Annotated in this window: 48 protein-coding genes and 2 tRNA genes (1 of these 50 running past the window's edge); 20 read left to right on the top strand and 30 right to left on the bottom strand. The window is 62.6% G+C overall.

Annotated features, from left to right (window positions below; translation table 11 throughout):
* The 5 genes from F757_RS0125405 to rodA form a co-directional block, all read left to right on the top strand.
* Window positions 1-631: the 3' portion of a rod shape-determining protein gene (locus F757_RS0125405; RefSeq protein WP_004189550.1), read on the top strand. The gene continues 413 nt to the left of window position 1, outside the view; 631 of the gene's 1,044 nt are visible here — the last part of the coding sequence; its start codon lies beyond the left edge, outside the window; the stop codon is at window positions 629-631.
* Between the two features lie 151 nt (window positions 632-782).
* Window positions 783-1,880, top strand: a complete 1,098-nt coding sequence (mreC, locus tag F757_RS0125400; protein ID WP_027213835.1) for a rod shape-determining protein MreC — start codon at window positions 783-785, stop codon at window positions 1,878-1,880.
* Complete coding sequence (mreD, locus tag F757_RS0125395) at window positions 1,877-2,389, top strand: rod shape-determining protein MreD (RefSeq protein ID WP_027213834.1); 513 nt, start codon at window positions 1,877-1,879, stop codon at window positions 2,387-2,389. The genes mreC and mreD overlap by 4 nt, the downstream gene beginning before the upstream one ends.
* A gap of 141 nt (window positions 2,390-2,530) precedes the next feature.
* Entirely contained in the window at window positions 2,531-4,990 is a 2,460-nt protein-coding gene (mrdA, locus tag F757_RS0125390) for a penicillin-binding protein 2 (RefSeq protein WP_027213833.1), read from the top strand.
* Window positions 4,991-5,000: 10 nt separating this feature from the next.
* Window positions 5,001-6,149, top strand: a complete 1,149-nt coding sequence (rodA, locus tag F757_RS0125385; protein ID WP_027213832.1) for a rod shape-determining protein RodA — start codon at window positions 5,001-5,003, stop codon at window positions 6,147-6,149.
* Between the two features lie 66 nt (window positions 6,150-6,215).
* Here rodA and F757_RS0125380 read toward each other — a convergent pair whose 3' ends face one another.
* The 14 genes from F757_RS0125380 to def form a co-directional block, all read right to left on the bottom strand.
* A complete protein-coding gene (locus F757_RS0125380) occupies window positions 6,216-6,917 on the bottom strand; it encodes a tetratricopeptide repeat protein (RefSeq protein WP_027213831.1) in 702 nt (233 codons plus the stop codon).
* Window positions 6,914-7,696, bottom strand: a complete 783-nt coding sequence (locus tag F757_RS0125375) for an HpcH/HpaI aldolase family protein (RefSeq protein WP_027213830.1) — start codon at window positions 7,694-7,696, stop codon at window positions 6,914-6,916. Before F757_RS0125375 ends, F757_RS0125380 begins: the two co-directional genes overlap by 4 nt.
* A gap of 236 nt (window positions 7,697-7,932) precedes the next feature.
* Window positions 7,933-8,376: a 6-carboxytetrahydropterin synthase QueD gene (gene queD, locus F757_RS0125370; protein ID WP_156923731.1), complete on the bottom strand. Its 444-nt coding sequence runs from the start codon at window positions 8,374-8,376 to the stop codon at window positions 7,933-7,935.
* 9 nt (window positions 8,377-8,385) lie between these two features.
* Window positions 8,386-9,018 carry a 7-carboxy-7-deazaguanine synthase gene (queE, locus tag F757_RS0125365; RefSeq protein WP_027213828.1) on the bottom strand — a complete coding sequence of 211 codons (633 nt, stop codon included), beginning with the start codon at window positions 9,016-9,018 and terminating at the stop codon, window positions 8,386-8,388.
* A gap of 98 nt (window positions 9,019-9,116) precedes the next feature.
* Window positions 9,117-9,848 (bottom strand): 7-cyano-7-deazaguanine synthase QueC, encoded by a 732-nt coding sequence (gene queC, locus F757_RS0125360; RefSeq protein ID WP_027213827.1) that lies wholly within the window; start codon window positions 9,846-9,848, stop codon window positions 9,117-9,119.
* 429 nt (window positions 9,849-10,277) lie between these two features.
* Window positions 10,278-10,353, bottom strand: a tRNA-Phe gene (locus tag F757_RS0125355).
* 96 nt (window positions 10,354-10,449) lie between these two features.
* A complete protein-coding gene (gene esaR / locus F757_RS0125350; protein ID WP_013337726.1) occupies window positions 10,450-11,139 on the bottom strand; it encodes a response regulator transcription factor EsaR in 690 nt (229 codons plus the stop codon).
* On the bottom strand, window positions 11,140-13,554 hold the full coding sequence (locus tag F757_RS0125345) for a sensor histidine kinase (protein ID WP_027213826.1): 2,415 nt from the start codon (window positions 13,552-13,554) through the stop codon (window positions 11,140-11,142).
* Window positions 13,544-14,143 carry a DUF4390 domain-containing protein gene (locus tag F757_RS0125340; RefSeq protein WP_027213825.1) on the bottom strand — a complete coding sequence of 200 codons (600 nt, stop codon included), beginning with the start codon at window positions 14,141-14,143 and terminating at the stop codon, window positions 13,544-13,546. The genes F757_RS0125345 and F757_RS0125340 overlap by 11 nt, the downstream gene beginning before the upstream one ends.
* A complete protein-coding gene (rsmB, locus tag F757_RS0125335) occupies window positions 14,140-15,579 on the bottom strand; it encodes a 16S rRNA (cytosine(967)-C(5))-methyltransferase RsmB (RefSeq protein WP_027213824.1) in 1,440 nt (479 codons plus the stop codon). Before rsmB ends, F757_RS0125340 begins: the two co-directional genes overlap by 4 nt.
* Window positions 15,580-15,765: 186 nt before the next feature.
* Entirely contained in the window at window positions 15,766-16,623 is an 858-nt protein-coding gene (gene htpX / locus F757_RS0125330) for a zinc metalloprotease HtpX (protein ID WP_027213823.1), read from the bottom strand.
* 104 nt (window positions 16,624-16,727) lie between these two features.
* Window positions 16,728-17,369, bottom strand: a complete 642-nt coding sequence (locus F757_RS0125325; protein ID WP_027213822.1) for a LysE family translocator — start codon at window positions 17,367-17,369, stop codon at window positions 16,728-16,730.
* Between the two features lie 125 nt (window positions 17,370-17,494).
* The gene (fmt, locus tag F757_RS0125320) at window positions 17,495-18,481 is read right to left on the bottom strand and encodes a methionyl-tRNA formyltransferase (RefSeq protein ID WP_027213821.1); all 987 of its coding nucleotides are present in this window, start codon (window positions 18,479-18,481) and stop codon (window positions 17,495-17,497) included.
* 37 nt (window positions 18,482-18,518) lie between these two features.
* Complete coding sequence (gene def / locus F757_RS0125315) at window positions 18,519-19,022, bottom strand: peptide deformylase (protein ID WP_027213820.1); 504 nt, start codon at window positions 19,020-19,022, stop codon at window positions 18,519-18,521.
* A gap of 241 nt (window positions 19,023-19,263) precedes the next feature.
* On the opposite strand from def, the gene dprA reads away from it, so the two are divergent.
* The 3 genes from dprA to F757_RS0125300 all read left to right on the top strand — a co-directional run bounded on the left by dprA (window position 19,264) and on the right by F757_RS0125300 (window position 23,985).
* Window positions 19,264-20,547 carry a DNA-processing protein DprA gene (dprA, locus tag F757_RS0125310; protein ID WP_027213819.1) on the top strand — a complete coding sequence of 428 codons (1,284 nt, stop codon included), beginning with the start codon at window positions 19,264-19,266 and terminating at the stop codon, window positions 20,545-20,547.
* 94 nt (window positions 20,548-20,641) lie between these two features.
* Window positions 20,642-21,019, top strand: coding sequence for a thioredoxin family protein (locus tag F757_RS0125305; RefSeq protein ID WP_027213818.1), 378 nt, complete (start codon window positions 20,642-20,644; stop codon window positions 21,017-21,019).
* A gap of 296 nt (window positions 21,020-21,315) precedes the next feature.
* On the top strand, window positions 21,316-23,985 hold the full coding sequence (locus F757_RS0125300; RefSeq protein WP_027213817.1) for a DNA topoisomerase III: 2,670 nt from the start codon (window positions 21,316-21,318) through the stop codon (window positions 23,983-23,985).
* A 203-nt stretch (window positions 23,986-24,188) separates the two neighbouring features.
* Here F757_RS0125300 and F757_RS0125295 read toward each other — a convergent pair whose 3' ends face one another.
* Together F757_RS0125295 and F757_RS0125290 are read right to left on the bottom strand one after the other, a co-directional pair.
* Window positions 24,189-25,292 (bottom strand): LysR family transcriptional regulator, encoded by a 1,104-nt coding sequence (locus F757_RS0125295; protein ID WP_027213816.1) that lies wholly within the window; start codon window positions 25,290-25,292, stop codon window positions 24,189-24,191.
* A 340-nt stretch (window positions 25,293-25,632) separates the two neighbouring features.
* Window positions 25,633-27,501: a phosphoenolpyruvate carboxykinase (GTP) gene (locus F757_RS0125290; RefSeq protein ID WP_027213815.1), complete on the bottom strand. Its 1,869-nt coding sequence runs from the start codon at window positions 27,499-27,501 to the stop codon at window positions 25,633-25,635.
* A 373-nt stretch (window positions 27,502-27,874) separates the two neighbouring features.
* Between F757_RS0125290 and F757_RS0125285 the strand changes: the two genes are divergently transcribed.
* Window positions 27,875-28,888, top strand: coding sequence for a D-2-hydroxyacid dehydrogenase family protein (locus tag F757_RS0125285; protein WP_027213814.1), 1,014 nt, complete (start codon window positions 27,875-27,877; stop codon window positions 28,886-28,888).
* A gap of 32 nt (window positions 28,889-28,920) precedes the next feature.
* Here the strand turns inward: F757_RS0125285 and F757_RS0125280 are convergent, their stop codons facing one another.
* Complete coding sequence (locus tag F757_RS0125280; RefSeq protein ID WP_027213813.1) at window positions 28,921-29,784, bottom strand: patatin-like phospholipase family protein; 864 nt, start codon at window positions 29,782-29,784, stop codon at window positions 28,921-28,923.
* Window positions 29,785-29,830: 46 nt separating this feature from the next.
* Complete coding sequence (locus F757_RS0125275; protein ID WP_027213812.1) at window positions 29,831-30,235, bottom strand: PaaI family thioesterase; 405 nt, start codon at window positions 30,233-30,235, stop codon at window positions 29,831-29,833.
* 198 nt (window positions 30,236-30,433) lie between these two features.
* Between F757_RS0125275 and F757_RS0125270 the strand changes: the two genes are divergently transcribed.
* From F757_RS0125270 to F757_RS0125240, 7 genes are all read left to right on the top strand, one after another.
* Window positions 30,434-30,509, top strand: a tRNA-Lys gene (locus F757_RS0125270).
* Between the two features lie 724 nt (window positions 30,510-31,233).
* Entirely contained in the window at window positions 31,234-31,596 is a 363-nt protein-coding gene (locus F757_RS0125265) for a hypothetical protein (protein ID WP_027213811.1), read from the top strand.
* A gap of 413 nt (window positions 31,597-32,009) precedes the next feature.
* A complete protein-coding gene (locus F757_RS0125260) occupies window positions 32,010-34,235 on the top strand; it encodes a TonB-dependent receptor (RefSeq protein WP_027213810.1) in 2,226 nt (741 codons plus the stop codon).
* 111 nt (window positions 34,236-34,346) lie between these two features.
* A complete protein-coding gene (locus F757_RS0125255) occupies window positions 34,347-35,033 on the top strand; it encodes a Fe2+-dependent dioxygenase (protein WP_013337689.1) in 687 nt (228 codons plus the stop codon).
* 292 nt (window positions 35,034-35,325) lie between these two features.
* Window positions 35,326-35,979, top strand: coding sequence for a peroxiredoxin (locus tag F757_RS0125250; RefSeq protein WP_027213809.1), 654 nt, complete (start codon window positions 35,326-35,328; stop codon window positions 35,977-35,979).
* A 76-nt stretch (window positions 35,980-36,055) separates the two neighbouring features.
* Window positions 36,056-37,126 (top strand): rhodanese-like domain-containing protein, encoded by a 1,071-nt coding sequence (locus tag F757_RS0125245; RefSeq protein WP_027213808.1) that lies wholly within the window; start codon window positions 36,056-36,058, stop codon window positions 37,124-37,126.
* A 90-nt stretch (window positions 37,127-37,216) separates the two neighbouring features.
* Window positions 37,217-37,804: a LysE family translocator gene (locus tag F757_RS0125240; protein WP_027213807.1), complete on the top strand. Its 588-nt coding sequence runs from the start codon at window positions 37,217-37,219 to the stop codon at window positions 37,802-37,804.
* Window positions 37,805-37,868: 64 nt separating this feature from the next.
* On the opposite strand, the gene F757_RS34105 is transcribed toward F757_RS0125240, so the two are convergent.
* From F757_RS34105 to cadR, 6 genes are all read right to left on the bottom strand, one after another.
* Window positions 37,869-38,840 (bottom strand): AraC family transcriptional regulator, encoded by a 972-nt coding sequence (locus tag F757_RS34105; protein WP_232221455.1) that lies wholly within the window; start codon window positions 38,838-38,840, stop codon window positions 37,869-37,871.
* Between the two features lie 146 nt (window positions 38,841-38,986).
* On the bottom strand, window positions 38,987-39,781 hold the full coding sequence (locus F757_RS0125230; protein ID WP_027213806.1) for an ABC transporter substrate-binding protein: 795 nt from the start codon (window positions 39,779-39,781) through the stop codon (window positions 38,987-38,989).
* Window positions 39,782-39,900: 119 nt separating this feature from the next.
* Window positions 39,901-41,055 (bottom strand): pyridoxal phosphate-dependent aminotransferase, encoded by a 1,155-nt coding sequence (locus tag F757_RS0125225; protein WP_027213805.1) that lies wholly within the window; start codon window positions 41,053-41,055, stop codon window positions 39,901-39,903.
* Between the two features lie 212 nt (window positions 41,056-41,267).
* Complete coding sequence (gene dbpA, locus F757_RS0125220) at window positions 41,268-42,671, bottom strand: ATP-dependent RNA helicase DbpA (protein WP_027213804.1); 1,404 nt, start codon at window positions 42,669-42,671, stop codon at window positions 41,268-41,270.
* Window positions 42,672-42,762: 91 nt separating this feature from the next.
* On the bottom strand, window positions 42,763-42,963 hold the full coding sequence (locus F757_RS0125215; RefSeq protein ID WP_027213803.1) for a hypothetical protein: 201 nt from the start codon (window positions 42,961-42,963) through the stop codon (window positions 42,763-42,765).
* 45 nt (window positions 42,964-43,008) lie between these two features.
* Window positions 43,009-43,440: a Cd(II)/Pb(II)-responsive transcriptional regulator gene (gene cadR, locus F757_RS0125210; RefSeq protein ID WP_027213802.1), complete on the bottom strand. Its 432-nt coding sequence runs from the start codon at window positions 43,438-43,440 to the stop codon at window positions 43,009-43,011.
* A 78-nt stretch (window positions 43,441-43,518) separates the two neighbouring features.
* Between cadR and F757_RS0125205 the strand changes: the two genes are divergently transcribed.
* Complete coding sequence (locus F757_RS0125205) at window positions 43,519-45,861, top strand: heavy metal translocating P-type ATPase (protein WP_027213801.1); 2,343 nt, start codon at window positions 43,519-43,521, stop codon at window positions 45,859-45,861.
* Between the two features lie 47 nt (window positions 45,862-45,908).
* Here F757_RS0125205 and F757_RS0125200 read toward each other — a convergent pair whose 3' ends face one another.
* Window positions 45,909-46,973, bottom strand: coding sequence for a helix-turn-helix domain-containing protein (locus F757_RS0125200; RefSeq protein ID WP_035467459.1), 1,065 nt, complete (start codon window positions 46,971-46,973; stop codon window positions 45,909-45,911).
* A gap of 343 nt (window positions 46,974-47,316) precedes the next feature.
* On the opposite strand from F757_RS0125200, the gene adh reads away from it, so the two are divergent.
* A complete protein-coding gene (adh, locus tag F757_RS0125195) occupies window positions 47,317-48,837 on the top strand; it encodes an aldehyde dehydrogenase (protein ID WP_027213799.1) in 1,521 nt (506 codons plus the stop codon).
* A gap of 71 nt (window positions 48,838-48,908) precedes the next feature.
* Window positions 48,909-49,304 (top strand): DUF779 domain-containing protein, encoded by a 396-nt coding sequence (locus F757_RS0125190; protein WP_013337702.1) that lies wholly within the window; start codon window positions 48,909-48,911, stop codon window positions 49,302-49,304.
* 8 nt (window positions 49,305-49,312) lie between these two features.
* Here F757_RS0125190 and eutC read toward each other — a convergent pair whose 3' ends face one another.
* From eutC to eat, 3 genes are read right to left on the bottom strand one after another with little or no spacing between them, the layout of a single operon-like run.
* Entirely contained in the window at window positions 49,313-50,149 is an 837-nt protein-coding gene (gene eutC, locus F757_RS34100) for an ethanolamine ammonia-lyase subunit EutC (protein ID WP_035467458.1), read from the bottom strand.
* Window positions 50,146-51,540 (bottom strand): ethanolamine ammonia-lyase subunit EutB, encoded by a 1,395-nt coding sequence (locus F757_RS0125180; protein WP_027213798.1) that lies wholly within the window; start codon window positions 51,538-51,540, stop codon window positions 50,146-50,148. Before F757_RS0125180 ends, eutC begins: the two co-directional genes overlap by 4 nt.
* Before the next feature lie 55 nt (window positions 51,541-51,595).
* Complete coding sequence (eat, locus tag F757_RS0125175; RefSeq protein WP_027213797.1) at window positions 51,596-52,999, bottom strand: ethanolamine permease; 1,404 nt, start codon at window positions 52,997-52,999, stop codon at window positions 51,596-51,598.
* A gap of 635 nt (window positions 53,000-53,634) precedes the next feature.
* Here eat and F757_RS34095 point away from each other — a divergent pair.
* On the top strand, window positions 53,635-54,561 hold the full coding sequence (locus F757_RS34095) for a formylglycine-generating enzyme family protein (protein WP_051376863.1): 927 nt from the start codon (window positions 53,635-53,637) through the stop codon (window positions 54,559-54,561).
* Between the two features lie 18 nt (window positions 54,562-54,579).
* Here F757_RS34095 and F757_RS0125165 read toward each other — a convergent pair whose 3' ends face one another.
* The gene (locus F757_RS0125165) at window positions 54,580-56,874 is read right to left on the bottom strand and encodes a hypothetical protein (RefSeq protein WP_156923727.1); all 2,295 of its coding nucleotides are present in this window, start codon (window positions 56,872-56,874) and stop codon (window positions 54,580-54,582) included.
* Window positions 56,875-56,898: 24 nt separating this feature from the next.
* Window positions 56,899-57,671, bottom strand: a 773-nt coding sequence (locus F757_RS34090) for a DUF2345 domain-containing protein (RefSeq protein WP_035467457.1), incomplete at its 5' end; no start/stop codon positions are given.

Raw genomic sequence — 57,671 nt, 5'->3', positions numbered from 1 at the left:
GGTGTACCTCATCGAAGAACCCATGGCCGCCGCAATCGGCGCCGGCCTGCCGGTGTCGGAAGCCACCGGTTCCATGGTGGTGGACATCGGCGGCGGCACGACCGAAGTCGGCGTGATCTCGCTCGGCGGCATCGTCTATAAAGGTTCGGTGCGCGTGGGCGGCGACAAGTTCGACGAGGCCATCGTCAACTATATCCGCCGCAACTACGGCATGCTGATCGGCGAGCAAACGGCTGAAGCCATCAAGAAGGAAATCGGCTCCGCCTTCCCGGGTTCCGAGGTCAAGGAAATGGAAGTGAAGGGCCGCAATCTGTCGGAAGGCATTCCGCGCAGCTTCACCATCTCCAGCAACGAAATTCTCGAAGCACTCACCGACCCGCTGAACCAGATCGTCTCTTCCGTGAAGATCGCGCTCGAGCAAACCCCGCCGGAACTTGGCGCGGACATCGCCGAACGCGGCATGATGCTCACGGGCGGTGGCGCACTGCTGCGCGATCTGGACCGCCTGCTCGCCGAGGAAACCGGCCTGCCGGTGCTCGTTGCGGAAGACCCGCTCACGTGCGTGGTGCGCGGCTCGGGCATGGCGCTCGAGCGCATGGACAAGCTCGGCAGCATCTTCTCGTACGAGTAAGCGAGCGAGTTCGATGTCAGTAGCGCGGATCTGGCAATCGGCCCCTTGCGGGCCGGTTTGCCATTGGCTGGGCCGCCCAGCGTCCGTGCGCTGAACCGCGTTTTCAGCGCGCCGCCGCCTCACCCAACCGCTTACGCCCCCGGCGCCGACCATGGAATACAGTCCGCCGCCCCTTTTCAAGCAAGGCCCGTCCGCCCTCGCACGGCTCGTGTTTTTCGTCGTGCTGGCGCTTGCCCTGCTGATCTCCGACGCCCGCTTCAGAACGCTCGAAATCGTTCGCGGCGTGCTCGGCGCGGGTCTTTATCCGTTGCAGCGCGCCGCGCTGGTGCCGCGCGACGTCTTCATGGGCGCCGCCGACCTGGCCGTGACGAGCGCCACGCTACGCAGCGACAACGAGAAGCTGCGCACAAGGAACCTCCAACTGTCGCAACAGGCGAACACCGCCGCCGAACTCTCGGCGGAAAACACCCACTTGCGTGCGTTGTTGCAACTGTCGCAGCGCGCGAGCACGCAGTCGCTGCCGGCGGAAATCCAGTACGACACGCGCGACCCGTTCACGCAGAAGGTGGTGATCAACCGCGGCGCGCAGCAAGGCATCCAGAACGGCTCACCGGTGGTCAACGAAGACGGCGTGATTGGCCAGGTGACCCGCGTATTCCCGCTGCAAGCCGAAGTCACGCTGCTGACCGACAAGGACCAGGCCGTGCCGGTGCAGATCGTGCGCACGGGTCTTCGCAGCGTCATCTATGGGACGCCGAAAGGCGATACGCTCGATCTGCGCTTCGTGCCCATCAGCGCCGACGTGCAAACGGGCGACGAGCTCGTCACGAGCGGGCTCGACGGCGTCTATCCGCCGGGCTTGCCGGTCGCCAAGGTGGTACGGGTCGACAAGCAGGCTGACACCGCGTTCGCGCGCGTGATCTGCCTGCCGATTGCACCGGTGCGCGGTGCGCGTCAATTGCTGGTGCTGCATTACGTGAACGATTTGCCGCCGCGCCCGGTCGAGGAACCGGAAACGCCCACGAAAGACGGCAAGGCCAAGAAGGGCGCCAAGCCGGCCGACAGCAAGGCCGCCGCGGACAGATCCGCGAAACCGTCCGAGAAGTCCGCGAGCAATGCGGCCGGCCAGGCAGCCCAGGCGGCACCGGGCGGCAAGCCGCCGGGCGCCGGGCAAAAATCCGCAGTAGCGAAAAAGCCCGCCGCTCCTGAAAATGCCAAGCCGCAAGCCGCGCCCGGGGCCAAGCCATGAACCGCCCGCAATATATCCTTCAGCCGGTCAATCCGTACTTCATCGCGTTCAGTCTCGCCGCTGCATTCCTGCTGAACCTGATGCCGTGGGGGCGCCTTGTCGGCGTGCCTGATTTCGTCGCGCTCGTGCTGCTGTTCTGGAACGTGCACCAACCGCGCAAAGTCGGCATGGGCATTGCCTTCTTCCTCGGCCTGTTGATGGATGTGCACAACGCGAGCCTGCTCGGCGAACATGCGCTCGCCTACACGCTGCTCTCGTACGGCGCGATCACGATCCACCGCCGCGTGCTGTGGATGTCGCTAGGCGTGCAAACTTTTGCGGTCATGCCGCTTCTCGTCATCGCACAACTGGTGCCGTTCGTGATCCGTCTGCTGACGGGTGCGGCGTTTCCCGGTTGGGGCTACCTGATCGACGGATTTGTCGAAGCCGCGCTGTGGCCTGTCGCCAGCGTGCTGCTGCTGATGCCGCAGCGCCGCCCGGCCGACCCCGACGACACGCGGCCCATTTGATCCGGCGCCGCGCGTGCAGGCCGTTGCCATGAAACCGGCATTGCCTGCTCGCGCGACGCTCATCGCTTTTCATGCCTTCCGGTTTTGCCCGGATCAGGCGCACACTCATGATGGCCGTCGCCCGGCCTTTTGCAGAATCGCATGACCGAATTCAAGGACACCCAGCAACAGCTCTCGAAGTTCCGCGTGCGCGTCGCCGCGGCGGGCCTGTTCGTGTTCGTCTGCTTCGGGCTGATCGGCTTTCGCTTCCTGTTCCTGCAGGTCTGGCACTACAGCAAGTACTCGCTGCAAGCGGACGAAAACCGCATTTCCGTTGCGCCGATCGTGCCGAACCGCGGCATCATCACGGACCGTAACGGCGTGGTGCTGGCAAAGAACTACTCCGCGTACACGTTGGAGATCACGCCGTCCAAGCTCAATGCACCGCTCGAAAGCGTGATCGACGATCTGGCCACCGTCGTTTCGATCGACGCGCGCGACCGCCGCCGCTTCAAGAAGCTGCAGGAAGATTCGAAGAATTTCGAGAGCCTGCCGATCCGCACCCGCCTCACCGACGACGAAGTCGCGCGCTTCACCGCGCAGCGCTTCCGCTTTCCCGGCGTGGAAGTGCGGGCGCGCCTGTTCCGCCAGTATCCGCTCGGCCCGACGGCGGCGCACGTAATCGGCTACATCGGGCGGATCTCGCAGCGCGACCAGGAGCGCATCGACGACGCCAGCGATCGGAACGACAGCGATCCGGAGCACTACGACCCGCGTCTGGACGCGAACAACTACAAGGGCACCGACTACATCGGCAAGATCGGTGTCGAGCAGAGTTACGAGACGGAACTGCACGGCCAGACCGGTTTCGAGGAAGTGGAAGTCACCGCCGGCGGCCGGCCGGTGCGCACGATGTCGCGCACGCAGGCGACGCCCGGCAATAACCTCGTGCTGTCGCTCGACATCGGCTTGCAGCAGGTGGCCGAGCAGGCGTTCGCGGGCCGACGCGGTGCGCTGGTCGCCATCGAGCCCTCCACCGGCGACGTGCTTGCGTTCGTCTCCGCGCCGAGCTTCGATCCGAATTCGTTCGTAGACGGCATCGATCAGCAGACCTGGGACGAGCTCAACAACTCGCCCGACCATCCGCTTCTGAACCGGCCGCTGCACGGCACCTATCCGCCGGGTTCCACGTACAAGCCGTTCATGGCGCTCGCCGCGCTCACGCTGCACAAGCGCACGCCGGGCTGGGGCTTTCAGGACCCGGGCTCGTACACCTTCGGCGGTCACACGTTCCGCAACGACGTGCGCTCCGGTCAGGGCTGGGTCGACATGAACCGCGCAATCGTGGTGTCGAACGACACGTACTTCTACATGCTCGCGCACGACCTCGGCGTGAACAACATCGCGAATTTCATGAAGCCGTGGGGCTTCGGCCAGATCACCGGCATCGACATTACCGGCGAGGCGCGCGGCATCCTGCCGTCAACGGACTGGAAGCGCAAGGCGTACCGCAAGCCCGAACAGCAAAAGTGGTACGAGGGCGAAACGATCAGCCTCGGCATCGGCCAGGGCTACAACTCGTTCACCATTCTTCAACTGGCGCACGCCACGGCCACGCTCGCGAACAACGGCGTCGTGATGAAACCGCACCTCGTGCGCGACATCGAAAATCCGCTCACCAAAGACACGCGCCCGGTCGTGCGCGATCCGAGCGACAGGATTCCGGTGAAGCAGTCCGACATCGACATCATCAAGCGTGCGATGGAAGGCGTCGTGACGAACGGCACAGCGTCGAAGGTATTCATCGGTGCGCCGTATCTGGCGGCGGGCAAGACCGGCACGGCGCAGGTCTACTCGCTGCAGGGCGCGAACTACAAGGGTCACGCGATCGCTGAACATCTGCGCGACCACGCGCTTTTCATCGCCTTTGCGCCGGCCGATCAACCGAAGATCGCGCTCGCGCTGATTGTCGAAAACGGCGGCTGGGGCGCGGAGGCGGCCGGCCCGATCGCGCGCAAGGTGCTCGACTACTACCTCGTCGGCAAGAACAAGCCGGGTGCCGAAGCGGCGGCTGTCGCGGCGGCCGCATCGGCCACTCAGGACGCGTCCGCGCCGGAAGTCGGCGCTGCGCCCGCGCCGCAGGAAGCGACGCAGCCGGTCAAGATCGCCGCGGGCTTTACCGCGCTGCCTATGCCGGGGGCCGCGTCCGCGGCGGCTGCTGCTTCGGCGGCAGCGGCGGCTTCTTCGGCAGCGGGGGCCTCGGCTGCTGCGTCAACGCCGCCAGCGAATGGCGCGTCGGGGCCAACTGGCACGGCAGGCGTCGCGTCTTCCGCCACCGCAACGACATCCAGATCGCCCGCCGCTGCGGCGGGTCCATCGGCCGCGCGCAAGCAGCCGGCATCGGCTGCCGCGGCCAGCACGCCAGCGACCGCGTCAGCCGCGGCGGCCGACCGCGCGACCGCGCGCAAATCGGGCGCGCCACGCCTGCCACGCCCGGCGAGCGCACCTGCGCCCGCGACCGCCGCACGCCCCGCAAGCAACGGGGGCTCGCAACCATCGCGCGATAGCGGCACCGAGCCCGCGTCGCCACGTCAGCCGGTTTCCGGCGGCATCGACGAATAAGGAGAAAGGCATGCAATTCGACAAGCGCGCCTGGCTCGACCGCATCAAGCGGATGTTCGCGGGCTTCGACCGTCCGCTCGCACTAATCGTATTCCTGCTGCTGTGCGTGGGTCTTGTCACCTTGTACAGCGCGAGTCTGGACGTACCGGGCCGCGTGGAAGACCAGTTGCGCAACATCATGCTGACCTTCGTGCTGATGTGGGCGCTCGCCAATGTTCCACCGACCACGCTAATGCGCTTCGCGGTGCCGCTCTATACGTTCGGCATTGCGTTGCTGGTCGCCGTGGCGTTGTTCGGCCTCACGCGCAAGGGCGCAAAGCGCTGGATCAACGTGGGCGTGGTCATTCAGCCGTCCGAAATCCTGAAGATCGCGACGCCGCTCATGCTCGCCTGGTACTACCAGCGACGCGAAGGCGTGATGCGCTGGTACGACTTCCTGGTCGGGCTGCTGATTCTCGCGGTGCCGGTGGGTCTGATCGCCAAGCAGCCCGACCTCGGCACGGCGGTGCTGGTCTTCGCCGCAGGCTTCTTCGTGATTTACTTCGCGGGCCTGAGTTTCAAACTGATCGTGCCGGTGCTGATTGCCGGCGTGATCGCGGTGGGTTCTGTCGCAGCGTTCCAGGACAAAATCTGTCAGCCCGACGTGCAATGGCCGCTGATGCACGACTACCAGAAGCACCGCATCTGCACACTGCTCGACCCGACGTCCGATCCGCTCGGCAAAGGCTTCCACACCATCCAGGCGGTGATTGCAATCGGCTCCGGCGGCCCGCTGGGCAAAGGCTGGCTCAAGGGCACGCAGGCGCATCTGGAGTTCATTCCGGAGAAGCATACTGACTTCATTTTCGCCGTGTTCTCCGAGGAATTCGGACTCGCCGGCGGCATCGTGCTGCTGACGCTCTACATGTTGCTTATCGCACGCGGGCTCTACATTGCGGCAAACGGCGCGACACTGTTCGGACGCCTGCTGGCCGGCTCGTTGACCATGGCATTCTTCACGTATGCGTTTGTCAACATCGGCATGGTGAGCGGCATTCTGCCGGTGGTAGGCGTGCCGCTGCCGTTCATGAGCTACGGCGGCACTGCGCTCACTACACTCGGCGTCGCAATCGGCCTCATCATGAGCGTCGCGCGGCAAAAACGCTTGATGCAGAGCTGAACGAAGGCATCGCGCGGCACGCGGGCAAAACGAAAAGGGGCGCCTCATCAGATGCGCCCCTTTCGCTTACTGCGGTTTCACTTCCTTCTGATCCCGCAGCTGCGAACTCAGTTGCTGATACTTGAGCCGCGCCGCCGGATCGCCCTGCGCGGCAGCCGCTGCATAGTAAGCGCGCGCCACGTTGAGGTTCCTGTCCACGCCGTCGCCGCCGCGCTCGTAGAAAGAGCCGGTCACGTACTGCGCGGTCATGTCGCCGCCTTCCGCGGCCTTCTTGTACCAGAGGAACGCCTGCTTGTTGTCGCGATCGGTGCCGCGGCCATCGAGGAACTGATTGGCGAGCGCGAGCTCGGCCTGCACGTGTCCCTGTTGCGCAGCCTTCAAAAACCAGCGGTGCGCTTCCACCGGATCGCGCCCGACAAACTCGCCATCGTCATACATCTTGCCGTACACATATTGCGCGTGCGACATGTTCGCGTCGGCGGCCTTGCGCAGCCACTTCTTGCCTTCGTCGATGTTGGCCGCCGTGCCTTCGCCGTTGAGCAACATCATCGCGTAATTGAACTGTGCGAGGCGGCTGCCGCGCTGGGCCGCTTTGCGAAATTCGGACAGCGCCGCTGTCATATTGCCGGCGTTGTAGTCGGCGACCGCAGTTTGCGTCTCCGGGTCGTTCGATTTCGCGACGCGATCTTGCGCATGCGCCGCCATGCCCGTCATCAATGCCGCCGCCACGGCTACCTGCGCGACGACGCCTCGCCTCAGCCACTTCATGCTCTTACCTCCTGCAACGCCTGGCGGGTTGCGCGCAACATCCACATGACGTCGGCGGCCAGAGCGATAAAACGAAAACCAGCGTCGCGATGCTGTCTTGCGCTCGCGGCATCCATCGAAAAAATGCCGGCGGCAATGCCCGCCTTGTCGGCGGCGCTGACGATGCGCGCCATGGCCGCCTGCACGTCGGCATGCTTCGAATCGCCGAGATGACCGAGACTGGCGGCGAGGTCCGCGGGTCCGACGAACAGGCAATCGACGCCCGGCGTCGCCGCGATCTTTTCCACTTCATCGAGGCCGCGCGCGGACTCGATTTGCACGATGGTGGCTATCTGCGCGTTAGCCGTTTGCACGTAGTCGCGCCGCATGCCGTATGCGGCAGCGCGCACTGTGCCCGCGACACCTCGCAGACCATCGACGGCCTCCGCACTCGGATATTGCGTGAGACGGACAGCATGCGCCGCCTCTTCAGCGGACTCGATGTTCGGAAACATCAGCGTGCGCGCGCCAGCGTCCATCACACGCTTGACGAGCCACGGCTCGCGAGCCGGCAGACGCACCACCGGTTCGCTCGGCAAATGGGCGGCGGCAATCGCGCGCAGTTGCGAGGTCACGTCACCGCTGTCGTTCGGCGCGTGTTCCATGTCGATCAGCAGCCAGTCGAAGCCGGCATGCGCGAGCGCCTCCGCGGCGGCATCGCTGCCGAGCGACAGCCAGAGCCCGAACAGCGGGTCGGCTTCTTTCAGACGTTGCTTGAGGGGATTGGTGAAGGTGCTCATGGCCGCGCTCCGTGCGTTTGGAAACCGTTTTTGCACGAGCCGTGCGCGGCCTTGCACGAGCCGCGGGCCAATGCGCCCGTCGGATGGTCGAGGCCCACCGCCTCGCCCGGAAATGGACGGCTTGTGTACCTGCTGCGGCGCAATGCTGTGACCGGCATGTCTCGCTCCGTGTGGTTATGGAGCGATCATACCGTGACAATAACGCGGCAGCTGTGCCGCGCGGCGATACGGGGGCGTTAGTCGCGGACCACGTCGGCCCAGCAATTCGGCGTCTCGTACAGGCGCACCTTGTGAAGCCGCAGATTTACGCCGTAGTGCGCGTCGTACACGTTGGCGAGCACCTCGAACGCGACAGCCGCGAGATTCTCCACGGTCGGAATGCGATCGAGCACGACCGTTTTGTGGCCCGCCATGGTTTCCAGAAAGCCGCGCACCTGCGAGTCGCCTTCATAGACGAGGAACGCGTGATCCCACTTGTCGACGAGATGCTCGACCGCGAGCGACTTCACGTCGGCGAAGTCCATCACCATGCCGCGGTCTGGCGCGCCTTCGGTGTCGACCAGGTCGCCTTGCAGCGTGATTTCGAGCACGTAGCGATGGCCGTGCAGATTGCGGCACTGGCTACGGTGATCGGGAATGCGGTGACCCGCGTCGAATTCGAGTTTTCGTGTAATCGTCAGCACGGCAAATCAGGGAATGTTCAGATACTTGTGGGTCTGCATCGACAGGCGCCATTGCGGATGGCGTTTGCACCAGTCGATTGCAAGCCTGGTGTTGATGTCGCGCGACGGGCCGTCCATCGGCTGGACGAGGAAATACTGGAAGTCGAGCTTCGCATAGTCGGACAGACGCTGGTTGTCCTGCGGAATCACGACCTTGAGTTCATTGCCTTTCGTGACGACGAGCGGCGCGTCGGCCTTCGGGCTCACGCAAATCCAGTCGATCGTTTCGAGCACCGGCAACGAGCCGTTCGTTTCAATAGCGATTTCAAAGCCGGCCGCATGCAACGCGTCGACGAGCGGCTGGTCGATCTGCAACATCGGCTCGCCCCCGGTACACACGACAAAGCGCTGGCCTTCGCCTTGCGGCCATTGTGACGCGATCATCTGCACGAGCTCTTCGGCGCTGCGGTACTTGCCGCCATTCTCACCATCGGTGCCGACGAAGTCAGTGTCGCAGAAGCGGCACACAGCTTCGGCGCGGTCTTCCTCGCGCCCCGACCACAGGTTGCAGCCGGCGAAGCGGCAAAACACGGCCGGGCGCCCGGCATTCGCGCCCTCGCCTTGCAACGTGTAGAAAATTTCCTTGACCGCGTACGTCATGCTGCTTTCCACCCTGTACCGTGTACTTGTACTCGCGTACCTTGTATAGCTTGTGTACCTACGAATCGTTGCTCAAGCCGCGCCGTTGCGCGGCATTGTCAGACAGGCTCGGTTACCTTTTCGCCTGCGAGATAGGCTTCGTAGCCACGCTTGCGCAAGCGGCAGGCCGGACATTCGCCGCAGCCGAAGCCCCACGCATGCAGCTCCGCGCGCTCACCGACATAGCAGGTGTGCGTTTCGACGCGCACGAGTTCGACCAGTTCGTCGCCGCCCAGCTCATGTGCGAGACGCCAGGTGTCCGCCTTGTCGAGCCACATCAACGGAGTTTCGAGCAGGAAGCGCGAGTCCATGCCCAGATTGAGCGCGACCTGCAGCGCCTTCATGGTGTCGTCGCGGCAATCGGGATAGCCCGAGAAGTCCGTTTCGCACATTCCGCCGACCAGCACCTGCAACCCGCGCCGGTAAGCAATGGCCGCCGCGATCGTCATGAACATCAGGTTGCGGCCCGGCACGAAAGTGTTCGGCAAACCGTTCGCCGTGGCCTCGATCTCGATTTCGCGCGTCATTGCCGTATCGCTGATCGCGCCGAGCACGGAGAGGTCGATCATGTGATCGTCGCCGAGGCGCTCGCCCCATGCGGGGAAGGTACGCGCGACAGCGCTGCGGAAACCCTCGCGGCATTCGAGCTCGACGCGATGGCGCTGGCCGTAATCGAAGCCCAGCGTCTCGACCGTCTCATATCGTTCAAGCGCCCATGCGAGGCACGTGGCGGAATCCTGGCCGCCGGAAAACAGCACCAGAGCGCTACGTTTAGCGTCTTTGCGGATCACCGTGAAACTCCGTGAATGATGAGGGCCGCGTAGCGCTGCGCGAGGTGCGCCATGCAGGCAACGCGGCGCGAGCCGGCACTGTTGCCGGCCCAAAGCAGTATAGGCCGCGGGTACAGTCTGCGAAGCGGGTGGGCGCTTATACCGATGATCGTCGGCCGAAAGGTTCTTGTGCGGATCGCGGCTGGAACACGCGCCTATCAAGGCCAATGAACGCGATCAACGTTAATCGATGCATTCAGCAGGTGCCGCACTGTCATGCAAGTCTTTGAACTGGCGCGATTTTATCACGCGAAGCCGAAGCCCGCCGCAGGCACCCTATTGCCCACTTTCGCGGAGCGCCTGCTCCGAGCCCCTTGCCCACCGAAACAATGAAACCCCACAGCAAAAGGAAAAGCCCCAGGAATCTTGCGATTTCCTGGGGCTGAATCCTGGTGGCCTGGGACGGAATCGAACCATCGACACGCGGATTTTCAATCCGCTGCTCTACCAACTGAGCTACCGGGCCAACGAAGAACGAAATCATATCAAAGGACCATCTACTGGACAAGCCCCCTTCTCTAAAAAATCTGCGCAAGCCAAGCCGGCCCACGCTGAGCGGCGCTCACTCGCCTTTGTTCTTGCCGAGATCGACGCCCAGTTGCTTGAGCTTGCGATACAAGTGCGTGCGCTCCAGCCCGGTCTTTTCTGCGACGCGCGTCATGCTACCGTTCTCGCGTGCAAGGTGATACTCGAAGTACGCACGCTCGAATGCATCGCGCGCATCGCGCAGCGGAATGTCGAACGAGATGGAGGCGGTTTGCGCCGCCAGGACGCCGCTGCCGTGGCCGTCGGCAGACAGCATGGGCAGCGCCGCCGCCGAAGCCACCGCTGACGAATTCATCGGCAGGGCCGACTTCGCCGCGGCGCCGCCGGGCTGCACAGCCGCCGTGCCGCGCGCCAGGCCCTGCTCGACGGCCTTCAGCAGCTTCTGCAACGCAATCGGCTTCTCGAGAAAGTTGAGCGCGCCGATCTTCGTTGCTTCAACCGCGGTGTCGATGGTCGCGTGGCCGGACATCATGATTACCGGCATGGTGAGCTGCCCCTGCGCAGCCCATTCCTTGAGCAACGTCACGCCGTCCGTATCGGGCATCCAGATGTCGAGCAGCACCAGGTCCGGCGCCTGACGCAAACGGAATTCGCGCGCCTGCTGCGCGTTTTCCGCCGCCTCCACGACATGCCCCTCGTCGCTCAGGATCTCCGAGAGCAATTCCCGGATGCCCATTTCATCATCTACCACCAGGATGGTTGCCATTTACGCTGCCTTTGTCTGCACTGTTGCTTTTGTCTTTCCCTGCGACGAACCGCCCTGCGCAGGACGCGGTCCCGCTTCGGGAGCCGCGGCGTCGTCTGCCAGCTGAAGGAAGAGGATCGAGATCTGCGCGCCTTCGATCACATCGCCCGCTTTCATGCGATTGCGAATGTCGATGCGCGCGCCATGTTCGTCGACGATCTTCTTGACCATCGCAAGACCCAGGCCCGTGCCCTTGGCCTTGGTCGTCACGTAGGGCTCGAACGCACGCGTGAGAATACGTGTGGGGAAACCCGGTCCGTTATCCGACACTGTCAGACGCACAGCGACGCGTGCCTTGCCTTGTGCGTCGGGGTCTCCGTATTCTACTGTCCTCGTCTCGAGCAGCACACGCGGGCGTTCCACCTCGGCCACCGCGTCCTGTGCATTCTGCAGCAGGTTGTGAATCACCTGCCGCAACTGCGTCGCATCGCCGCGAATGGCAGGCAAGTCCGACAGCTCGACCTGAATCGCGCCCTTGCCTTCTTCAATACCGTAAAGGGTCAGCACTTCGCTCACAAGGTCGTTCAATTGCAGATGCACGAGCACGGCGGGAGGTGTGCGCGCGTAATCGCGGAAATTGTCGACCATCTGCTTCATCGCGGCGACCTGGTTCACGATGGTGGTCGCGCCGCGCTTGAGCACGTCTGCATCCGACGGGGCCAGCTTGTCGGCGAGTTTCATCTGCAGGCGCTCGGCCGAAAGCTGGATCGGCGTGAGCGGATTCTTGATCTCGTGCGCGAGCCGCCGCGCGACCTCGCCCCATGCGATGGAGCGCTGCGCGGAAATCACGTCCGAAATATCGTCGAACACCACCACGTAGCCGGATGTCTGCATGTCCTGCGCGTCGCGGTCGGTCGCGGATACGAGGCGCGCGCCGCGCACGAGCAGCGTGAGCGGCTCCGATTCGCCCGGCACCTGAATCGAAAACTGCTGCTGCCAATGGCCGCCGTCGTCGTGAGCGTCGCCGCTGGCGGCCTCGCGATCGGCAAACGCCTTGCGCACCATGCCGCCGAATTCGCTCAACACGGCGATCTGTTCAAGCGCTGAGCCGAGCATCTCCTGAAACTGCTGACGGAAGATGCGCTCGGCGCCGCGATTGGCCGTGGTAAGCCGGAACTGTCGGTCGAACACGAATACGCCCGCCGTGAGGTTCGCGAGAATGCTCTCCAGATATGCCTTTGAATGCTCGAGTGCAATGCGGTTGTTCTCGACCGCGGCGCGCGCCTCGGACAACTGCCGCGTCATGGCATTGAACGACTGCGTGAGGAAGCCGAGTTCGTCGCGCGACTTGATTTCGCGCTTGGGCGTGTAGTCGCCCTCGGTGATTTCCTTCGTGCCCTGCGCGAGCAGGAAGAGCGGCCGGGCCAACTGGTTGCCGAGCGCGAGCGCGAGCATCATCGCGATGAAGGTGGCGAGGAACAGCGCGAGCGTGAGCGTGCCGATGTACATCTTGCGCAAGCCGGTACGCCCCAGCGCCTTTTCCTGATACTCGCGATATGCGCGCTGCACGGCGTCGGCATTGCGGGCGAGCGATTGCGACACCGGCTGCGTGAGTTGCAGAAAACGCTCCGTGGGTTGCAGAAGCGTCGCGTTCGAATCGGGAATGCGCTGCACGACGCGCAACCGCAGCGCACCCTTGCTGCCGTGCACGCGAGGGTCGCCGTCGACTTCGCCTTCTATCGCCGCATAGCCGCGTCCGCGCGCCTGATCGATCATGAGGGACGTGGGCAGGTCGTTTGGCACGAGCGTCGCGTAATTGCTCGAGGCCTGCGCAACCACGTGCATGTCAGGCGTCGCGCCGGACATGCTGCGCGTAGGCTCGACGATCGTCGCATCCTGCACGCCGAACTGGTCGCGCAGGCGCAGCAGCGTGAGCGTGGTGCCGGCCGCGTCTGCACTCGCGAGCTGCTCCGACATCAGACGCCCCTTGGTTTGCAGATCGGACAGCGACGCGTCGAGCATGCCGCGTCCGAGGTTGAGACCCGATGTGAGCGCGGTTTCCACATTCACGTCGAACCACGACTCGATACTGCGCGACACGAACTGATACGAGACCACGTAGATGATCCCGCCCGGCACCACCCCGACCAGCGCCATGAAAAACGCGAGCTTCGCCAACAGCCGGGTGCCGAACTTACCCCTTCTCAGGCGCACGATAATGACGACGACCAGGGTCGCGACCACCAGCAAAAAGATGATCGCGACCACGAGATTGGCCGCATACAGCCATTGGTAATAGCGGTCGAAGAATTCGGTGTTGGCGCTGGCCGCGGCGAGCAGCACGAGCAACAGCACGGCCGTCACGGCGACCGTGGACACCAGCACGCGCACGACGATGCTGCTGACGCTGGTGGCGGAGCGCACTTTATTTAGCACGTTCGGTCACCGTAAAAGTAAAACGCTTCCATTCCGACGCAAGGTTCCAGTCGCGATTGTTCACCGCGTCGATCTGGAACGGCTTGGGCATCATCGCAATGTCTAGCTGCATGCGCACCGACGCAGTGTAGGTCTCGCCCGCATGCACGTCGCTACGCTCGATCACGTGCCACGACGACACGTGCTTGATGACCGCGAGCGCGTCTTTCAGCGTGGAGAAGCCAAACTGCAAACCGCCGGAGGACACACCCTGCACGCGATATTCGCGCGTGAGCGGTTGGAACGACAGCCGCAGAGTCTGCGACGCGTTGACCGGCTGTTCGTCGAACCAGTACCAGCGCGGCCGGCTCAGTTCGAAGTCGGTCGTGAAGTAAAGCGGAATGCCTTTATTGACTGCGTCTTCGAGATTGCTGTTCAACTCGAAATCGAAACGCGCCTCGAGGCTCCAACCGGAGTTGTCCGCTTGCAGCGAAGCACGCTGCACGGCGATCGACTCGGCGTGCGCCGCGCCGGGCGCGGCCAGCCACACGGCCAGCGCGACCCAAAGCACGGCGACGAGCCGAAGCGGGAAGAAGCGTTTGATGGTCACCGTTTCTGAAAGCGCGCGTAGAAAAATCCGTCGTGGTCTGAGTTCGCGCCGGCGCTGATGTCAGCGAATCCTCCGGCATGAGAACCGGCCGATGTGTCGGCGGGCGCGCAGGCGACTGAAGGTAAAAGTTGCCCCGGCGCGTCCAATCGTACCGCATCCTGATGGTTGTTTCCAAACCACTGCGCCTGCAACTCGCCTTCTTCGGGAAAGATCGAGCACGTAACGTAAAGCAATTCGCCGCCAGGTTTCACGAGCGGCCAGAGTGCGCCGAGAATGCGCCGCTGTTCGTCGACGAGCGCGGGAATGTCGGACGCGCGGCGCAACCAGCGAATGTCCGGATGACGCCGCACGATGCCCGATGCCGAGCACGGCACGTCCGCGAGAATGCGATCGAATGGCTGGTCGATGTCGTCATGCCATTTGGACGGCGCACCCGCGTCGCCGATTCGCACCTCTGCTTCGAGCTTGAGCCGCTGCAGGTTTTCGCCGATGCGCCGTGCGCGCGCCACGTCGCTTTCGAGCGCCACCAGTTGCAGATTTGCGAGCTCAAGCAAATGTCCGGTCTTGCCGCCCGGTGCCGCGCACGCGTCGAGCACGCGCATGCCGTCGCGCACGCCGAGCAGTTGCGCCGCGAGTTGGGCGCCTGCGTCCTGCACCGAGACAACGCCCTCGTTGAAGCCTGGAATACGGTCAACGGGCATCGGCGTGGCGAGCTTGACTGCGTGCTCGCCCGCCTGGCTCGCGGCAATGTGGTGCTGCTCGAGCAACTGCAAATAGGCTTCAACAGTCGAATGCCGTGCGTTCACGCGCAACGTCAACGGACCTTGCGTGTTGCCGGCCGCCAGCACTTCTTGCCATGCTTCGGGCCACGCACGCCTCACCGCGTCGATCCACCATGTTGGGTAATTCCAGCGCGCCACTTCGTCGGTTTGCGCTTCGGTCAGCAATTGCTCGCGCTCACGTAGGAAGTTGCGCAGCACCGCGTTGACCAGCCCCTTCGCGAACGCGAACTCGCGACGGGCCGAAATCGCGCTGACCGCCTGATCGACCACCGTGAACGGCGTATAGGCCGCGCTCGCTTCGTCGTCGATCAGGAGCGCCAGCGCGCACGCCAGCACATGGCCGACATGCGGCGGCGGTGCTTTCTTGACGAGTCGCGCGATCAGCCATTCGGCCGTGCCCAGCCGCCGCATCGTGCGATACGCGATGTCCTGCACCGCGCCGCGCGCAGCAGCGGCGCTGCCCTCGGGCGCGGACACGAAAACGGATTGCAGCGCGGCCGGCAAAGCCGCGCCGAGGCGCACAGCGCCGACCGCTTGCGCGGCGCAATCGAGGGCGAAGCCGAGCGATTCCGGCGCGAGATGCAGCACGGATAAGCGGGACTCGCGCGGACGCGCCGACGAAGAAGCAGAACGCGAAGAAGGCTTTGGGATCATGGGAACACGAAGGCAGGCCGCGCAGTAGGCGCGGCACAATGAACACACATTGTAGCGTGGCGCGGGCCGCGGACCGGCAGCCCAGCGGCGGCGCAGCGCCCACTCGCGTTGGTCAAACAAAAAAGGCAGGTCCGAAGACCCGCCTTTGTCTTTTTCAGACCGCGCGTGATACCGCGCACGCGCGCCTTATTCGAAGCGCCCGGTGCGCGCCATCTCCATCAGACGCGCGATGCGTTCTTCCGTCGCCGGGTGCGTCGAAAACAGATTCGCAATGCCGCCGCCCGCCAGCGGGTTCATGATCATCATCTGCGCGGTGGCCGGATGCTGCTCCGCTGCGGGAAACGGAATGCCGCTCGCGTAACGATGAATCTTGTCGAGCGCCGAAGCGAGCGCTTGCGGGTCGCCGGAAATCTGCGCGCCGCCGCGGTCCGCCTCGAACTCGCGCGCACGCGAAATGGCCATCTGGATCAGCGCGCCCGCAATCGGCGCAAGCAACGCGACCGCAATGCCGGCAATCGGGTTTGTGGGACGCCCGTTTTCGTCGCGGCCGCCAAAGAACATTGCGAAATTCGCGAGCGCGGAAATTGCGCCAGCCATGGTGGCCGAAATCGTCGAGATCAGAATGTCACGATGCTTGACGTGCGCGAGTTCGTGCGCCATCACGCCGCGCATTTCGCGCTCGGACAACACGCGCAGAATGCCGGTGGTCGCCGCCACGGCCGCATGCTCCGGGTTGCGGCCGGTAGCGAACGCGTTGGGCGCGTCTTCGTTGATCAGGTAGACGCGCGGCATCGGCAAGCCGGCGCGCGTGGAGAGCTCACGCACCATACGGTAGAACTGCGGCGCGCTGGTTTCGTCGACTTCCTGCGCGTTGTACATGCGCAGCACCATCTTGTCCGAGAACCAGTACGAGAAGAAATTCATACCCAGCGCGATGACGAGCGCGATCGCCATGCCGCGCGACCCGCCGATCATTCCGCCGATCACGATGAAAAGGGCCGTGATCGCGGCCATCAACATCGCGGTTTTGACCCAATTGAACATGTCTGCCACTCCTTGCCCTAACGCGGGGTTCATATCCGTGCCGCGACATCGCGGCGCCTGATTGTAAGCGAAATGTTAGATATGGACGCGCGCGGAAAATTCAATCATCTGGAGGCGGTCGCGAGCTTGATCCCTAAGCCGACAAAAGCGCTGCCGACACCGCGGTCGAGCCACTTCTTCACCGACGGCTTGCCGGAAAAGCGCTGCGTCACGCTCCCAGCGACCCACGCGACGAAACTGTTCCACAGCATGCTCATTACGACGAACACGGCGCCGAGCGTGAGAAAGGCGAGCGCCTTCTGCTCAGTGCCGGCGGCAACGAACTGCGGGAAGAACGAGACGAAGAAAAGAACCACCTTCGGGTTCAGAACATTAGTCCAGAAGCCTTGCAGAAAAAGCTGGCGCAGCGACTTCGGCGCGCCGGCCGCGCGGGCCGCGCCACGAGCTTCGTCCACGGCCGGCCGGGCGAAAATGAGCCGCACGCCCAGATAAATCAGATAGATCGCGCCGACAAACTTGATGACCGTGAACGCCGTGGCCGACGCGGCGAGCAGCGCCGTCAGCCCGAAGGCGCACGCGAGCGAGTGCACGCAGCAGCCAGCCGAAATGCCCAGCGCGGACATCAGCCCCGCCCCTCGTCCCTGCGCGACACTGCGCCCGACGATATAAGCCGTATCCGGCCCGGGCGTGACGTTCAGCAGAAAAACGGCGACCACGAAAAACTCGAAATGGGTAATGCCGAACATGGGAATCCTCGAAAACTGAGTCTCTGCAGCACGGATTCTAACGCGCGGCGTGCGCGCGGCGGCGCCGCCTGCGTCATTGGCCGAACGGGCGATCGGCTAGCGCTGGCGGGCCGTGCCGGGCTCTGTCAGCCTGCTTCGGGAAGCTGGAAACGCTGACCCGCAGCGAGCGCAAAGCCCGCCAGGAATTCGCGCACCGGCAGGCGTTTGCCGCCGGGTTTTTGCAATTGCGTGAGACAGAGCGCACCTTCGCCGCAGGCCACCACGACGCCTTCCGCGGACACGCCGATGACGGTGCCGGGCGCCGCGTCGCTCGTAGCGTTTTCGGCGGTGGCCGCCCAGATCTTGATCGAGGTGCCATCTTCGAGCGTGGCCACTCCGCCAGGGAACGGATCGAACGCGCGCACCTGGCGGGCGAGCGCCGTGGCCGGCCGACGCCAGTCGAGAGCGGCCTCGTGCTTGCCGATCTTTTCCGCGTAGGTGACGCCGTCGGCAGGTTGCGGCGTGGAAGTCAGCTTGCCGTTCTTCTCGAGTTCGCCGAGCGCCTCGACGATCAGCCTGGCGCCGTCAAGCGCGAGGCGGTCGTGCAACGTGGCGGTGGTGTCGTCGGCGGAAATCGGCGTGCGCGTTCCGGAGATCATCGCGCCGGTGTCGAGGCCGGCATCCATCTGCATGAGCGTGATGCCCGTTTGCGCGTCGCCCGCCTCGATCGCGCGGTGAATTGGCGCGGCGCCACGCCAGCGCGGCAGCAGCGATGCGTGAATGTTGATGCAGCCGAACGGCGCAATGTCGAGCACTTCCTGCGGCAGGATCAGGCCGTAGGCGGCCACCACCATCACGTCATGCGGCGTGGCGCGCAACAGCTCGATGGCCGCCGCGGCCTCGGTCGGATACTTGCCCGCGCGGCGCAAAGACTGCGGTTGCGCGAGCGCGAGCCCGTGCTCCACGGCGTAACGCTTGACGGGACTGGCCTGCAGTTTCATGCCGCGCCCCGCCGGCCGGTCCGGCTGGGTGAGCACGAGCGGCACCGGAAAACCCGCACCGTGAATGGCGGCGAGCGCCGCCGCAGCGAATTCCGGCGTGCCGGCAAAGACAACGCGCAACGAATGACTCATGAGCGGGACAGGAAGCAGGGAGCGGAACGGGCGCGCATTACATCGCGTGGGCGAGTTTTTTCATCTTGCTCTTGATGCGCGTCTGCTTTAGCGGCGACAGATATTCGACGAACACGCGGCCCATCAGGTGATCCATTTCGTGCTGGATGCACACGGCGAGAAGCCCCTCGCAGTCCATCTCGAACGTTTCGCCCTTCTCGTTGAGCGCCCGCACGCGCACTTTCTCCGCGCGCTCGACGTTGTCGTAAATGCCCGGCACCGACAGACAGCCCTCTTCCGACAGCTTTTTCTCGTTGCTCGACCAGACGATTTCCGGGTTGATGAACGCGAGCAGCTGATCGTGCGTGTCGGATACGTCGATCACGATCACGCGCTCGTGCACGTCCACCTGGGTGGCCGCGAGGCCGACGCCCGGCGCGGCATACATAGTTTCGGCCATATCCGCGACGAGGCGGCGGATACGGTCGTTGACCTCTTCCACCGGCTTCGCAACCTTGTGCAGCCGTTTGTCCGGGTAATTGAGGATGTTCAGTAAAGCCATGATTTCGAGTGTGATTTTCGGCGCCGCTGAGCTTGGGAAGGCTCGCGTTGGCCATTCGGCCAGGTTGTGGGCCAGTCGCAATACGCACACGATAGATGGTGTCGAACCGGTTCGATTCAACGCGCCACAGCGCTGACGACGAGCCCGCGCGGGTTGGCGCGGCGCTGCAGTTATTTCGGATGATGAAAATTTTAGCATGGCGCCCGCCTGCCCGCTGGCCCTGCACGAGGATCGACCCGCAATGCACACCTTGCCTTCAACGCAAACCGAACTCGCAGCGTGGCTGCGGCTCTCTCTCGCACCGGGCCTGAAACCCGCGGCGCTGCGCCTGCTGCTGAGTGCTTTCGGCCTTCCCGAAGCGATTCTCCAGCAGGACCGTGAAACGCTCGCCGCGATTGCCGGCGAAGCCGCGGCCCGCGCGGCGCTCGCTCCGGCAGGCCCCGACTTCGACGCCCATCTCGACGCGGTGACCGCCTGGCGTGAGCTGCCCGGCAACCAGATCGTCACGCTCGACGACCCGGCCTATCCGCCAGCCTTGCTCACCATGCCCGATCCGCCGCCGCTGCTATATATAAAAGGGCGTCTGGACCTGCTGCATACGCGCGCGGTCGCGCTGGTGGGCAGCCGCAGCGCCACGCCGCAAGGTCTGGAAGACGCCGAACGCTTCGCGCGCACCATTTCGGCCGCAGGCGTGACCGTGGTGTCCGGGCTTGCTCAAGGGATCGACGGCGCGGCGCATCGGGGCGGGCTCGACGGAATCGGCAGCACCGTCGCGGTGATCGGCACCGGCGCGGACCTGGTCTATCCGTCGGCGCACCACGCGCTCGCGAGGCAGATCGCCGTGCAAGGCGTCATTGTGTCGGAATGGCCGCTCGGCACGCCGGCGCGCGCCGCCAACTTCCCGCAGCGCAACCGGCTGATCGCAGGGCTCGTGAGCGGCGTGCTGGTTGTCGAGGCCGCCATGCGCTCGGGCTCGCTCATTACTGCGCGGCTCGCCAACGAGATGGGCCGCGACATCTTCGCGTTGCCCGGCTCGATACACGCGCCGCTGTCGCGCGGGTGTCATCGAATGATCAAGCAGGGCGCCAAGCTGGTGGAGACGCCCGAAGAGATGCTGGACGAATTGGGGTTCGCGAGGACGGCGCCTGCTGTTTCGTCCGTCGATGTGGGCATGCGCGTTCAGCGCGGTGCGACATGCACGTTCGCCGATGCCGCAGCGGGTTGCATGCCCACGGACTCGCCGGATAGCCGCGAGCCGGGATGCGCGGCGCAGTTGCATTCAACCGAACCGACGCCGGCCGAAGCGCGCCGCCCAAGTGTGACGGTTGCATCCGACCCCGACGCTCAACGGCTCCTCGCCGCGCTGGGCCACGCCCCGACCAGCCTTGAAATTCTCGCCACGCGCACCGAAATGGACTACGCCGTCCTGCAGACCACGCTGCTGCAACTGGAACTCGCCGGCCACGTCAGCGCGCTGCCCGGCGGCCGCTACGCGCGGATAAGCCACGGCCAGGCGGCGACATAGCCGGCACACGCTGCGGGCCCGGCCCGGCCACTCTGCGCGATCCGCCGTGCTACATTCGCGCCAAAGCATTCGACCAAGCACTTGAGGAACCACCATGCCCGCGCTGAATCTCGACACCGACCAGGACCGGATAGCCGAGCGCGTCAACGACCCCGACACGCTGTTCGTCGCCTGCCTGTGCGCGGAGTGGTGCGGGACCTGTCGCGAGTACCGTGAGGCATTCGACAAGCTGGCCGAGCGGCATCCGGAAATCTGTTTCGCATGGATAGATATCGAAACGCATGCAGATCGATTCGACGATCTGGACGTCGAGAATTTTCCGACCATTCTGATCGAAGACTCAGTAACGACACGCTTTTTCGGCACCGTGTTGCCGCAGGCAGCGATAGTCGAGCGGATGTTGTCGGACCTGACCGCGCTGCCGGGCGTGGTCGGCGCCCCCAAGCTGCGTCCGGCGCTGACGGCCGCCTGAAGCAGCCCTAAGGCCGTGCTCGCGGCTCGCGTGACAACCCGTAGCGAGGGTGCCCAGGCCCCGGCGGCACGGCGATTGCGGCCGGCGCACCGCGCGTTTGCCGCAGCTTGCCCAATTGCTGAGCAGGCAATTATGATGGCGCGCTTTTATCGCCGCTTTTATGCCACTTGACACGCCGCTTTGGCGCCGTGTGCTATAAAGCGGTCGTTAATGGGTAGCAAGGTCGCAAACGAGGGTCGCGCCAACTGGGCGCGCTCAAGGCCACCAACCCGGAAATACCAACCTCACATCGAGTCATGTCCAAAGCACTGATCATCGCCGAAAAGCCTTCCGTCGCGAACGACATCGCGCGCGCTTTGGGCGGTTTTACCAAGCATGACGAGTACTACGAGAGCGACGAGTACGTCCTCTCTTCGGCAGTGGGCCATCTGCTGGAAATCGCCGCGCCCGAAGAATACGAAGTGAAACGCGGCAAGTGGAGTTTCGCCAACCTGCCCGTCATTCCGCCGCATTTCGATCTGAACCCGATCGCGAAGAGCGAGTCGCGCCTGAAGGTGCTGACGAAGCTGCTCAAGCGCAAGGATATCGACCGCCTCATCAACGCATGCGACGCGGGGCGCGAAGGCGAGCTGATTTTCCGCCTGATCGCGCAGCACGCAAAAGCGAAGCAGCCGGTGCAGCGCCTGTGGCTGCAATCCATGACGCCGGCCGCGATCCGCGACGGCTTCGCGCGCCTGCGCAGCGACGAGGAAATGCAGCCGCTCGCCGACGCCGCGCGTTGTCGCTCGGAAGCGGACTGGCTGGTCGGCATCAACGGCACGCGCGCGATGACCGCGTTCAACAGCAAGGGCGGCGGCTTCTTTCTCACCACTGTCGGACGGGTGCAGACGCCCACGCTGTCTATCGTCGTCGAGCGCGAGGAGAAAATTCGCCGCTTTGTGCCGCGCGACTATTGGGAAGTGAAGGCAGAGTTCGTCTGCGCTGCCGGTTTTTACGAGGGCCGCTGGTTCGATCCGAAATTCAAGCGCGACGAGTTCGATCCTGAAAAGCGCGACTCGCGCCTGTGGTCGCTGCCCGCGGCCGAGACCATCGTGGCCGCCTGCCGCGGCCAGCTCGGCACGGTCACTGAAGAGTCGAAGCCGTCCACCCAGCTGTCGCCGGCGCTCTTTGATCTGACGAGCCTGCAGCGCGAGGCGAACGGCCGCTTCGGCTTTTCGGCCAAGAACACGCTGGGTCTCGCTCAGGCGCTGTACGAAAAGCACAAGGTGCTCACCTATCCGCGGACTGACGCGCGCGCGCTGCCCGAAGACTACATGGAGACGGTCAAGCAGACGCTCGGCATGCTCAAGGAGAGCAACAACTATTTACCGTTCGCCAAGCAGGTGTTGGACAAGGGCTGGGTGAAGCCGAACAAGCGCATCTTCGACAATTCGAAGATCAGCGACCACTTCGCCATCATCCCGACGCTGCAAGCGCCGAAGAACCTGTCCGAGCCTGAACAGAAGCTTTACGACCTGGTCGTGAAGCGCTTCCTCTCGGTGTTCTTCCCGGCAGCGGAATTCAGGGTGACCACCCGCATTACCGAAGTGGTCGGTCACCACTTCAAGACCGAAGGGAAAGTGCTTGTCGAGCCGGGCTGGTTGCAAGTGTACGGTCGCGAAATCAGCGGCGAAGATGCGAACCTCGTGCCGGTGCAGAAAGACGAGAAGGTCAAGACTGACAAGATCGCCGCCCAGCAACTCGTGACTAAACCGCCTGCACGCTACAACGAAGCCACGTTGCTGTCAGCAATGGAAGGCGCGGGCAAGCTCGTCGAAGACGACGAACTGCGCGAGGCGATGGCCGCCAAGGGTCTCGGCACGCCGGCCACGCGCGCGGCGATTATTGAAGGTTTGCTAGGTGAGAAGTATCTGATTCGCGAAGGCCGCGATCTGATTCCGACCGCCAAGGCATTCCAGTTGATGACGCTGCTGCGCGGTCTCGGCGTAAAGGAACTGACCGCGCCCGAACTGACCGGCGAATGGGAGCACAAGCTCTCGCAGATGGAGCGCGGCAACCTGCAGCGCGACGCGTTCATGCAGGAAATCGCGCGCATGACGCAAACCATCGTGAAGCGCGCGAAGGAATACGATTCGGACACGATCCCCGGCGATTACGCGACGTTGCAAACGCCGTGTCCGCATTGCGGCGGCCAGGTGAAGGAAAACTATCGCCGCTTCGCGTGCTCGAAGTGCGAGTTCTCCATCTCCAAGATTCCGGGTGGCCGCCAGTTCGAGATCGAGGAAGTCGAAGAACTGCTGAAGAACAAGACGATCGGTCCGCTCTCCGGTTTTCGCAGCAAGATGGGGCGTCCTTTCTCGGCGATCCTCAAGCTTTCGCTCGACGACGAAATCAAGAACTACAAGCTCGAGTTCGACTTCGGCCAGGACGCGGGCGGTGAAGACGGCGAACCGCCTGATTTCTCCGACCAGCAACCGGTCGGCGCGTGCCCGAAGTGCAAGGGCCGCGTGTTCGAGCATGGCATGAGCTACGTCTGTGAGAACTCGGTCGCCAATCCGAAGACTTGCGACTTTCGCTCCGGCAAAGTGATCCTGCAGCAGGAAATCGCGCGCGAGCAGATGGCCAAGCTGCTCGAAGAAGGGCGTACCGACCTGCTCACCAACTTCAAGTCGTCGCGCACCGGCCGCAACTTCAAGGCGTTTCTCGTCAAGCAGAACGACGGGAAGATCGGCTTCGAGTTCGAGAAGAAGGAGCCATCGGCCAAGACTGCGGCCAAAACGGCCGCGGCAAAATCGGCAGCGAAGGCAGGTGGACCGGAACTCGAATCCGACGACGAGACCTCGGTCGCAGTGAAAGCCGCGCCGGCCGCCAAGAAAACTGCCGCGAAGAAAGCCCCCGCGAGCAAAACCGCAGCCGCCAAGAAGGCGCCGGCCAAAAAAACGGCGGCTCGCAAAACGGGCTCGTGATAGACGGGCGGTGCGCGGCATTGCGACTGTGCACCGCGTTGCCCGCTGAACACTCGCCTGCGTTAGCCAACGACGCTCAACAAAAAAGCGCGGTCACCGATAACGTGACCGCGCTTTTTTAATGCGCTTTTTTATGCGTTTTGCCATGCTTTGGTCAGCGCGGCACGGACAGCGCGTGCACTGCTACGGCAACAAAAACCGCGTTACAGCGGCGTCAACGCGGTGGGTCGCGAACGGTTCGCCGGCTTTCCCAATGTCTTAGCCACCGGCGCAAGTTCGCTGTCGAGCAGGCTCGACAGCGGCTCGGCGCCGTCGAACGCTTCGGGCGGCATTGCAGCATCTGCGGATGCGAACGAGGTAGCCGACGCAGGATGCCCCACGCCGTCCTTGATCCACTGTTCGCCGAGCAGGCTGTTTGGTGTCTGGCTGAAATGCTCGACCAGATGGTCGATGAACGTGCGTACCTTGGCCGGCAAATGGCGACGGCTCGGATATGCAATGTTGATCTCGACCTGCGGCAAACGGTAGTCGCCAAGCAGCCGCACCAGCCGGCCGCGCGTCATGTCGCGTCCAATCAGATAGCTGGGCAGAATTGCAATGCCCATGCCGAGCAGCGCAAACTGGCGCAGCATTTCCGTATTGTTCGCAACGATCACGTTCGACGGACGCACGCGCACTTCACCTTCCGGGCCGGTAAACACGCGCTCGTCGCCCCAATATTCGGAGGGCAGGCTCAGACACGGATGCTCGAGCAGATGCTCCGGACGCGTGGGCGTGCCATGCTTCTCCAGATAAGCCGGTGTGGCGCACACGGTCATGCAGCCCGTGGTCAGACGCCGCGTGACAATGCTCGCGCTACGCATCTGCCGCGCGATCACCACGCCCACGTCGAAACCTTCTTCGACGAGATCGACCTGGCGGTCCACCAGCGTGACGTCCGGAATGACTTTCGGATAACGCTCAGCGTAGGTTTGCAGCACGGGCGCGAGGTTGTGCAAGCCGAACACGACCGGCGCGACGATGCGCAAAGTGCCGACGGGTTCGTGATTTCGTGCGACCACCATCTGCTCGACGTCTTCGAGCTCGTCGAGAATCTGGCGCGCGCGTTCAAGATAAACCTGGCCGGATTCCGTCAGGGACAAACTGCGGGTTGTACGGTTGAGCAGCCGCGTACCAAGACGCCCCTCGAGGTCGGCAACGTGACGGGTGGCAACTGCGTTGGAGATATCCAGCGCGCTCGCAGCGCGGGCAAAACTGCCGAGATCCGCCACTTTGACGAAAACTCGCATCGACTGCAAATGATCCATATGACAACTCCTGCCGTGTTACGGCTTCCTGACAATTGGTGATAACCATTGGAAGCGAACTAGGGATTCTCCTACGACTCGCGCAATCGTGCAGAAGTTGCCCGCAAAAGCGGAAATCTCGTCAAAATTTGTGCGACTATGCGCCCAAATGTGGGGCATGACCACTGATTGTTCCGCTTAACGCGACAATATGGTGCGCCGCAGCTTGCAACGCGCTGCTGTTCGAACGGATAGAACACCGGTCGCACTCCCGCCGCCATCGGGACCGGGCCAACTGCGGCGGCAAAAAAGCAGAAGCCGCCCGGAGGCGGCTTCTGCGCGCGCAGTGAACACTCACATGTCAAGCTGCGAGCTTGCTCTCCAACTGGCTTTTCGCCTGCGTCAGTGCGGGCGGCAGGCCGTGCTGCAACGTGTCAAAGAGCTCGCCGTGCAGCGCGAGCTCGGCGCGCCAGGCCGCGTCGTCGACGGAAATGACCTGCTCGAACTGCTCGCGGCTGAACGCGAGGCCGCTCCAGTCGATGTCGTCGTAATGCGGCGACACGCCGAATGCGTGCTCCTCGCCGTTCGCGGTGCCCTCGATGCGACCGACCATCCAGCCGAGCACGCGCATGTTCTCGCCGAAGCCCGGCCACACGAATTTGCCGTCCGCGCCCTTGCGGAACCAGTTGACGCAGAAGATTTTCGGCAGCTTCGCATTCAGTTGCTGCAAGCGCTCGCCGGTTTTCAGCCAATGGCCGAAGTAGTCGCTCATGTTGTAGCCGCAGAACGGCAGCATCGCGAACGGATCGCGCCGCACCACGCCCTGCTGGCCCGCGGCTGCGGCGGTCGTCTCAGAGCCCATGGTCGCTGCCATGTAGACGCCCTCGACCCAGTTGCGTGCCTCCGTGACGAGCGGCACGGTGGTGGAGCGGCGCCCGCCGAAGATGAACGCGTCGATCGGCACGCCCGCCGGGTTTTCCCAGTCGGGGTCGATGGACGGACATTGCGAGGCCGGCGCGGTGAAGCGCGCGTTCGGGTGCGCCGCCTTGCGGCCGCTCTCCTTCGCGCTCGCGGGCGTCCAGTCCTTACCTTGCCAGTCGATCAGATGCGCGGGCGGCTCGTCGGTCATGCCCTCCCACCATACGTCGCCGTCGTCGGTCAGCGCCACGTTCGTGAAGATCACGTTTTCCTTCAGCGTAGCCATGGCGTTGAAGTTGGTCTTTTCGCTCGTGCCGGGCGCGACGCCGAAGTAGCCCGCTTCCGGGTTTATCGCGTACAGGCGGCCGTCCTTGCCCGGTTTGATCCACGCAATGTCGTCGCCGATGGTGGAGATTTTCCAGCCGTTCAGACCTTCGGGCGGGATGAGCATCGCGAAGTTGGTCTTGCCGCACGCCGACGGGAAGGCCGCCGCCACGTGATGCTTGCGTCCCTCGGGCGAGGTCACGCCGAGAATCAGCATGTGCTCGGCAAGCCAGCCTTCGTCGCGGCCCATCGTGGACGCAATGCGTAGCGCAAAGCACTTCTTGCCGAGCAACGCGTTGCCGCCGTAGCCAGAGCCATAGCTCCAGATTTCACGCGTTTCGGGAAAGTGGACGATGTACTTGGTCGGATTGCAGGGCCAGGGTACGTCTTTCGCGCCCGCTTCGAGCGGCGCGCCGACCGAATGCACGCACGGCACGAACTCCCCGTCCTCGCCAAGGACCTCGTACACCTTGCGGCCCATGCGGGTCATGATGCGCATGTTCGTGACCACGTATGGGCTGTCGCTCAGTTCAACGCCGATGTGTGCGATCGGCGAGCCGAGCGGCCCCATGGAGAACGGCACCACGTACATCGTGCGGCCGCGCATCGCGCCGTCGAACAGACCGTTGAGCGTCGTGCGCATTTCATCTGGCGCGACCCAGTTGTTGGTCGGCCCCGCGTTCTCGCGGCGTTCTGCACAAATGAAAGTGCGGTCCTCGACGCGCGCGACGTCCGAAGGATCGGACCATGCGAGATAGGAATTCGGACGTTTCGCGGGATTGAGCTTTCTCAGCGTGCCCGCTTCGACCATCTGCGCGCACAGGCGGTCGTATTCTTCCTGCGAGCCATCGCACCACACGATCTTGTCCGGTTTGGTCATAGCTGCAACGCGCTGGACCCAGTCGATCAGTTTCCGATGTCTGACCCACGCTGGCGCTTCTACTGACGCTTTGGCTGTGGGATGTGCCTCGAATGATGGAAGATTCATCGACTTGTCTCCGTTTGTGGGATTGGAAAACGGTACAAGCCCGGCGATGCTGCATGCGAGAGGCATTCAATTGGCCGCGCCGGTTTCTACAAACCGACGCGCAATTGCGCAGGTCATCACGGGCTTCAACACAGTCTGTCCGGTCAAGGCGCACGGGACGGGCGTCTGCAACCGTCTGTAAAGCGGCTTGCCTCAACACGCAACAAACTGTTAAAAACGATGTCAATCGGCCTTGCCGTAGCGCTGCCGTTCTACGCGGCAGTTTCTACGGTAAGGCATTCAGCCAGACCGGCATGTGACCTGGGTCACATGATGGGACAGTCAGCATAACACTCCGTTCCGCACCGTCATGGTGCGGCGCAAGATACATACCATGAAGATTGCCATCCTCGACGACTATCAGGACGCCGTACGCAAACTCGACTGCTTCCAACTGCTCGCCGACCACGAAGTCAAAGTTTTCAACAACACCGTCCGGGGACTCGGTCAGCTGGCAAGCCGTCTTTCGGAAATCGACGCACTCGTCCTGATTCGGGAACGCACCCGTATCAGCTCGCAACTCCTCGATAAACTGCCGCGTTTGCGCATGATCAGCCAGACCGGCAAGGTCTCCAGCCATATCGATCTGGCGGCTTGTACGGAGCGTGGCATCGCCGTGCTGGAAGGCAGCGGTTCGCCCATCGCGCCGGCCGAGCTTACGTGGGCTCTCATCATGGCGGCGCAGCGGCGCATTCCGCAATACGTAGCGAACCTTAAGCAGGGAGCCTGGCAGCAGTCGGGGCTCAAGACGTCCGCGCTGCCGCCCAACTTCGGCCTCGGCCAGGTATTGCGCGGCCAGACGCTCGGTGTCTGGGGCTACGGCAAGATCGGGCGGCTCGTGGCCGGCTACGGCAAAGCCTTCGGCATGAACGTGCTGATCTGGGGCCGCGAGCATTCGCGCGAAGCCGCTCGCGAAGACGGCTACGGCGTGGCGGAAAGCCGCGAAGCGTTATTCGAGCAGAGCGACGTGCTGTCGCTGCATCTTCGTCTGCATGACGACACGCGCGGCATCGTCAAGCAGGAAGACCTGATGCGCATGAAGCCGACCGCGTTGCTCGTCAATACGAGCCGCGCCGAGTTGCTCGACGAAAATGCGCTCGTGAACGCGCTGTCACACAATCGCCCAGGCATGGTCGCGATCGACGTGTATGAAAGCGAGCCGATTCTGCAAGGCTACAGCCTGTTGCGCATGGAGAATGTGATCTGCACGCCGCACATCGGTTATGTGGAACGCGAGAGCTATGAGCTCTACTTCAGCGCCGCGTTCAGGAACATTCTCGCCTTCGACGCCGGCGACACCGCCAGCGTGGCAAACCCGGAAGCGTTACAAGGCGGACGCCGCCGTTGAGTGTCGAACGCCCGGGCGCCGGGCGTCGAACTTCAGGCGGAGAATTCCTCCAGATCGGGTATGCGTTCGAGGAAGGTCTCGCCATCCGCGCGGCCCAGGTTGTAGGCATGCACCATCTGCGAGGGGCTCGTGTAGTCCCAGCTAGAGATCGGCACTTTGCGCGACGGCTGTACGTAAAGGCGTTGCTGCGCGCCGTGCGGCACGACGAACATCTGCGGCCGCGGATAAAGACGCGTGACCATGACGAGCACGTTGCCGGGCGCGTCGGCGTCCAGCGCGCCGACGGGCACGTTGTCGACCATGCCGCCGTCGAGCACCGGCCGCCCGTTGCGTCTGAGGACCGGTGTGAAAGGCGGCGTGCTCGACGATTGCAGGATCAGATCGGCGAGATCTTCAACGGTCGCACAATCCTGCGCGCGCACGAATTCCGGGTGAAAGCCCAGCGTTTGGCCGAGCGTGGGGTGAAGCGTCTTGCGCACGTATTTTTCGATGTTATACGCGATGAGCCCCGCAGCCACCGCGCTGCGCGCGCCGAGCCAGCGCGGCAGGTGGGACACGCCAATGCGGATTTCGGGCGCCTCGGCAAGTGCGGAAAACCTCTCGCCGTAGATGTCGAGCAGCGCCTGGCGATAGATGCGGTAATGCGGAAACACTGACTGGCCACGCAGCAGATTGCCCCAATACGCGTTGCGCGAGTTGTGACGAAGCGCGTCTTCGTAATAGCGCATGACCCATGCGGAATCGCGCGTGTAGAGCATGCACGCGGTAGCCGCGCCCGCCGATATGCCGGTGATTACGCGGGGACGAATGCGCAACTCCGGCTGCACGACGTCCCAGAAACCCGCCTGCCACCAGCAGCGATTGCCGCCGCCGGCGAATACGACCTGATCGAACATCCTGTTTTGTCCTTGGTGGCTTGTCTTGTGCCCGGAGGCGGCGAGCTTATTCGAGCAACGCGTAAGTCGTGGTCGCGTGGACGGCCATATTGCCGGTCTCGTCGAACAGTTCCACTTCGCCAAAGACGAGATTGCGACCGAGGCGAAGCACGCGCGCCGTGACCAGCACATCGCCCTTGCGCACCGCGCGCATGAAGCTGATGTTCAGGGACACCGTGGTCATCGGCTTGAAGCCGCCGAGCGCAGCCGAAATGGCAACGATCATCGCCGTGTCGGCGACGGCCATGAATACCTGACCGCAGATCACGCCGCCCGAATGGCGCAGCGCGCCGGCAAACGGCAGGCGCAGCGTCGCGCTTTCTGTATCGGCCTTGACGGGAGTTAGCGCGAGTTCGCGGACCCATGGCGCGAGGACGCGCTCGAGCAGTTCGGTAGTCTCTTTTTCGTCCATGGCGATTTCCGTCGAAAGCCGCGCGGAATATGAGCGGCAAGTGTCCGCGACATGATACCGGGACGCCGCGCGCAACGTCTTTTAGGAGGCACGGCTTTCGTTGAGGAACGACCCGAGCGCGGCCTGGCGTTTTTTTAAGAAATCTGCGAAAGAGGGCTTGGCAAGGCGGAAAACATGCTGCATAATTTCGCTTCTGTTGGGGCGTTAGCTCAGTTGGTAGAGCAGCGGACTCTTAATCCGTAGGTCGAGTGTTCGAGTCACTCACGCCCCACCAAAAGAATCAGACACTTAGCTCACCACCTTGGTGGGCTAAGTTCGTTTACAGCCCATGATATTAAACAGCGTCCAATCTCATGGACCTGGCCCATTGCCGAATCCCTCCTGTAGTTGGACAAGGGAATCGCGCGCAGTGCATTCTCTGTCCCTGTCGCAAGGCTGTCCGCTATGGCCGCACACCGATCGCCTGCGAGGACACAACCTCGGCGCAATTGCTAACGCGCGAGTTAGCCCAAGCCGCTAGCACAGAAGTTATCGTTCCCCACAACTCCTGTGCGCACCGAAATAGATCGTTGATTTTCGTGTAAACACGGGTTAAAGCACGATCGTTCTTGTTCTCAAATGGACATCGCTCTGGCATGTCCCTGAGCACGGCCGGGATCGTTCCTCATGGTGAGGTACATCCCCGGCCAATGGAGACTCAGATCGTGAAAGGACCTCTCGTAGCGCGCCGACTCATCGTGGGCGCTTTAGCATGCATTTCGATGCTGGCTCTGACCGGGGCCAGCGATGAAGGAAGCAAATCGCCTCAGACAGACGGAAGTGGGGGCGCGGGCAGTTGGTGGATCCCGCCGCGATGCCGTTGCAAAGAGTGTGGCGCCCCGAATGGCGGGTGCTACTACCCGTTATGCCCGGATTGCCACAAAAACCAGCAAGACAAAACGAAGCCAGTGCTCCCAATTCCAGGTCCAACGCCGCGCTGACTCAAGGAGAACGAATTAATGGAGAATGTGCTGCCGCCGGCCGGAGTCGGCCCTCATGAGTTTGCTGAGTACGAGATGATGGCAGCGCGAACGAAGAATCTGGCAATGTTTTCGGACCTGATACCCGCCGCGTTCATCCACGATCCTTCGAACCTGCACCTTGGAATGATCGCTAGTGACGATCTGACGTGCACGATCTATTACCGGCAAGGTTATCGCGAGACTGCAGAACGATTACTTGCGCTTAACCTGAGCACTCGAGGGAAGGGCTTCATACCAGAGGTCGAAAGGGAGATTGGTTTGCTGCTCGGCTATGACGATTGGGAAATTGACGCCTTCTTGAAGCACGTCGGCAGATTGCCCGATCAGACCTCCAGGTAGGGCGTGTCTTGCAGCAACAAAGCAGGTTGAGCTGACCGCATGAGCATGCGTCCAAGCGCAACAATCAGCATGCATTTTGTGAATGCAAGGAAACGTCGAGGGCCAGCGCGCAAGGAACCACGGCTCAAGCCAGCCCGCGGGCCGTGGGTCAGCGCAAGCTAACCGGCCTATTTGCTTTTGCCCCACCCGCCACTGCTGCCTGCCTCCGCCTCCCCGCACATTTCCCCGCCCCAAGTGTTACCCATGCGTAACAGATTATTGCGAACTATTATCATCCGTGTAATGATACTGATTCTCATTTGAGAACAAGACGATGGGCCCGCTACCGTTGCGGCCGGCAGCTTTCTGCCGACGCCGCACGAATGCTGGCGTCCGTCGAATCAGAACAATAGCGACAACGACAGGGTATTGAGATGTTCCGAAACACGCCTCTCGCGGCGGCCGTTCTGGTCGCATTCGCGACGCCGCTTTACGCTCAAACGACAGCAACGCCCGCGACCGGCGCACAGCCCGCGTCATCCAGTTCGACTTCCACTTCAAGCGCCAGCCAGAACTCCGACGGCGCCACGCTGCCCGCCGTCAAGGTGACGGGCCAGAACGGCGCGCCCGCAGAATTCGCGGCTGACGTCTCCAGCGTCGGCGCCAAAGTGCCGACCGCGCTGCGCGACATTCCGCAAGCCGCCGTCGTGGTGCCTAAATCGGTGCTGCAATCGCAGGCGGCGAGCTCGTTTACCGACGCGCTGCGCAACGTGCCCGGCATCACCATCGGCGGGGCGGAAGGCGGACAGATCGGCAACAACATCAACCTGCGCGGCTTCTCGGCGCGCACCGACATTTACCTCGACAGCTTCCGCGACCGCGGCCAGTACTACCGCGACACGTTCAACCTCGAATCGATCGACGTGTTGTACGGCCCGTCGTCGCTCTACTTCGGGCGCGGCTCGACGGGCGGCGTCATCAATCAGGTCAGCAAGCAGCCCTCGCTCAAGCCGCGCGCCGACGTGTCCGTGCAAGCCGGCACGCACGACCGCTATCGCACCACCGTCGACCTGAACGCGCCGATCACGTCGACGTCCGCATTCCGGATCAACGCGTTCGGCCAGGACCAGGGTTCGTCGCGCGATGTGATGAAGAACAAGGACTACGGCGTTGCGCCCGAAGTCAAATTCGGCATCGGCACGCCGACGGAAATCACCCTGTCCGCGCTGATTCAGCACAACCGCGACCAGCCGGACTACGGCATTCCCGCGCTCAACGGCCACCCGGCGCCGGTCAATCGCGGCACGTTCTACGGCTTCACCGACGACCGCACGATTCAGGACGTGCAAACGCTCAACGCCCGCATCGAACACCGCTTCAGCGACAACCTCAAACTGCGCAACCAGACGCAGTTCAGCCACTACAGCACGGAAGCGCGCGCGACCAACGCGGCCTCGGTGCTGACCGGTCCGCTGCCGACATCGCGCGCTTTGAGCAACGGCAACTACACGACCATCGATCCGTCGAAACTGTTCGTGAAGCTGCAAGGCAAGGACCGCAACATCAACGACCATTCGGTCTACAACTCGACCGACATCGAAGCAAAGTTCGATACGGGCCTCATCAAACACGACGTCGTGGCGGGCGTCGACCTGAGTCACGAAACGTATAGCAACCAGAGCTTCGCGACGACGACGCCGGGGCTGCCCTCGAACACCATTGCGATCGTGCCGCTCGTCGATCCCTCGTATACGAAGCGTCCGTCGAATGCAAAAACGGTTGCGACGAATCTCGCGGAATCGAGCGCGAACGGCGTGGGCGTCTACGCGAACGACACGGTTTCCATCGGCGAACACTGGAAAGTGGTGGGCGGCCTGCGCTGGGACCGCTATGAAGCGTCGATCCACAACTCGATCAATTCGCCCTCCTACGCGACCCAGACGAACTACTTCACGAGCGTGCGCGGCGGCGTGATCTGGCAGCCGGCAGACTGGCAGTCTTACTACGTGTCGTACGGCACGTCGTTCAATCCGTCGCTCGAAGCGCTCACGCTCACCAACCGGCAGCAGAACCTGCCGCCTGAGCACAACAAGTCGTATGAAATCGGCGCGAAGCTGGACCTGCTGGGCGGCGGACTGTCGGTCACGCAGTCGCTCTTTAACATCGAGAAGACGAACGCGCGTACATTGAATGCGGACGGCAGCTACACGCTCGACGGCGACGTGCGCGTGCGGGGCTACCAGCTCGGCGTGGCGGGCCACATCACGAGCAAGTGGCAGGTGTTCGGCGGCTACACATACATGGACGCCACGATCCTGAAGGCGCTCGACGGCACCGCCGGCAAAACGCCCGCCAACACGCCGCGCAACATGCTGACGCTGTGGACCACCTACGCATTCACGCCGCATTGGGAAATTGGCGGCGGACCGATCTACTCGTCGTCACGCTATGCGGCGAACAACAACTTCGTGAAGGTCGGCGGCTATACGCGCTGGGATGCGATGGCGGCGTATCACGCGAAAAAATACGACGTCCAGTTCAACGTGCTGAATCTCACGGACAAGAACTACTACGACGCGCTGATTCCGTCGGACGGCGGACGCGCGGTGCCGGGCAACGGCCGCACGTTCCTCGCGACGTTAAACTACCGGTTCTTCTGACCGCCGGGCGGCGAACTCAACCCGTACGCCAGGCACTCCGCGCGCCTGTTCGCTGCCCGCTTTGTCGGGCAAGCAAACAGGCGCGCGGTTTTGCAGCAGGAAACTCCAACCATGATTGTCTCGATCCCCGACGTTTTCAGTCCCGCGGACGCCGCCGCGATGCGCGCCCAACTCGAGGCGGCCACCGGCTCGTGGGTGGATGGTCGGGCAACGGCCGGCTATCAGGGCGCGCCCGTCAAGCGCAATCAGCAGATTGCCGAAGGCTCGCCGATTGCGCTGGAAATGGGCGACAGAATCCTCGCGGCGCTCGAGCGGCATCCGCTTTTCATCAGCGCCGCGCTGCCGAACAAGGTTTATCCGCCGCTCTTTAATCGCTATGAAGGCGGCATGCATTTCGGTAGCCATGTCGACGGCGCAATCCGCCTCGTGCCCGGAAGCGGCGCGCGCGTGCGTACCGATCTGTCCGTCACGCTGTTCCTCACGCCGCCTGGCGACTACGACGGCGGCGAACTGCTGATAGAAGACACGTTCGGCGTGCAGGAAGTCAAGCTGCCCGCCGGGCATGCCATCGTTTACCCGGGCACGAGCCTGCATCAGGTGCGGCCGGTGACGCGCGGCGCGCGCGTGTCGAGCTTCTTCTGGGTGCAAAGCCTCGTGCGCGACGACACGCAGCGCGCGATGCTGTTCGACATGGACGGCGCGATCCAGCGCCTGAACGCGTCGAATGCGGACGACGCCGCTCGCCGCACGCTGGTCGGCTGCTATCACAACCTCCTGCGCATGTGGAGCGAAACGTAATTCGCCGACGCGGCGGATTGACCCTGCATGCTGGCTAGAGCCGCGCGCTTTTTTGTCCTACGCTTTAAGCGCGACGCGTGGCGCATCCGTGTGCGTCCGTGTGTTTGCGCAGTACAGCAATCCGCGAAGACGTGCAGTCTCGCACGCGCGCAGGTTCCTCCTGCACGAAGACCGTAGAGGCGGCTGGGGGCTGATCGGAGGCAAGCAATCGCCTGATCAAACGTTCAGGCAGCCCGGGGATCGCGGCCGAAAATCGGCGCACTTCCCCGGCGCGTTCTCATGGAGGATGACGATGTCGATTCGACTAGGAGAGGAAGCTCCGGATTTCACCGCGGAAACCACTGAAGGCACGATCCGTTTCCACGAATGGATCGGCGACCAGTGGGCGGTTCTGTTCTCGCATCCAAAGGACTTCACGCCCGTCTGCACCACTGAGCTCGGATACATGGCCGGCCTCAAGCCGGAATTCGAAAAGCGCAATACGAAGATTATCGGCCTGAGTGTCGACCCCGTCAGCGATCATCAGAGGTGGGTCAAGGATATTGAAGAAACGCAGGGCCACGCGGTCAATTACCCGCTGATCGGCGACGCCGATCTGAACGTCGCAAAGCTCTACGATATGATTCACCCGAACGCCGGCGGCGGCACGCGCACCGCAGTGGATAACGCTACGGTGCGCTCGGTGTTCATCATCGGGCCGGACAAGAAGATCAAGGCGATGCTCGTGTACCCGATGAGTTCCGGGCGCAATTTCGACGAAGTGCTGCGTCTGCTCGATTCGCTACAGTTGAGCGCGAAACATTCGGTGGCCACGCCCGTGAACTGGAAGCCGGGGGACGATGTCATCATTCCGACGTCCGTCTCGAACGATGATGCAGCGAAGAAATACCCCGAAGGCTTCAAAACCCTGAAGCCGTATTTGCGGTACGTTGCGCAGCCACGGTGAGGTTGCGGCGCGCTGAGCCGGGCGCCGCCACGCGCCCGGCTCTCGCGACAATGCGCACCACGGAGACCAAACCTTGCTGATTTTCCGCCAACTCATCGACCCGCAGTCGTCCACCTACACGTATCTTCTTGCCGACAGCACGACGCGCGAAGCGGTGCTTATCGACCCCGTGTTTGAGCAGGTGCGCCGCGACAGCGCGCTGATTCAGGAACTCGGGCTGCACCTTCGTTACACGATCGACACTCACGTGCACGCCGATCACGTGACGGGAGCATGGATGATGAAACGCCGCGTCGGCAGCCAGATCGCGATATCGGCTGCGAGCGGCGCGCAAGGCGCCGACCGCTATCTGAATCACGGCGACCGGTGCGAATTCGGCACACGCTACGTCGAAGTGCGGGCAACGCCCGGTCATACAAACGGCTGCATCAGCCTTGCACTCGACGACGGCAGCATGATGTTCACGGGCGACTGCCTGCTGATTCGCGGCACAGGGCGCACCGATTTCCAGCAAGGCGATGCCCGCACGATGTACCGTGCAATCCACGGGCAGATCTTCAGTCAGCCCGACACCTGCCTGCTGTACCCGGCCCACGACTACCGCGGCCTGACGGTCACGAGCGTCGCCGAAGAGCGGCGCTTCAATCCGCGCCTGGGCGGCGAGCTGTGCGAAGACGATTTCGTCGGCTACGTGACGAACCTGCGGCTGCCGCATCCCAAGCAAATCGACGTTGCGGTGCCTGCAAACCTCAAATGCGGCGAGGCGGCGAGCGACCCGACGCAGGCCGCCGAACCGGATTGGGCGCCGCTTGCCTATACGTTCGCGGGAATCTGGGAAGTCGGGCCGCAATGGCTCGAGGACAATCTGCGTTCGGTGCAAATCGTGGACGTGCGCGAGCCGGATGAGTTCGACGGGCCGCTTGGCCGCATTCCTCACGCCCAGCTCATTTCGCTTGGCAATCTGGCGGCATGCGCCGCCGAGCTGAGCAAAGATTGCCCCGTCGTGACCGTGTGCCGCGCGGGGGGCCGTTCGGCGCAAGCCACGGTGATCCTGCGCCAGGCGGGCTTCGATAAGGTGGCGAACCTCGCGGGCGGTATGCTGCGCTGGCGTGCGGAGAGCCGCGTCGTGGAAAACGGCAGCCTGTAGCCCGTATAGCAATTTCCTTCAATACACCCTGCCTCGCCGCCGATACCGTTCTAGCGCGTCAATCCCGCGCATTCACGTATCGAGGCTCCGATGTCCGTTTTGTTCTCCATGGCCGCGTTCGCGCTGGCTTCGTCTATTTCGCCCGGTCCAGTCAACGTCGTCGCGTTGAGCGCCGGCGCGCAGCATGGCTTTGCCGCGAGCCTGCGTCACGTGAGCGGCGCGACCGTCGGCTTTACGTTGCTGCTTCTGCTTGTCGGCCTGGGGCTGCACGAACTGCTGGCGCGTGTTCCCGTTCTTGTCGAGGTCGTCAAATGGGCCGGCGTGGCGTTTCTGCTGTACATGGCCTATAGACTTGCCGTCGACGACGGCCGCCTCGGCGCCGACGCACCGTCACGCGGTCCCTCGTTTGCGTACGGCGCGGCGATGCAGTGGCTCAATCCGAAAGCCTGGCTCGCGTCGCTGGCCGGCATGGGCGCCTATGCAGCCGACGGCGACGCCGAACTCGTCTGGCAGTTTGCGGTGATTTACTTCGTGGTGTGTTATGTGTCGATTGCAAGCTGGGCCTATGCCGGTACGTACCTGCGCAAGTATCTGCAGGCGCCGCAGCGTGTGAGGTTGTTCAACCGGGCCATGGCCGCGTTGCTTGGCGCGAGCGCGTTGTACCTCGTTGCAACGTGATGCGTGGTTGTGCTGCGGTTTGGCGGGCATGCAAGGCGCCTGCCAAACACGAGCGCAAGCGTGCTCAACTACGATACTGCCCAGGCGTCACCGCGACCAGGCGTTTGAACGTGCGCTGCAAATGCGCCTGATCGGCAAAGCCCGCGTCGAGCGCCACTTCAGCAATCAGGCGGCCTCGCCTCAGTTGTGCGCGGCTGTACTGAATGCGGCGATTGATCAGATAAGCATGCGGCGTCATGCCATATCGCTCTTTGAACGCGCGAATCAGATGCGAGGCAGACAAACCCGCCGCCTCGCATATGTCCTCGAGCCTGAGCGCCTGCGTGCAATTGTCCGCGATGAATTCAGCCGCACGCGCGAGCTGACGGCTCGCAGGGTCGCCGCAACAAGGAGCACGGTTCAGGCGCTGCTGAACTTCTGTGAAGAACGTTATCGCTGCGCTTTGCTTGCGCAGCAGATCCGTTTCGCTGTCGACGAGAATGCCATGCAGCCGGTTCAGGCCGTCGAACAGTTCGGCGTCTGTGCTCATGGTCTGCGAGAACGCGCGAAACGCGCGGTTTGCACTGAAGCCGAGCTCGTGTTGCAGATCGGTGAGCCACGCCACGTCGACATGAAGCATGCGATACGACCAGCGCTCGTCGGCGACTGGGTTGCACGCATGCACGTCGTCGGGATTCATCAGAACGACCGCGCCTGCGCCGGTCCACTCGCGGGCATGGCGATTCACATACACGCTGCGCCCGCCGGTGACCGCGCCGATCGAAAACGTTTCGTGAGAGTGCTTGGCGTAGCAGATGTCGCGACCGTCTTCGATGGAACGCGCCTCGATGTACGGCAACGCGTCGCTACGCCAGAAGCGCGGCTCGCTTGCGAGGTTTGCTTGAGCGGTCGCGCGGTTGCGTTGGGCGCTTGCACCGTTGCCCTTAGGGCTTGCCCTTTTCGCCGGAGCGCTTGTGCGGTTCCCCTGAGCGCTTGCGCGGTTGCCGTGAGCGCTTGCGCGATCCACACGAGTTATCGCCGCTTTCGTCGTGCTCATTAGCGTGTCTCCGATATGCGTGGGCCTCGCGCACAAGCGCGGCCAGCAGCCGCAACCTCGCGAGACCACTTATCGTAGCGGTCGAGCACGCCGCCAACAAGTCGGATCATGCCGTGACGAGCGCGCCTAGCGCCCGCCTCGCCCGCCTATTTCGCGGAAACGTCGATATTGCCGAGGTATTTCGTCGCGAGCGTCTTCACCGTGCCGTCTGCCTGCACCTTGGCGATAGCCGCGTTCAGGCGCTCGCGCAACGCTGTATCGCCTTTGCGGATGCCGTATGCGATGCCGCTGCCGAGAATCTTGTCGTCGCGAACCGGCTGCCCGACGAACGCATAGTCCTTGCCGTTCGGCTTCGACAGAAAGCCGGTTTGCCCCGCGGGCGCGAGCACGAGCGTTGCGTCGAGCCGCCCGGCGACGAGGTCCGTGTAGACCTGGTTCTGATCCTGATACGCGACGACAGTCACGCCCGCCGGCTCCCAATGCGTCTTTGCAAACGTCTCCTGAATCGACGCCTGCAGCACGCCCACGCGTTTGCCCTTCAGCGCCTCGGCGTTCGGCAGCAGACCGCTGTCGCGCTTTGCAATGAGTTGCGTCGGCACACGGTAGACGACCGTCGTGAAGTCGATGGTCTGGCGACGCTGCTCGGTCGCATTCATCGCCGAATTGATCGCGTCGAATTTGCGGCCCTGCAACGCGGGAATCAAACCGTCGAACGACGTCTCCACCCACTTGCAAGTCATATGCGCGGCGGCGCACACGGCATTGCCCACGTCGATGTCGAGCCCTTGCAACTCTCCGTTAGGGCCCTTCGATTCGAACGGCGGATACTGCGCTTCGAGCCCGAAACGCAGCGTGGATGTATCGGCCGCAAGCGCGGCGGGCGACGCCGTCACCGATGCGAAAGCGCAGGCCAGCGCCAACCAGGGCTTGAGCAGTTTCATAGCAGGTTCCTTCCCCTTCCGTTTCGTTGTAATGCGAACGCGCAGCGTGTGGACGTGTCGTCGCGCGACGATCTTACTGCGTTCAAAAATACCCGCGCTCGCGTGCAATGCAGGCGGCTTCAGATCTCGCACAAGCGGCGCGCGCCTTCGATCAGCGTCGCGTCGTCCTTCGAGAAACTCAGGCGAATCAGACCCGAATCCGTGCCGTCGCTGTAAAACGCAGACAACGGAATGGTCGCGACGCGCGCATCGCGAATCAGGCGCAACACGAAGTCGCTGTCCTTTTCGTCGGAGAAACCGCGAAATCGCGCGAGCATGAAGAAACTGCCCTTGCTCGGCAACAGCTCGAAACGCGACTCGCGAAGACCGTGCGCAAGCAGATCGCGCTTTTGCTGATAGAACGCGGACAAGCCGAGATAGCTTTCGGGATTCGCCAATGCGTCGACGAACGCGTACTGCATGGGTGTGTCGGCGGAAAACACCATGAACTGATGCACCTTGCGAATCTCGTTCATCAGTTCCGCGGGCGCGAGGCAATAGCCGACGCGCCAACCGGTGACGTGGTACGACTTGCCGAACGACGACACGATCACGCTGCGTTCGGCAAGCTCCCTATGGCAAGCCATGCTTTCATGTTTCGCGCCGTCGAACACCACGTGCTCGTAGACTTCGTCGGCGAGAATCACAATGTCGGTGTGACGCGTGAGCGCCTTGAGGCGCGCGATGTCGGCCTCGCTGAACACGGTCGCGGTCGGATTGTGCGGCGTGTTGATGATCAGCATGCGCGTCTTCGGCGTGATCGCGGCGGCGACCTCGTCCCAGTTCACACGGAAGTCGCTCAGCGAAAGTTTGATCGGCACTGGCGTTGCGCCTTGCAGCCGGACAATGGGGCCGTAGCTGTCGAACGAAGGCTCGAAGTAGATCACTTCGTCGCCCGGGTGCACCAACGCGCTGATCGCCGAATAAAGACCCTCGCTCGCGCTTGCGATCACGGTCACTTCGTCTGCCGGGTCATAGCGCACGCCGTACAGCGTCTGCACCTTGTCGGCAAGCGCTTCGCGCAATGCCGCGATGCCCGACATGGGCGCGTACTGGTTATGCCCGGCGCGCATGGCGTGCGCGACGCCGTCGATCAGTTTTGCGTCCGGCGCGAAATTCGGCGCGCCTTGCGACAGATTGAGCGCGTCGTGTTGCGCGGCCAGTTGGCCGATCACGGTAAAAATCGTCGTGCCGACGTCAGGCAATTTCGAGCGGGCTTGCAGGGCGCTCTGCATATGGCTTCTCCTATCCTCATCCGGCAGCGCACTGGCGGCGGCAGACCGTGCGGCCGCCCGTGTGCTTATGTGCCGGTTAAGTGATTAGGCATCAGCCAAAGAAGCATAACAATCGAAACTTTGTCATGCGGGACATGCGTTTACGTCATGGCTCACGGGTCGGCGCGGCGTTGCGTGCGGCGCGTGCCGCACGTGGCGCCTGCGCGCCGACATCACGCCTCGTCCATCAAGCGCACCTTCACCTTCTTGCCCTTCACCTTGCCCGCGCTCAGCTTGCGCACGGCTTCACGTGCGATGCTGCGCTCGACCGCCACATAGGTCGACATCTCCGTCACGTTGATCTTGCCGATCTGCGAGCCGGCAAAACCTGCCTCGCCGGTGAGCGCGCCGAGCACGTCGCCGGGACGGATCTTTTCCTTGCGGCCGCCGAGAATCTGCAGCGTTTCCATGGGCGGCAAAAGCGGTTCGTTACTCGTTGCGGTGAGCTCGGAGAGCTTGTGCCATTCCACCTCGCGCTTTTGCGCCTGCTCGATGCCGCCCACGCGCCCCATTTCGTCCATGCTGGCGAGGCTCAATGCCCAGCCTTCCTGATCGGCGCGCCCCGTGCGGCCGATGCGGTGCACGTGCACTTCCGGATCGGGCGTCACGTCGACGTTGATCACCGCCTCGAGTTGCGCGATGTCGAGGCCGCGCGCGGCGACGTCCGTCGCGACCAGCACCGAACAGCTGCGATTCGCGAACTGGATCAGCACCTGGTCACGTTCTCGCTGATCGAGTTCGCCATGCAGCGCGAGCGCATGAAAGCCCTGCGCGCGCAGCACCTCGAGCAGATCGCGGCATTGCTGCTTCGTGTTGCAGAAGGCGATGGTGCTCACCGGGCGATAGTGGTTGAGCAACAGCCCGACGGCATGCAGACGCTCGTCTTCCGTCACTTCGTAGAAACGTTGGCGAATCTTGGTGTTGTCGTGCCGCTCGGCCAGCTTCACTTCTTTCGGATTGCGCAGAAACTGCTGGCTGAGCTTGACGATACCCTCGGGATAAGTGGCCGAGAACAGGAGCGTTTGCCGCTCCTTAGGGCATTGCCTGACGACGGTCGCAATGTCGTCGAAAAAGCCCATGTCGAGCATGCGGTCCGCTTCGTCGAGCACCAGCGTATTGAGCGATTGCAGCGGCAGGCTGCCGCGTTCGAGGTGATCCATGATGCGGCCCGGCGTGCCGACCACGATGTGCGCGCCATGTTCGAGGCTCGCGGTTTGCGGACGCATCGGCGTGCCGCCGCACAAGGTCAGCACCTTGATGTTTTCTTCGGCACGCGCAAGACGCCGGATTTCCTGCGTGACCTGATCGGCGAGTTCGCGCGTCGGGCAAAGCACCATCGCCTGAACGGCGAAATTGCGTGCGTCCAGACGCGCGAGCAGCGCCAGCGAAAACGCCGCTGTCTTGCCGCTGCCCGTTTTCGCCTGCGCAATGAGGTCGTGGCCGGCGAGCGCAATAGGAAGACTCGCGGCTTGAATCGGCGTCATCTCGACATAGCCGAGCTGCGTGAGATTCGCGAGCGCGGCGGGCGGCAACGGCAGTTGACTGAACGGCGCGCCGGCCGTGATGGGACTGTTCATAGGATGATGACTCGTGATCGGCTCAAGGCTGAAAGACTGAAGACTGGCGACTGGCGAACGACTTGTAGCGACGCCTCGCAATGACGGGCGACTATTCGGCCATCGGCCCCTGCAACGGGCGGCCTTCCATCTGCTCGTACAGCACCTCGCCGTCGTCGCCTTCGAAACGCTCGACGTAATTGCGCGCGCCGCACAGCGGACACCGGAAAAGGAGCCCCTGTCCCTCGTTCTTGATGACGACGTCGGACTGCTCCCACTGCGCGCCGCAGGACTGGTTTCTACATGTGAACACGTTGCTTCTCCAACTGGATTCGATGATTTGATTCGACTGGCCGCATCAACCGAGATGCGTGTGCCGCGCACGGGGCGCGCTGACGTCCATGTCGCTGAGACCCTGCACGATGCCGCAGTCTTCCACGGCCCGTTCGCCGTGGCATTGCTCGCGCAGCGCATGCAATTGCGCCTTGAGCTGCTGCAGTTCGTCGATGCGCATTTCGACATGCGCAATGTGCTCGTCGATCAGGTCATTGACGCCGCCGCAGCCGCTGGCGGGCGCGTCGGTCAGACGCAGCAGCGCGCGGATTTCGTCGTGCGTCATGTCAAGCGCGCGGCAATTGCGAATGAAGCGCAACCGCTCCACGTGCCTGGCCGTATAGCTGCGGTAATTGGCCTCGGTGCGCTCCGCTTCGGGCAGCAGCCCTTCCTTCTCGTAGAAGCGGATGGTTTCGGTCGTGCAATGGGCGATTTTCGCCAATTCGCCGATTTTCATGAGCCCTCCGGTACCGGCCTTGACCTTGTAGTGGCTTCAAGGTGTTTACTAGACCACAAATCGAACGAGGAAGCCACCATGCAGCGCGCGCACGAGCCGAATGCGGACCCCACTGAACAACCGGAAACCCTCGCCCAAGGGCATGAACATGCGTCCGAGCACGGGCATGGGGCGCATGCCGGCGCCTCCGCATGCGGCAGTTGCTGCGGCGCGGCCAGTCATGCACCGCTGCCGCAGCCCGCGGTTGTGCCGCCGTCCGAAGCGGTGCAAGGCGACGTGCGCACGGCCATGCGCATCATGCAGATGGACTGCCCGACAGAAGAAGCGCTGATCCGCAAGAAATTCAGCCGCATGTCCGAGGTGCGCAGCATGGAGTTCAATCTCATGCAGCGGGTGCTGACGGTCGTGCATGCGCCGGGCGCGCTGGACTCGATTCTCGGTGCGCTGCGGTCGCTCGACTTCACGCCCGAACTCGCGGACGCCGACTCGCAACGTACGCCCGGCGCCGCTCAGGACGCGTCCTCCACTCAGCCCACGCCGCGCAGGTGGTGGCCGCTTGCCTTCGCGGGCGTTGCTGCGGCCGCTTCAGAGGCCGCTGGCTGGGCAGGCGCTCCTGCCTGGATGGCAGCGGGTCTTGCGCTCGTCGCGATCGGCTCGTGCGGCCTTTCAACGTATCGCAAGGGCTGGCTCGCGCTTCGCCACGGCAATCTCAACATCAACGCGTTGATGAGCATTGCGGTGAGCGGCGCCTTGATACTTGGTCAATGGCCCGAGGCGGCGATGGTGATGGTGCTCTTCACGGTCGCGGAATTGATAGAGGCGAGGTCGCTCGACCGCGCGCGCAACGCGATTCAGGGTTTGATGCAACTCACGCCCGAACAGGCAAGCGTGCAGCAGCCCGACGGCGCCTGGCAACTCACGCGCCTGGAGACGATTGCACCCGGCGCGCTGGTTCGCGTGAAGCCGGGCGAGCGGATCGCGCTCGATGGTGAGATCGTTGCGGGGCGCTCCAGTGTCGATCAGGCCCCGATCACCGGAGAAAGCCTGCCGGTCGACAAGACGGTGGGCGACGCTGTGTTCGCCGGCACCGTCAACCAGGCGGGCTCGTTCGATTACCGCGTGACGGCCGCGGCCAGCAACACCACGCTCGCGCGCATCATTCATGCGGTCGAAGCGGCACAAGGCAGCAAGGCGCCCACGCAACGTTTCGTCGATCAGTTTGCGCGTGTCTATACGCCGCTGGTATTCGCCGTCGCACTGGCAGTCGCGCTCGTGCCGCCGCTCTTTTTCGGTGGAATGTGGCAGGCGTGGATCTACAAGGCGCTGGTGATGCTGGTGATTGCGTGTCCGTGCGCGCTCGTTATCTCGACGCCTGTCACGATCGTCAGCGGTCTCGCGGCAGCTGCGCGCAAGGGGATTCTGATCAAGGGCGGCGCCTACCTCGAACAGGGCCGCAAGCTCAGCCGTCTTGCGTTCGACAAAACCGGCACGATCACGCACGGCAAGCCCGTGCAAACCGATTTCGCCGTGCTCGCCAAAGCAGATCCGAATGCAGATGCAAAGGCGGACACCGACACCGCCCGTTGCCGCACGCTCGCCGCAAGTCTCGCGGCACGCTCCGACCACCCCGTATCGATGGCGATTGCAAGCGCCGCGCAAAAGGATGGCGTCGCAACCGGCGCGGTCGATTCGTTCGAAGCGCTCGCCGGGCGCGGCGTGCGCGGCGGGGTAAGCGGCCTCACCTACTGGCTCGGCAATCATCGGCTTGCAGAAGAACTCGGGCTATGTTCGCCGTCACTCGAAGCACAGCTCGACGCGCTCGAGCGTCAGGGCAAGACCGTCGTGCTGCTGAGCGACGCGCAACGCGTGCTCGCGCTCTTCGCCGTCGCCGATACCGTCAAGGAAACGAGCCGCGCGGCTATCGCCGAACTGCATCGCGCAGGCGTCACCACGGCCATGCTCACCGGCGACAATCCGCACACCGCTGCGGCGATTGCCGGGCAGGTCGGTATCGACGAAGCGCGCGGCAACCAGTTGCCGCAAGACAAGCTGGACGCTGTCGCGCAGTGGGCGGCCGAAGGCGCGACCGTGGGCATGGTCGGCGACGGCATTAACGACGCGCCTGCGCTCGCGCGCGCCGACATCGGCTTTGCGATGGGCGCAATGGGCACCGGCACAGCGATAGAAACCGCCGACATCGCGTTGATGGACGACGATCTGCGCAAGATTCCGCTCTTCATCCACCTCTCGCAAGCGACGCATGCCGTGCTGGTGCAGAACATTGCATTGGCGCTCGGCATCAAGAGCGTCTTTCTGGTGTTGACGGTGATGGGTCTCGGCACGATGTGGATGGCCGTGTTCGCCGACGTCGGTGCGAGCCTGTTGGTGGTCGCGAACGGCTTGCGCCTGCTGCGCAGATGAATCGCAAGCGGAGCAGTCGAACGCCAGCCGCCCTGCCTGCAAAATTTCTAGTGAGCGAACGGTCGGCTTTTCGTAGCAGCCTGCGCGCCGATTGCGGCCTTCAAGGTCTCGGAAGGCCGCATGCCGAACAGCTTGCGGTAGTCCGTTGCGAACTGGCTCAGATGCCAGAAGCCCCAGGCGGTGGCCACGTCCTGCACAGAACGCGAATCGCGCGAGGCGTTGCACAGATCGCGGCGCGCGCCGTTCAGGCGCAGCGCGCGCACATAGTGGGCGGGCGCCATGCCGAGCACGTCCTGAAAGCAGTACTGCAATGTACGCCGGCTCACATGCAGACGCTCGCAAAGCTCCGGCACGCCGACCGCGCGGTCCCGATGCGCAAGCACATAATCGCGCGCCTCGGAGACAATCGACTGACGCCTTGCGCGAACCGGCATCGCCATCTGCCCGGGGGACGCAGGCAACGCGCCGGCGTCGAACAGCGACGCAAGCACCGCCGCCTGCAGGCTGTCGCACGCGGAGCGCGATAAAGGCGCACCGCTTGCCGCGCTGCGCTCGAGCAGCGCGCGCAACGAAGCGCACAGGCGCTCCTTGCGATCCGCGCCGATGGACACCACCTCCTTGTCCGGCAACGCATCGGCGAGGCTCACCTGCTCCACTTGCGCAGCGTAGCGACGCAACGCGTCGCCCTGGACCACCACGCCAAAAATCTCATAGCCCGACGACGTCAGCAGCTCGAATTCAATGCCGCCTGGACGAAACGCGAGAGCGTCGCTGCCGATCATCTGCGCGTCGATGCGACCCGCGCCGGCACCACGCGTCGGAATGCCGAACCAGTAGGCGTCTTTCTGCACCTCGCAGGTCTGTCGCAACGTGTGGCTCGTCGTTTCGACGAACACCTGCATGTCATCGAGGCACAACTCCGTCAGGCCGCCTACGAAACTGCCCGAGGCCAACTGGTCGTAGGTCTGATGCCAGCCCTGGAGGTTGCGCGCCTGTTCGTCCGCGTCGTGAGCAACGCGGGTCTGCACGTGAAAGCCCGCGTGCAGTGCAGGCGCGGGAGCGATACCTGGAGTCGAGCTGGCGGCGCTGTCGCTGAAGGTTTCGATCGTCATGGCCAATCCGCGCGATGGAATATCGAAGAACAAAGCAAGGCAAGTCTCATGCCGATGATAGGCGCGCGCTCACAGCACCGGTTGCTCCAGCATGGGCCAGCGCGCTGTTCAATTCGTGAACAGCAACACTTGCGTTGATCCGAAACGACGCGCCTGTCCGCCGTTGATCCGGCTTGCAGCCCTTGCTTCGGTGCGTGCGTGCCTGCCGTGCGTGCACGTCTCACCAGCCGGGTGCATTGGCATGGTTCTGGCTCTAAGGGTGTCGCGCCCAGCTTCACCGGATTGCAACCGAGCGCGACATCGCGCCGACTACAGCCCATTCAAACATGTGAGGAGCACTGAGATGAATCACGCGGAGATGCAGTTTCTGACGACCGAATTCCCGTACAAGAAGCAGTATGCGAACTTTATCGGCGGGGAATGGGTGAAGCCCGTGGGGGGCGAGTACTTCGACAACGTATCGCCTATCACCGGCGAGCCGTTCACCTCGATTCCGCGCTCGCGTGAAGCAGACGTCGAGCTCGCGCTGGATGCAGCGCACCGCGCGAAGGCCGCGTGGGGTAAAACGTCGACGACGGATCGCGCGAACATTCTGAACCGCATTGCCGATCGCATGGAAGCGAACCTGCAACGCCTTGCAGTTGCCGAAACGATCGACAACGGCAAGCCGCTGCGCGAGACAATGGCCGCCGACATTCCGCTTGCCATCGACCACTTCCGCTACTTCGCCGGCGCCGTGCGCGCGCAGGAAGGCTCGATTTCCGAAATCGACGACGATACCGTGGCCTATCATTTTCACGAGCCGCTCGGCGTGGTCGGCCAGATCATTCCGTGGAATTTCCCGATTCTGATGGCGGTATGGAAGCTCGCGCCCGCGCTCGCGGCCGGCAATTGCGTCGTGCTCAAACCCGCTGAGCAAACGCCCGCGTCGATTCTCGTACTCGTCGAACTGATTCAGGATCTGCTGCCCGCCGGCGTGCTCAACGTGGTGAACGGTTTCGGTCTGGAAGCGGGCAAGCCGCTCGCATCGAGCAAGCGCATCGCGAAGATCGCGTTCACGGGCGAGACCACGACGGGCCGCCTCATCATGCAGTACGCGAGCCAGAACATCATTCCGGTCACGCTCGAGCTCGGTGGCAAGAGCCCGAACATTTTCTTTGCCGACGTGATGAATCAGGACGACAGCTACTTCGACAAGGCGCTCGAAGGCTTCGCGATGTTCGCGCTGAACCAGGGCGAAGTGTGCACATGCCCGTCGCGCGTGTTGATCGATGAAAAGATCTACGACCGCTTCATGGAACGTGCATTGAAGCGCGTCGCGGCCATCACTCAAGGTCATCCGTTGGATACGAAGACGATGATCGGCGCGCAGGCTTCGCAGGAGCAGTTGGAGAAAATCTTGTCGTATGTCGATCTCGGCAAGCAGGAAGGCGCCGAGTGCCTGATTGGCGGCGAACGCAACGTGCTGGGCGGTGAGCTGAGCAAGGGCTATTACGTGAAGCCGACCGTGTTCCGCGGCAACAACAAAATGCGCATCTTCCAGGAAGAGATTTTCGGGCCGGTGGTTTCCGTCACCACGTTCAAGACCGAGGAAGAAGCGCTGGAGATTGCCAACGACACGCTGTACGGCCTGGGCGCCGGCGTCTGGACGCGCGACGGCACTCGCGCCTATCGCTTTGGCCGGCAAATTCAGGCAGGCCGCGTGTGGACCAATTGCTATCACGCGTACCCGGCCCACGCCGCGTTTGGCGGCTACAAGCAATCGGGCATTGGCCGCGAAAATCACAAGATGATGCTCGACCACTATCAGCAGACCAAGAACCTGCTCGTCAGCTATAGCGAGAAACCGCTCGGCTTTTTCTAAGCATCAACCCGGGCGAATGTGCCGAGGCGAGCCGCGTTGCGCGGCTCGCTTCATTGCTGCGAGGACCTATGATGGCCGACGAACAGGAAGTGGCTCGCGTGATCGCAACGCCCGCCGCCGTGGAGTTGATAGACAGGTTGCGCGCACAACATGGCGATGTACTGTTCCATCAATCCGGCGGATGTTGCGACGGCAGCGCGCCGATGATGTTTCCACAAAGCGAGTTCATGATCGGCGCGTCCGACGTGAAGCTCGGCACCCTTGCGGGCGTGCCTTTTTACATGAGCGATTCGCAGTTCGAGTACTGGCAGCACACGCAACTGATAATCGACGTGGTGCCGGGCAACGGTGGGATGTTCTCGCTCGAGCGGCCGACCGGTTTGCGTTTTCTCACGCGCTCGCGCCTGTTCGACGACGGCGAGAACGCGTGGCTCGCAGCGCACCCTGTGCAGCGCGGCGATGCGTGAATTCGCAGCTAGGTTGCGCTGGCGTTTGCGTCGGGGCTCGCCGGCTCTGATTGCAGATGGGTGCTTGCCGCGCCGCCGATCGCGGGCGCGGCAGGCGCGGCCTGTAGCAACGCATCGCTGTCATCTTTCAGTCCGACGCCGGTGAGGCCGAGGCGCCGCGCATGCGTGAGCAGGTAGTGCAGCTTGTGTGCGGCCAACGGATAGTCGAGCCCTTCCGGACGCACGTTGGAAATGCAATTGCGCTGCGCGTCGCTGCAGCCCACTTTCGGCGCGTACGTCAGATAGATACCGAGGCTGTCAGGCGAACTCAGTCCGGGCCGCTCGCCGATCAGCATCACCACGATCTTCGCATGAAGCAACTCGCCGATCTCGTCGCCGAGCGCAACGCGTGCCTGCCGCGCGACCACGACAGGAGCAATTTTCCAATCCGCGAGCTGCGGAAGCACGGCTTGCAGCAGCGGCACCGCCTGCTTCGATGCAGCGAACGCCGACAAGCCGTCGCCGATCGCGAACACCACATCCGGCGATTCGTCCTTTAACTGCGCGAGCGCGGCGCGGCTCTCTTCCGATAAGCGCCGGCCAAGATCGGGACGCCGCAAGTAATGCTCGCGATCAGGCGCTGCGCTGTGTACGTCGAGCGTTCGCAACGAGAGTGCGTGCAACTGCTGATGCAATGCGTCCGTATCGAGCGGATGATGCACGGCATCGCGCGCCTGTGCATGCGAAAGATTGAATGCGAGCAAAGGGGCGGTGGGCACGCTGTTGCCAGCGCGGCCCAAGGCAATGCGCGCGTTGGTAAACTGACGCAGCGCATTCCACGGGTTCTTGTCCACGGAGTCGCTCATGCAATACCCATCCAGTCGCGTGCGCCTTCGAGCAGCGGTTGCTGTGTCGATGCGCTCAGCAACGCACCGCGTGCGTCGGTAATCTGCATCGACTCGAGCCATTCCTCGAACTCAGGCGCGCGGCGCAAGTCGAGCACTTCGCGCACATACAGCGCGTCGTGAAACGACGTGCTTTGATAATTGAGCATCACGTCGTCCGCGCCCGGAATGCCCATGATGAAGTTGATGCCCGCCACGCCGAGCAGCGTGAGAAGGTTGTCCATGTCGTCCTGATCGGCTTCTGCATGATTCGTATAGCAGATGTCGCAACCCATCGGCACGCCGAGCAGCTTGCCGCAGAAGTGGTCTTCGAGGCCCGCACGCGTGATCTGCTTGCCGTCGTACAGATACTCGGGGCCGATGAAACCCACCACGGTATTCACGAGAAACGGATTGAACTTGCGAGCGACCGCATAGGCGCGCGCCTCGCAGGTCTGTTGATCGACGCCGAAATGCGCGTCCGCCGACAACGCGCTGCCCTGCCCGGTTTCGAAGTACATCAGGTTGCTGCCGACTGTGCCGCGCTTGAGCGACAGTCCTGCTTCATACGCTTCGTGCAGCAGCGCGAGCGAAATGCCGAAGCCGGCGTTGGCTTTTTCCGTGCCCGCAATCGACTGGAACACGAGGTCCACCGGCGCGCCTTTTTCGATCGCGGCGATGGTGTTGGTGACGTGCGTGAGCACGCAGGACTGCGTGGGCACCTGGTAGCGCTGACGGAAGTCGTCGACCATCTGCAGCAGCCGGGTGATCGCGGCGAGGTTGTCGCTCGCCGGATTGATGCCGATCATCGCGTCGCCGCAGCCGTACATGAGGCCGTCGAGCATGGAGGCCGCAATGCCTTTGACGTCATCCGTCGGATGATTGGGTTGCAGACGCACCGACATGTGGCCCGGCAAGCCAACCGTATTGCGAAAGCGCGTGATAACGGGACGTTTGCGCGCGGCCGCAATCAGGTCCTGATTGCGCATCAGCTTCGAGACGGCCGCCACCATTTCCGGCGTTAGGCCTGCGGCGATGCGTGTAAGCGCCTCGGCGTCCGTCGACGTGCTCAGCAGCCAGTTGCGAAAATCGCCCACCGTCAGATGCGAAATCTCGGCAAATGCCTGCGGCGAATGATCATCTATCACCAGCCGCGTGACCTCGTCGCTTTCGTAGGGAACGAGCGCTTCGTTCAGGAAAGTGCGCAACGGCACCTGCGCCAGCGCCATTTTCGCGGCGACACGTTCCTCCTCGCTCGCCGCCGCGACGCCCGCGAGCTGGTCGCCGGAACGTTGCGGGCTTGCTTTCGCCATGAGTGTTTTCAGGTCGGCAAAGCGATAAGTGCGGCTGCCGATTGTCTCCGTATAGCTCATTCGTTGCGACTCCAGCTTGCATGTACCGCGCCGCTGCGCACAGCGACCGGGTTCGTCATTCTTCGAGCAATGCGTCCGCCGGCGCGGCTTCGCGCTGATGGCGCGTCAACAGGAAATAGACGTAGCCAAGCGCGAGGAAGATGGCGAACACTACAGCCACCAGAAAGTTGAAGTACACCATGGTCGCCAGACAGATTACCGCGGCCACCAGAGCGAAGCCTGGAAAGAGCGGAAAAAGCGGCGCGCGGAACGGACGCTCCATGTCCGGTTCGGCGCGGCGTAGCTTGAAAAGCGACAACATGCTGATGATATACATCACGATAGCGCCAAACACGGACATCGTCACGATGTTCGCGGTGAGCGTCTGGCCGCCGAACTGGATGAGCTCGTCGCTGTAGATCGCCGCGATGCCGATTACGCCGCCCGCCAGAATCGCGCGATGCGGCGTCTTGAAGCGCGGATGCACTTTCGAAAGCCATTCAGGCAGATAGCCCGCGCGCGCCAGCGCGAAAATCTGCCGCGAATAGCCGAGGATGATGCCGTGAAACGACGCGACCAGACCGAACAGACCAAGCCACACGAGCATGTGCATCCAGCCGCTGTTTTCTCCGACGATGAACTTCATCGCTTGCGGCAGCGGGTCGTTGATGTTGGAGAGCTTCGTCCAGTCACCCGCCGCACCCGCGAACACCATCACGCCAATGGCGAGCACCACCAGCGTCAGAATGCCCGCGACGTAAGCGATGGGAATGGAGCGCCTCGGGTTTTTCGCTTCTTCAGCGGCCATCGCGACACCTTCGATAGCGAGGAAGAACCAGATCGCGAACGGAATCGCCGCGAACATGCCGTTAAAAGAACCCATGCTGAAAGTGTCTGCGCCGGCCCAGCCGCCTTTCGTGAAGTTCGACCACTGGAAGCCGGGCGAAACCACGCCCATGAATACCAGCAGTTCGAAAATGGCGAGCAAGGTCACGCAAAGCTCGAAGGCGGCCGCGATCTGCACCCCGACGATGTTCAATGCCATAAAGACGAGATACGCGCCCATTGCCGCGTGTTTTGGTTCGAGCCCCGGAAACTGCACGTGCAGATAGGCGCCAATGGCAAGCGCAATGGCCGGCGGCGCAAACACGAATTCGACCAGCGTGGCCGCGCCCGCGAGATAGCCGCCCGTCGGGCCGAACGCGTGACGGGCGTAGGCGAAGGGGCCGCCGGCATGCGGGATGGACGTGGTGAGCTCGGTGAAGCTGAAAATGAAGGTGGTGTACATCGCGGCGATAAAGATCGCCGTAATGACAAAGCCGAGCGTACCCGCGCTCGCCCAGCCGTAGCTCCAGCCGAAATATTCGCCGGAAATCACGAGGCCAACCGCAATGCCCCAAAGTTGCCAGGTGCCGAGCGTCTGCTTCAACTCGTGATGCGTGACTTTACCGACGTGCTGACTGTTGGACTCTGATTTCATCGGACGCTCCCGGAGTTTGCCGCTTGCTCGGCGCCGCAAGGCTTTGCGGTGCGTGGACGGGCAGGCTTTCGCCGATGGTAGTGAGCCATTATTCGAGGTGTTATCGAAATTCGGCAAAGTTGGCGGAGGGTGTTTGGCGGCGAGGGGGCTTGAGTGAGTGATGGGCCAGGGTCGGTGAACGTTGCGGGCTGCGCGTTTGCGCGTTTATGCGGCCGCGTCTTCGGGTGCGTCTCTGGTTTTTATAGTCTTTGTATATGTATACGTAGTAATAGTTAACAAGCGCCGCCCTCGCCTGTGGATAACCGCAAACCTCGGTTTCAGATCAAGCGCTTGCGGCAGCGATAACCTTGGGCGGCCAACGTGGATAGTCGGATTGGACGCAGGAAAAGTTTTACCGCGGCTCGCGGGGCGGCGCAGTTGTAAAGGTTTGTCCCACAGGATGCGAAGCGGGTTTTACAGGGGTTGTTCAGAGGGGGGTGTGGATAAGTGGGGGCGGTGCTGCACGCGTCTGTGAGGATTGCGATGTTCAAGGTGGGCTGAGATTTACCGGCCAGCCGGTGTTATTTCCAGTGGGTGATCTCACCATTTGCCTGAGCACTTATAATCGTTTCGCTATTCGTCCGGAGATAGATCGCATGGATTCAACGTTGTCAACGTTCGCCAGGCTGCTCACGGCCCCGCTTGTCATATTTTCGTTTTCGTTCCCCGCATGCAGCCAGACAGGGCAGTCACCGGAAGTAAAGGCGCTTGTGAAGAAGTCGCTTGAGAACATGGTCTTTGTGAAGGGCGGTACTTTCACAATGGGAGACTTCGGTTCACAAGTAACTCCGGAAAAACTCCCGTTTACGTCGCAGCAAGAAAACAAGCCCGCGCATCCAGTGACCCTGGACAGCTTTTCGATCGGTAAGTACAAGGTCACCTACGCGGACCTGGATGTGTACACAACTGCCACGGGCAAGCCCTCATGGCCGCAAGACAAGGCCGATCAACCATATAAAGTCGCCGACCATCCCGCCGGCGTGCCGTGGCAAATGGCAAAGGACTATTGCCAATGGCTGGGCAAGCAGAGCGGCGAACCAATCGACCTACCCACGGAAGCTCAATGGGAATATTCGGCGCGCTCGGGCGGCAAGGCGGTCAGGTTTGGAACAAACAATGGTAAATACGAAGCGGACCGTAATCTCCCGTCTGCCGACACAATCGAGCAGAAATACACTCCCGATACCGTCGTCTCGCAATACATCTATCCGGTAGGCAAATATCCGCCAAACGCTCTGGGGCTCTATGATGTCGGTGTTGACGGCCGTGATTGGGTCAACGACTGGTTTGCCGCTGACTACTATGTACACTCCCCTCTCAAGAATCCGACCGGGCCAGCGAGCGGAACGCTGAAAGTGATACGAGGCGCAGAGGGAGACAACACCGATAGCGCGATGACGGTATATCGCTACGGCGCACCGCCTGCTGGATACGTCGTCAAAACAAAGGACGGCCGTACATTTGGTCCCTCGGCCGTTACCTTAACGTTTCGGTGCGCGGTGCACAAACCAGGTCCTCTTTGACTGCCTTGAAGGCGCTGCTCACACGACGCGCACGTCCGGCAGGTTGTCGTAGTATGGATGTCTGCCGGCCGCAACCTGAAATTGGTAATCACTCGAACCGACTTGCGCGACCGCATAGCCCGGTGTCGGTTCGACTTTCAGCATTGCCTGCAGCCCATCGTAGTAATCGTCCATTTCTTTCGCATCTCCCGCGTCTGTACCCGTAAGCGACATCTGCAAGAAGTCTTTCAACTGTTGCCGCCGCACGGCAATATCGCCGGCGCGTCCTTGAGGATGGATGTGCTGGACGACGTTGTTCAGATCATGCTTTGTATGCGACCATCTAAGAATCTGTTTAACAGCGTCCTTTCGATTGCCATACCATCTACCGTACTTGTGATTCGCCATATCGATGCCATCGGCCGCATACCAGTGGCGGGTCAACTGGTAAATCATCATGCCCTTTGCTTCGGGCGTTGCATACTGCAGCATTGAAGGATTTTTGAGTACGCGGTTCATCAACTCGACGCGTGCCGCCTCTTTCTCGTACTCCTGTAGAAGGCGAGTAAACAGCGTGTTTATTTCGGCCAGCTCCTGGTCGACGGTCCCAGCCAAATCCTGTATGCCTTGGATGACCATCACCTGGATACGAGAAAAGGCATCAAAGGCAGTCGTCTGAACGTACTTCAACCGCTGAAAATTCGCGTGATAGAGCTGATAGAAGAACCATTTGACGAATTCAGCAATGCAGAGCGCATCGACCGACACTTCTATGTCGCCTTTTGCTCCGACTCCCAGGCATAAACCGGCCTTTGCCTTAATTCTGAAACGCCCCGCGGCATAGCTGATTTCGAGCATGCAGGCGAGGCCCGCACCAGCCATCGCAGTAATGGTGTCGCCAACCTTGGCAAATGGTTTGTACTTGCCACCAGGTCCGGTCTTTACCGGCTCCATCCACTCAAGCGCCCCTTCCAGTGAGAGGTCGGCTCGAGCGCCGGCGAACACGTCAAGATCCGCATTCGCGCTTGGATCGACGGGCTGACCGCCGACCTTGATCTCGCGGCGCTTGGTAGCGGGATTGTCGACCGCAGCACCGTACAGGCCCAGGTCCTTGCGCTTCTCGTCGCGATAGTCCACAACGATTCCGAGTTGCGCAACAACACTGGCACCGGCCATGCCCGACAAGCCCAGTTCGCCTTTAAATCGAACGGCGCCGAGTGGATAAGTTTTGCCGTCGTCACCGTCGAGACTCCACACCCAGCCCGCCACATCAGGGTAGTAGAAGGCACCAGAAACCTTGGCCTCCGCTATGGCAAATTCGGCTTGCGCCGAAGCTTTGACGGCAACTCTTCCCTTTTGTGGCTGCCACTCGGTGTCCAGGCCCGCTCCTGCCAGATAGCGCATCAATTGCGCTTTCGCCTCGATGCTGACGTTGTTGCTGAACGCAGTCTGCTTTGGCTTTTCATTTTTCTTCTCGCCTTCACTGCGCTCTGCCGGATCTTCTGCACCAGCGCTGTAGCTGAGGTCTTTGTTCCACTGTTCAGCCCAAGCGAAAAGCGTCCCCGTTACATGCTTCTCTACGAGCTCCGACGACACTTTCGTCTTTTCATACAGCTGGCACTTGATCTTACTCTCGCGGCTGATCAGCACGCCTTCCTTAAGCTTGTCGATATCGATCTTGCGTTTGCCCTGTGCGTTGGTCTTAATGAAGCTCTTTGTGCCCGTCTCCTTTTCTTCCCGGCGGCCCTTCATGTCTTCGAACGCGGCAGGCCCGAACTTATGCCAGGCGGCTTTGATCTTGTTCGAACGGACGTAGTGAAGCTTGTACTTCGCAAATTTCACCGCCTTTTTGCCATCCCCGTTCATATGAATGGGGATGAGTTCGACCATCGTGAGATCTTTGCTGTCGAGCTTACTGAGCGGCTCGAGTTCTTTCTTCAGCGCTTTATGCGCGCTGTCGCGTTCTTTGAGTGCATCGTCTACGGCGGCCTTCTGTTTTTCGCCGGTGAGCGGGTCATACATATGCTTGCGCATTTCATCGGCGAATGCTTTTAGTGCGGTGTCGAGTTTTTCATTGGCTTGATGGTACTTTGCGATCCGGTCTTGCAGTAGATTGCATTCGCTTTGGAGTGCAGTAACGTCTTCCGCAGGAACCAGAATGAATTCTCCGGTCTCTGGCCGGAAGTAGAGCATCGGTGCCGGGTCGTGCGGCACGTGTACGAGACTCTCTGGCGTCGTGTTCGTGGTGCCGCTGCCGTCTGGCGCGTGGTTGGTGCTCGAGACGTTCATATGGGTCGGGTTGCTAGAATGGGCGAAGGTCATCGCATCACGCACGATGCGCGTGCTCGTTGGCCAGAATCAGGTGTCGAGAAAAACTTTCAACGCGCTCGGCTTGCTGGTCATGATTCGAGAAGTGAGACCGTGTTCATCGGTCATGCCCTCGAACACCTTACCTTCGGCGGTTTCGATGCGATAACGAACGTAAGGCGCGGGATCACCGCTGCTCTTATCGTGAATCTTGAACTGCTCGTTGTACGGGCCCTCACCCTCCGGGAGCGTCGGCGGCTTGTTCGAGAGACTCGTGGGACCGGCAAACGAGTGGCTGCTGCCTTTGATATCGATCTGTCCCGGTGCGTGGATTTCTATATTCCCGTCCTTCAGACGCACGTACGCTCCGCCGCTCGTCAACAGAATGTCCTGCTTTGCGGCCACCTCGATCTTGTCCGTCGCTGACAGCAGCTTCAGCGTCTTTTGAGCAATGATTTCCACATTGTCCGACTGCGCCTGAATCTCCACCTTCCCCTTTGCCGCAAAGAGCTTCATCCCCGCGTTCTGCGCGAACAGGCTGATCTTCTGCGCAACGCTCGCGAGCAGCGACTTGCCGCTCGCAATGTGCGTGCTCTGCCCGCTNACCANNTTCACATGCTCNTTCGCCGCGATATGCGTGGACTTCTGCGTCGACATCGCGATGCCTGCTGGCGTCGCGAACAGCATGATCGGCTCCTTGAACCCGTTCGCCTCACCGGTGCCGCCGCCCGCCGTGTTCCCACCGCTGCCGCTCGCCCCGGCAACGCTATCCTGCGTGGCGTCGGCAAACGACTTCAGCGAATCCTGACCGTCCTTCAGGCTCT

The organism is Burkholderia sp. WSM2232, assembly GCF_000472545.1.
In the GTDB taxonomy this organism is placed as follows: Bacteria; Pseudomonadota; Gammaproteobacteria; order Burkholderiales; family Burkholderiaceae; genus Paraburkholderia.
The sequence above is the reverse complement of the archived record's forward strand: the minus strand, read 5'-3'. Positions and strand labels throughout refer to the sequence as shown.

What these genes read in the sequence shown, in the direction of transcription:
- mreC (WP_027213835.1), top strand. Translation starts at nt 783, where the DNA reads ATGGAATACAGTCCGCCGCCCCTTTTCAAGCAAGGCCCGTCCGCCCTC.
- mreD (WP_027213834.1), top strand. Translation starts at nt 1,877, where the DNA reads ATGAACCGCCCGCAATATATCCTTCAGCCGGTCAATCCGTACTTCATC.
- mrdA (WP_027213833.1), top strand. Translation starts at nt 2,531, where the DNA reads ATGACCGAATTCAAGGACACCCAGCAACAGCTCTCGAAGTTCCGCGTG.
- rodA (WP_027213832.1), top strand. Translation starts at nt 5,001, where the DNA reads ATGCAATTCGACAAGCGCGCCTGGCTCGACCGCATCAAGCGGATGTTC.
- F757_RS0125380 (WP_027213831.1), bottom strand. Translation starts at nt 6,917, where the DNA reads ATGAAGTGGCTGAGGCGAGGCGTCGTCGCGCAGGTAGCCGTGGCGGCG.
- F757_RS0125375 (WP_027213830.1), bottom strand. Translation starts at nt 7,696, where the DNA reads ATGAGCACCTTCACCAATCCCCTCAAGCAACGTCTGAAAGAAGCCGAC.
- queE (WP_027213828.1), bottom strand. Translation starts at nt 9,018, where the DNA reads ATGACGTACGCGGTCAAGGAAATTTTCTACACGTTGCAAGGCGAGGGC.
- esaR (WP_013337726.1), bottom strand. Translation starts at nt 11,139, where the DNA reads ATGGCAACCATCCTGGTGGTAGATGATGAAATGGGCATCCGGGAATTG.
- rsmB (WP_027213824.1), bottom strand. Translation starts at nt 15,579, where the DNA reads ATGATCCCAAAGCCTTCTTCGCGTTCTGCTTCTTCGTCGGCGCGTCCG.
- htpX (WP_027213823.1), bottom strand. Translation starts at nt 16,623, where the DNA reads ATGTTCAATTGGGTCAAAACCGCGATGTTGATGGCCGCGATCACGGCC.
- F757_RS0125325 (WP_027213822.1), bottom strand. Translation starts at nt 17,369, where the DNA reads ATGTTCGGCATTACCCATTTCGAGTTTTTCGTGGTCGCCGTTTTTCTG.
- fmt (WP_027213821.1), bottom strand. Translation starts at nt 18,481, where the DNA reads ATGAGTCATTCGTTGCGCGTTGTCTTTGCCGGCACGCCGGAATTCGCT.
- def (WP_027213820.1), bottom strand. Translation starts at nt 19,022, where the DNA reads ATGGCTTTACTGAACATCCTCAATTACCCGGACAAACGGCTGCACAAG.
- dprA (WP_027213819.1), top strand. Translation starts at nt 19,264, where the DNA reads ATGCACACCTTGCCTTCAACGCAAACCGAACTCGCAGCGTGGCTGCGG.
- F757_RS0125305 (WP_027213818.1), top strand. Translation starts at nt 20,642, where the DNA reads ATGCCCGCGCTGAATCTCGACACCGACCAGGACCGGATAGCCGAGCGC.
- F757_RS0125300 (WP_027213817.1), top strand. Translation starts at nt 21,316, where the DNA reads ATGTCCAAAGCACTGATCATCGCCGAAAAGCCTTCCGTCGCGAACGAC.
- F757_RS0125295 (WP_027213816.1), bottom strand. Translation starts at nt 25,292, where the DNA reads ATGGATCATTTGCAGTCGATGCGAGTTTTCGTCAAAGTGGCGGATCTC.
- F757_RS0125290 (WP_027213815.1), bottom strand. Translation starts at nt 27,501, where the DNA reads ATGAATCTTCCATCATTCGAGGCACATCCCACAGCCAAAGCGTCAGTA.
- F757_RS0125285 (WP_027213814.1), top strand. Translation starts at nt 27,875, where the DNA reads ATGAAGATTGCCATCCTCGACGACTATCAGGACGCCGTACGCAAACTC.
- F757_RS0125280 (WP_027213813.1), bottom strand. Translation starts at nt 29,784, where the DNA reads ATGTTCGATCAGGTCGTATTCGCCGGCGGCGGCAATCGCTGCTGGTGG.
- F757_RS0125275 (WP_027213812.1), bottom strand. Translation starts at nt 30,235, where the DNA reads ATGGACGAAAAAGAGACTACCGAACTGCTCGAGCGCGTCCTCGCGCCA.
- F757_RS0125265 (WP_027213811.1), top strand. Translation starts at nt 31,234, where the DNA reads ATGGAGAATGTGCTGCCGCCGGCCGGAGTCGGCCCTCATGAGTTTGCT.
- F757_RS0125260 (WP_027213810.1), top strand. Translation starts at nt 32,010, where the DNA reads ATGTTCCGAAACACGCCTCTCGCGGCGGCCGTTCTGGTCGCATTCGCG.
- F757_RS0125255 (WP_013337689.1), top strand. Translation starts at nt 34,347, where the DNA reads ATGATTGTCTCGATCCCCGACGTTTTCAGTCCCGCGGACGCCGCCGCG.
- F757_RS0125250 (WP_027213809.1), top strand. Translation starts at nt 35,326, where the DNA reads ATGTCGATTCGACTAGGAGAGGAAGCTCCGGATTTCACCGCGGAAACC.
- F757_RS0125240 (WP_027213807.1), top strand. Translation starts at nt 37,217, where the DNA reads ATGTCCGTTTTGTTCTCCATGGCCGCGTTCGCGCTGGCTTCGTCTATT.
- F757_RS34105 (WP_232221455.1), bottom strand. Translation starts at nt 38,840, where the DNA reads ATGAGCACGACGAAAGCGGCGATAACTCGTGTGGATCGCGCAAGCGCT.
- F757_RS0125230 (WP_027213806.1), bottom strand. Translation starts at nt 39,781, where the DNA reads ATGAAACTGCTCAAGCCCTGGTTGGCGCTGGCCTGCGCTTTCGCATCG.
- F757_RS0125225 (WP_027213805.1), bottom strand. Translation starts at nt 41,055, where the DNA reads ATGCAGAGCGCCCTGCAAGCCCGCTCGAAATTGCCTGACGTCGGCACG.
- dbpA (WP_027213804.1), bottom strand. Translation starts at nt 42,671, where the DNA reads ATGAACAGTCCCATCACGGCCGGCGCGCCGTTCAGTCAACTGCCGTTG.
- cadR (WP_027213802.1), bottom strand. Translation starts at nt 43,440, where the DNA reads ATGAAAATCGGCGAATTGGCGAAAATCGCCCATTGCACGACCGAAACC.
- F757_RS0125205 (WP_027213801.1), top strand. Translation starts at nt 43,519, where the DNA reads ATGCAGCGCGCGCACGAGCCGAATGCGGACCCCACTGAACAACCGGAA.
- F757_RS0125200 (WP_035467459.1), bottom strand. Translation starts at nt 46,973, where the DNA reads ATGACGATCGAAACCTTCAGCGACAGCGCCGCCAGCTCGACTCCAGGT.
- adh (WP_027213799.1), top strand. Translation starts at nt 47,317, where the DNA reads ATGAATCACGCGGAGATGCAGTTTCTGACGACCGAATTCCCGTACAAG.
- F757_RS0125190 (WP_013337702.1), top strand. Translation starts at nt 48,909, where the DNA reads ATGGCCGACGAACAGGAAGTGGCTCGCGTGATCGCAACGCCCGCCGCC.
- eutC (WP_035467458.1), bottom strand. Translation starts at nt 50,149, where the DNA reads ATGAGCGACTCCGTGGACAAGAACCCGTGGAATGCGCTGCGTCAGTTT.
- F757_RS0125180 (WP_027213798.1), bottom strand. Translation starts at nt 51,540, where the DNA reads ATGAGCTATACGGAGACAATCGGCAGCCGCACTTATCGCTTTGCCGAC.
- eat (WP_027213797.1), bottom strand. Translation starts at nt 52,999, where the DNA reads ATGAAATCAGAGTCCAACAGTCAGCACGTCGGTAAAGTCACGCATCAC.
- F757_RS34095 (WP_051376863.1), top strand. Translation starts at nt 53,635, where the DNA reads ATGGATTCAACGTTGTCAACGTTCGCCAGGCTGCTCACGGCCCCGCTT.